This is a genomic window from Novosphingobium sp. BL-S-32, assembly GCF_056857055.1.
The window spans coordinates 2,154,736-2,207,796 of sequence record NZ_CM166476.1; the positions used below are offsets into that span (position 1 = coordinate 2,154,736).

60 protein-coding genes (2 of these 60 cut by a window edge) are annotated in these 53,061 nt (G+C 65.1%); 32 read left to right on the plus strand and 28 right to left on the minus strand.

The annotated features are described in order from the left end of the window. The 4 genes from sucC to AC1VVK_RS10020 all read left to right on the plus strand — a co-directional run. A protein-coding gene (sucC, locus tag AC1VVK_RS10005) for an ADP-forming succinate--CoA ligase subunit beta (protein WP_132387712.1) crosses the window boundary here: on the plus strand, positions 1 to 543 show its 3' end. The gene continues 657 nt to the left of window position 1, outside the view; the window shows 543 of its 1,200 coding nt (coding positions 658–1,200); its start codon lies beyond the left edge, outside the window; the stop codon is at positions 541 to 543. Positions 544 to 855: 312 nt separating this feature from the next. Beyond that, positions 856 to 1,602 (plus strand): electron transfer flavoprotein subunit beta/FixA family protein, encoded by a 747-nt coding sequence (locus AC1VVK_RS10010; protein WP_482902854.1) that lies wholly within the window; start codon positions 856 to 858, stop codon positions 1,600 to 1,602. Continuing rightward, the gene (locus AC1VVK_RS10015; RefSeq protein ID WP_482902855.1) at positions 1,602 to 2,531 is read left to right on the plus strand and encodes an electron transfer flavoprotein subunit alpha/FixB family protein; all 930 of its coding nucleotides are present in this window, start codon (positions 1,602 to 1,604) and stop codon (positions 2,529 to 2,531) included. Before AC1VVK_RS10010 ends, AC1VVK_RS10015 begins: the two co-directional genes overlap by 1 nt. 150 nt (positions 2,532 to 2,681) lie before the next feature. After that, entirely contained in the window at positions 2,682 to 3,545 is an 864-nt protein-coding gene (locus tag AC1VVK_RS10020; protein ID WP_482902856.1) for an energy transducer TonB, read from the plus strand. 23 nt (positions 3,546 to 3,568) lie between these two features. Here the strand turns inward: AC1VVK_RS10020 and AC1VVK_RS10025 are convergent, their stop codons facing one another. The 6 genes from AC1VVK_RS10025 to AC1VVK_RS10050 form a co-directional block, all read right to left on the minus strand. Next, positions 3,569 to 4,129 (minus strand): GNAT family N-acetyltransferase, encoded by a 561-nt coding sequence (locus AC1VVK_RS10025; protein ID WP_482902857.1) that lies wholly within the window; start codon positions 4,127 to 4,129, stop codon positions 3,569 to 3,571. Then, complete coding sequence (locus AC1VVK_RS10030; RefSeq protein WP_482902858.1) at positions 4,126 to 5,346, minus strand: DUF445 domain-containing protein; 1,221 nt, start codon at positions 5,344 to 5,346, stop codon at positions 4,126 to 4,128. The genes AC1VVK_RS10025 and AC1VVK_RS10030 overlap by 4 nt, the downstream gene beginning before the upstream one ends. Before the next feature lie 96 nt (positions 5,347 to 5,442). Next, positions 5,443 to 8,907, minus strand: a complete 3,465-nt coding sequence (locus AC1VVK_RS10035) for an efflux RND transporter permease subunit (RefSeq protein ID WP_482902859.1) — start codon at positions 8,905 to 8,907, stop codon at positions 5,443 to 5,445. Positions 8,908 to 8,920: 13 nt separating this feature from the next. After that, positions 8,921 to 10,123 (minus strand): efflux RND transporter periplasmic adaptor subunit, encoded by a 1,203-nt coding sequence (locus tag AC1VVK_RS10040; protein ID WP_482902860.1) that lies wholly within the window; start codon positions 10,121 to 10,123, stop codon positions 8,921 to 8,923. Between the two features lie 335 nt (positions 10,124 to 10,458). After that, entirely contained in the window at positions 10,459 to 10,758 is a 300-nt protein-coding gene (gene sciP, locus AC1VVK_RS10045) for a CtrA inhibitor SciP (RefSeq protein WP_132387726.1), read from the minus strand. A gap of 2 nt (positions 10,759 to 10,760) precedes the next feature. Beyond that, positions 10,761 to 11,093, minus strand: coding sequence for a hypothetical protein (locus AC1VVK_RS10050; RefSeq protein WP_482902861.1), 333 nt, complete (start codon positions 11,091 to 11,093; stop codon positions 10,761 to 10,763). A gap of 162 nt (positions 11,094 to 11,255) precedes the next feature. Here AC1VVK_RS10050 and mnmA point away from each other — a divergent pair, with 162 nt between their 5' ends. Further along, on the plus strand, positions 11,256 to 12,425 hold the full coding sequence (gene mnmA, locus AC1VVK_RS10055; RefSeq protein WP_482902862.1) for a tRNA 2-thiouridine(34) synthase MnmA: 1,170 nt from the start codon (positions 11,256 to 11,258) through the stop codon (positions 12,423 to 12,425). A gap of 27 nt (positions 12,426 to 12,452) precedes the next feature. Here mnmA and AC1VVK_RS10060 read toward each other — a convergent pair whose 3' ends face one another. Next, a complete protein-coding gene (locus tag AC1VVK_RS10060; protein WP_482902863.1) occupies positions 12,453 to 13,427 on the minus strand; it encodes a DnaJ C-terminal domain-containing protein in 975 nt (324 codons plus the stop codon). 221 nt (positions 13,428 to 13,648) lie between these two features. Between AC1VVK_RS10060 and pdxH the strand changes: the two genes are divergently transcribed. Then, entirely contained in the window at positions 13,649 to 14,266 is a 618-nt protein-coding gene (gene pdxH / locus AC1VVK_RS10065) for a pyridoxamine 5'-phosphate oxidase (RefSeq protein WP_482902864.1), read from the plus strand. A 10-nt stretch (positions 14,267 to 14,276) separates the two neighbouring features. After that, on the plus strand, positions 14,277 to 15,206 hold the full coding sequence (locus tag AC1VVK_RS10070) for a cation diffusion facilitator family transporter (protein ID WP_482902865.1): 930 nt from the start codon (positions 14,277 to 14,279) through the stop codon (positions 15,204 to 15,206). 80 nt (positions 15,207 to 15,286) lie between these two features. Here AC1VVK_RS10070 and AC1VVK_RS10075 read toward each other — a convergent pair whose 3' ends face one another. Further along, the gene (locus tag AC1VVK_RS10075) at positions 15,287 to 16,432 is read right to left on the minus strand and encodes a serine hydrolase domain-containing protein (RefSeq protein ID WP_482902866.1); all 1,146 of its coding nucleotides are present in this window, start codon (positions 16,430 to 16,432) and stop codon (positions 15,287 to 15,289) included. A 31-nt stretch (positions 16,433 to 16,463) separates the two neighbouring features. On the opposite strand from AC1VVK_RS10075, the gene AC1VVK_RS10080 reads away from it, so the two are divergent. Genes AC1VVK_RS10080 through AC1VVK_RS10095 form a run of 4 tightly spaced genes read left to right on the plus strand, consistent with a single transcriptional unit; the run spans position 16,464 to position 20,757 of the window. Beyond that, positions 16,464 to 16,850 carry a hypothetical protein gene (locus tag AC1VVK_RS10080; RefSeq protein ID WP_132387744.1) on the plus strand — a complete coding sequence of 129 codons (387 nt, stop codon included), beginning with the start codon at positions 16,464 to 16,466 and terminating at the stop codon, positions 16,848 to 16,850. A 52-nt stretch (positions 16,851 to 16,902) separates the two neighbouring features. Beyond that, entirely contained in the window at positions 16,903 to 19,803 is a 2,901-nt protein-coding gene (gene ileS / locus AC1VVK_RS10085) for an isoleucine--tRNA ligase (RefSeq protein ID WP_482902867.1), read from the plus strand. Continuing rightward, positions 19,800 to 20,336: a signal peptidase II gene (lspA, locus tag AC1VVK_RS10090; protein ID WP_482902868.1), complete on the plus strand. Its 537-nt coding sequence runs from the start codon at positions 19,800 to 19,802 to the stop codon at positions 20,334 to 20,336. Before ileS ends, lspA begins: the two co-directional genes overlap by 4 nt. A 4-nt stretch (positions 20,337 to 20,340) precedes the next feature. Continuing rightward, a complete protein-coding gene (locus tag AC1VVK_RS10095) occupies positions 20,341 to 20,757 on the plus strand; it encodes a DUF3035 domain-containing protein (RefSeq protein WP_132387750.1) in 417 nt (138 codons plus the stop codon). Positions 20,758 to 21,006: 249 nt separating this feature from the next. Here the strand turns inward: AC1VVK_RS10095 and AC1VVK_RS10100 are convergent, their stop codons facing one another. Beyond that, positions 21,007 to 22,341, minus strand: coding sequence for a hemolysin family protein (locus AC1VVK_RS10100; protein WP_132387752.1), 1,335 nt, complete (start codon positions 22,339 to 22,341; stop codon positions 21,007 to 21,009). A 232-nt stretch (positions 22,342 to 22,573) separates the two neighbouring features. Between AC1VVK_RS10100 and AC1VVK_RS10105 the strand changes: the two genes are divergently transcribed. The 3 genes from AC1VVK_RS10105 (at position 22,574) to nadC (ending at position 24,500) form a co-directional block, all read left to right on the plus strand. Continuing rightward, positions 22,574 to 23,248 carry a YiaD family glycine zipper/OmpA-like lipoprotein gene (locus tag AC1VVK_RS10105; RefSeq protein ID WP_482902869.1) on the plus strand — a complete coding sequence of 225 codons (675 nt, stop codon included), beginning with the start codon at positions 22,574 to 22,576 and terminating at the stop codon, positions 23,246 to 23,248. Between the two features lie 81 nt (positions 23,249 to 23,329). Continuing rightward, a complete protein-coding gene (locus AC1VVK_RS10110) occupies positions 23,330 to 23,587 on the plus strand; it encodes a putative hemolysin (protein ID WP_482902870.1) in 258 nt (85 codons plus the stop codon). 52 nt (positions 23,588 to 23,639) lie between these two features. Beyond that, positions 23,640 to 24,500, plus strand: coding sequence for a carboxylating nicotinate-nucleotide diphosphorylase (gene nadC, locus AC1VVK_RS10115; protein WP_482902871.1), 861 nt, complete (start codon positions 23,640 to 23,642; stop codon positions 24,498 to 24,500). A gap of 7 nt (positions 24,501 to 24,507) precedes the next feature. Here the strand turns inward: nadC and tadA are convergent, their stop codons facing one another. Next, positions 24,508 to 24,963 (minus strand): tRNA adenosine(34) deaminase TadA, encoded by a 456-nt coding sequence (gene tadA / locus AC1VVK_RS10120; RefSeq protein WP_132387760.1) that lies wholly within the window; start codon positions 24,961 to 24,963, stop codon positions 24,508 to 24,510. 115 nt (positions 24,964 to 25,078) lie between these two features. Between tadA and rpmB the strand changes: the two genes are divergently transcribed. Continuing rightward, the gene (gene rpmB / locus AC1VVK_RS10125) at positions 25,079 to 25,363 is read left to right on the plus strand and encodes a 50S ribosomal protein L28 (protein WP_132387762.1); all 285 of its coding nucleotides are present in this window, start codon (positions 25,079 to 25,081) and stop codon (positions 25,361 to 25,363) included. 115 nt (positions 25,364 to 25,478) lie between these two features. Here the strand turns inward: rpmB and AC1VVK_RS10130 are convergent, their stop codons facing one another. From AC1VVK_RS10130 to xseA, 4 genes are all read right to left on the minus strand, one after another. Further along, complete coding sequence (locus AC1VVK_RS10130) at positions 25,479 to 26,459, minus strand: esterase-like activity of phytase family protein (protein WP_482902872.1); 981 nt, start codon at positions 26,457 to 26,459, stop codon at positions 25,479 to 25,481. A gap of 65 nt (positions 26,460 to 26,524) precedes the next feature. After that, positions 26,525 to 27,385: a M23 family metallopeptidase gene (locus AC1VVK_RS10135; protein WP_482905148.1), complete on the minus strand. Its 861-nt coding sequence runs from the start codon at positions 27,383 to 27,385 to the stop codon at positions 26,525 to 26,527. A 23-nt stretch (positions 27,386 to 27,408) separates the two neighbouring features. After that, complete coding sequence (locus AC1VVK_RS10140; protein WP_132387764.1) at positions 27,409 to 27,612, minus strand: DUF2093 domain-containing protein; 204 nt, start codon at positions 27,610 to 27,612, stop codon at positions 27,409 to 27,411. 26 nt (positions 27,613 to 27,638) lie between these two features. Beyond that, positions 27,639 to 29,174: an exodeoxyribonuclease VII large subunit gene (xseA, locus tag AC1VVK_RS10145; RefSeq protein WP_482902873.1), complete on the minus strand. Its 1,536-nt coding sequence runs from the start codon at positions 29,172 to 29,174 to the stop codon at positions 27,639 to 27,641. Between the two features lie 5 nt (positions 29,175 to 29,179). On the opposite strand from xseA, the gene purD reads away from it, so the two are divergent. Then, positions 29,180 to 30,466 carry a phosphoribosylamine--glycine ligase gene (gene purD, locus AC1VVK_RS10150; protein WP_482902874.1) on the plus strand — a complete coding sequence of 429 codons (1,287 nt, stop codon included), beginning with the start codon at positions 29,180 to 29,182 and terminating at the stop codon, positions 30,464 to 30,466. A 4-nt stretch (positions 30,467 to 30,470) separates the two neighbouring features. After that, entirely contained in the window at positions 30,471 to 31,043 is a 573-nt protein-coding gene (locus AC1VVK_RS10155) for a hypothetical protein (protein ID WP_482902875.1), read from the plus strand. Between the two features lie 180 nt (positions 31,044 to 31,223). Here AC1VVK_RS10155 and AC1VVK_RS10160 read toward each other — a convergent pair whose 3' ends face one another. Next, entirely contained in the window at positions 31,224 to 31,736 is a 513-nt protein-coding gene (locus AC1VVK_RS10160; protein ID WP_482902876.1) for a 3'-5' exonuclease, read from the minus strand. Between the two features lie 83 nt (positions 31,737 to 31,819). After that, a complete protein-coding gene (locus tag AC1VVK_RS10165; protein ID WP_482902877.1) occupies positions 31,820 to 32,824 on the minus strand; it encodes an adenosine kinase in 1,005 nt (334 codons plus the stop codon). 230 nt (positions 32,825 to 33,054) lie between these two features. On the opposite strand from AC1VVK_RS10165, the gene AC1VVK_RS10170 reads away from it, so the two are divergent. From AC1VVK_RS10170 to AC1VVK_RS10180, 3 genes are all read left to right on the plus strand, one after another. Further along, positions 33,055 to 33,546 carry a hypothetical protein gene (locus AC1VVK_RS10170; RefSeq protein WP_482902878.1) on the plus strand — a complete coding sequence of 164 codons (492 nt, stop codon included), beginning with the start codon at positions 33,055 to 33,057 and terminating at the stop codon, positions 33,544 to 33,546. A gap of 118 nt (positions 33,547 to 33,664) precedes the next feature. Further along, positions 33,665 to 34,984 carry a sensor histidine kinase gene (locus AC1VVK_RS10175; protein WP_482902879.1) on the plus strand — a complete coding sequence of 440 codons (1,320 nt, stop codon included), beginning with the start codon at positions 33,665 to 33,667 and terminating at the stop codon, positions 34,982 to 34,984. A 73-nt stretch (positions 34,985 to 35,057) separates the two neighbouring features. After that, a complete protein-coding gene (locus tag AC1VVK_RS10180; RefSeq protein ID WP_243652598.1) occupies positions 35,058 to 35,726 on the plus strand; it encodes a LytR/AlgR family response regulator transcription factor in 669 nt (222 codons plus the stop codon). Positions 35,727 to 35,784: 58 nt separating this feature from the next. Here AC1VVK_RS10180 and AC1VVK_RS10185 read toward each other — a convergent pair whose 3' ends face one another. Next, a complete protein-coding gene (locus AC1VVK_RS10185; RefSeq protein WP_482902880.1) occupies positions 35,785 to 36,111 on the minus strand; it encodes a UrcA family protein in 327 nt (108 codons plus the stop codon). A 279-nt stretch (positions 36,112 to 36,390) separates the two neighbouring features. Here AC1VVK_RS10185 and AC1VVK_RS10190 point away from each other — a divergent pair, with 279 nt between their 5' ends. From AC1VVK_RS10190 to AC1VVK_RS10200, 3 genes are read left to right on the plus strand one after another with little or no spacing between them, the layout of a single operon-like run. Then, positions 36,391 to 36,663, plus strand: coding sequence for a hypothetical protein (locus tag AC1VVK_RS10190; RefSeq protein WP_482902881.1), 273 nt, complete (start codon positions 36,391 to 36,393; stop codon positions 36,661 to 36,663). A 52-nt stretch (positions 36,664 to 36,715) separates the two neighbouring features. Continuing rightward, positions 36,716 to 37,585, plus strand: a complete 870-nt coding sequence (locus AC1VVK_RS10195) for a diacylglycerol/lipid kinase family protein (RefSeq protein ID WP_482902882.1) — start codon at positions 36,716 to 36,718, stop codon at positions 37,583 to 37,585. Further along, positions 37,575 to 38,471, plus strand: a complete 897-nt coding sequence (locus AC1VVK_RS10200) for a metallophosphoesterase family protein (protein WP_482902883.1) — start codon at positions 37,575 to 37,577, stop codon at positions 38,469 to 38,471. Before AC1VVK_RS10195 ends, AC1VVK_RS10200 begins: the two co-directional genes overlap by 11 nt. A 155-nt stretch (positions 38,472 to 38,626) precedes the next feature. Here the strand turns inward: AC1VVK_RS10200 and AC1VVK_RS10205 are convergent, their stop codons facing one another. The 7 genes from AC1VVK_RS10205 to AC1VVK_RS10235 all read right to left on the minus strand — a co-directional run bounded on the left by AC1VVK_RS10205 (position 38,627) and on the right by AC1VVK_RS10235 (position 43,612). Next, positions 38,627 to 39,343: a GIN domain-containing protein gene (locus tag AC1VVK_RS10205; protein ID WP_482902884.1), complete on the minus strand. Its 717-nt coding sequence runs from the start codon at positions 39,341 to 39,343 to the stop codon at positions 38,627 to 38,629. A gap of 28 nt (positions 39,344 to 39,371) precedes the next feature. After that, positions 39,372 to 39,938: a DUF1700 domain-containing protein gene (locus tag AC1VVK_RS10210; RefSeq protein WP_482902885.1), complete on the minus strand. Its 567-nt coding sequence runs from the start codon at positions 39,936 to 39,938 to the stop codon at positions 39,372 to 39,374. Continuing rightward, positions 39,928 to 40,308: a PadR family transcriptional regulator gene (locus AC1VVK_RS10215; RefSeq protein WP_132387788.1), complete on the minus strand. Its 381-nt coding sequence runs from the start codon at positions 40,306 to 40,308 to the stop codon at positions 39,928 to 39,930. The genes AC1VVK_RS10210 and AC1VVK_RS10215 overlap by 11 nt, the downstream gene beginning before the upstream one ends. A gap of 464 nt (positions 40,309 to 40,772) precedes the next feature. Then, on the minus strand, positions 40,773 to 41,291 hold the full coding sequence (gene rpsI, locus AC1VVK_RS10220) for a 30S ribosomal protein S9 (protein ID WP_132387790.1): 519 nt from the start codon (positions 41,289 to 41,291) through the stop codon (positions 40,773 to 40,775). Beyond that, positions 41,291 to 41,770 (minus strand): 50S ribosomal protein L13, encoded by a 480-nt coding sequence (gene rplM, locus AC1VVK_RS10225; protein ID WP_054442085.1) that lies wholly within the window; start codon positions 41,768 to 41,770, stop codon positions 41,291 to 41,293. Before rplM ends, rpsI begins: the two co-directional genes overlap by 1 nt. Before the next feature lie 421 nt (positions 41,771 to 42,191). After that, positions 42,192 to 42,527 (minus strand): divalent-cation tolerance protein CutA, encoded by a 336-nt coding sequence (cutA, locus tag AC1VVK_RS10230; RefSeq protein ID WP_482902886.1) that lies wholly within the window; start codon positions 42,525 to 42,527, stop codon positions 42,192 to 42,194. After that, complete coding sequence (locus tag AC1VVK_RS10235) at positions 42,524 to 43,612, minus strand: COX15/CtaA family protein (RefSeq protein WP_482902887.1); 1,089 nt, start codon at positions 43,610 to 43,612, stop codon at positions 42,524 to 42,526. The genes cutA and AC1VVK_RS10235 overlap by 4 nt, the downstream gene beginning before the upstream one ends. A 148-nt stretch (positions 43,613 to 43,760) precedes the next feature. Between AC1VVK_RS10235 and AC1VVK_RS10240 the strand changes: the two genes are divergently transcribed. The 5 genes from AC1VVK_RS10240 to AC1VVK_RS10260 all read left to right on the plus strand — a co-directional run bounded on the left by AC1VVK_RS10240 (position 43,761) and on the right by AC1VVK_RS10260 (position 47,236). Continuing rightward, a complete protein-coding gene (locus AC1VVK_RS10240; RefSeq protein WP_132387796.1) occupies positions 43,761 to 44,147 on the plus strand; it encodes a MerC domain-containing protein in 387 nt (128 codons plus the stop codon). 62 nt (positions 44,148 to 44,209) lie between these two features. Further along, the gene (gene thiS, locus AC1VVK_RS10245) at positions 44,210 to 44,422 is read left to right on the plus strand and encodes a sulfur carrier protein ThiS (RefSeq protein WP_482902888.1); all 213 of its coding nucleotides are present in this window, start codon (positions 44,210 to 44,212) and stop codon (positions 44,420 to 44,422) included. Positions 44,423 to 44,470: 48 nt separating this feature from the next. Further along, a complete protein-coding gene (locus AC1VVK_RS10250; protein WP_482902889.1) occupies positions 44,471 to 45,268 on the plus strand; it encodes a bifunctional sulfur carrier protein/thiazole synthase protein in 798 nt (265 codons plus the stop codon). 140 nt (positions 45,269 to 45,408) lie between these two features. Beyond that, a complete protein-coding gene (locus AC1VVK_RS10255) occupies positions 45,409 to 45,936 on the plus strand; it encodes a hypothetical protein (RefSeq protein WP_482902890.1) in 528 nt (175 codons plus the stop codon). A gap of 190 nt (positions 45,937 to 46,126) precedes the next feature. Next, positions 46,127 to 47,236: a calcium:cation antiporter gene (locus AC1VVK_RS10260; RefSeq protein WP_482902891.1), complete on the plus strand. Its 1,110-nt coding sequence runs from the start codon at positions 46,127 to 46,129 to the stop codon at positions 47,234 to 47,236. A gap of 367 nt (positions 47,237 to 47,603) precedes the next feature. Here the strand turns inward: AC1VVK_RS10260 and AC1VVK_RS10265 are convergent, their stop codons facing one another. The 3 genes from AC1VVK_RS10265 to thrS are packed head-to-tail and all read right to left on the minus strand — an operon-like array spanning position 47,604 to position 50,729. After that, positions 47,604 to 48,278, minus strand: a complete 675-nt coding sequence (locus AC1VVK_RS10265) for a spermine/spermidine synthase domain-containing protein (protein ID WP_482902892.1) — start codon at positions 48,276 to 48,278, stop codon at positions 47,604 to 47,606. After that, on the minus strand, positions 48,275 to 48,718 hold the full coding sequence (locus tag AC1VVK_RS10270) for an acetyltransferase (RefSeq protein ID WP_482902893.1): 444 nt from the start codon (positions 48,716 to 48,718) through the stop codon (positions 48,275 to 48,277). The genes AC1VVK_RS10265 and AC1VVK_RS10270 overlap by 4 nt, the downstream gene beginning before the upstream one ends. A 13-nt stretch (positions 48,719 to 48,731) precedes the next feature. Next, a complete protein-coding gene (gene thrS, locus AC1VVK_RS10275; RefSeq protein ID WP_132387810.1) occupies positions 48,732 to 50,729 on the minus strand; it encodes a threonine--tRNA ligase in 1,998 nt (665 codons plus the stop codon). A gap of 380 nt (positions 50,730 to 51,109) precedes the next feature. Between thrS and AC1VVK_RS10280 the strand changes: the two genes are divergently transcribed. Genes AC1VVK_RS10280 through AC1VVK_RS10295 form a run of 4 tightly spaced genes read left to right on the plus strand, consistent with a single transcriptional unit; the run spans position 51,110 to position 52,377 of the window. Beyond that, entirely contained in the window at positions 51,110 to 51,547 is a 438-nt protein-coding gene (locus AC1VVK_RS10280) for a hypothetical protein (RefSeq protein WP_482902894.1), read from the plus strand. A 37-nt stretch (positions 51,548 to 51,584) separates the two neighbouring features. Continuing rightward, positions 51,585 to 52,007 carry a hypothetical protein gene (locus tag AC1VVK_RS10285; RefSeq protein WP_482902895.1) on the plus strand — a complete coding sequence of 141 codons (423 nt, stop codon included), beginning with the start codon at positions 51,585 to 51,587 and terminating at the stop codon, positions 52,005 to 52,007. Then, positions 52,004 to 52,195 carry a helix-turn-helix transcriptional regulator gene (locus AC1VVK_RS10290; RefSeq protein ID WP_482902896.1) on the plus strand — a complete coding sequence of 64 codons (192 nt, stop codon included), beginning with the start codon at positions 52,004 to 52,006 and terminating at the stop codon, positions 52,193 to 52,195. The genes AC1VVK_RS10285 and AC1VVK_RS10290 overlap by 4 nt, the downstream gene beginning before the upstream one ends. Further along, on the plus strand, positions 52,195 to 52,377 hold the full coding sequence (locus tag AC1VVK_RS10295) for a hypothetical protein (protein WP_482902897.1): 183 nt from the start codon (positions 52,195 to 52,197) through the stop codon (positions 52,375 to 52,377). Before AC1VVK_RS10290 ends, AC1VVK_RS10295 begins: the two co-directional genes overlap by 1 nt. A gap of 1 nt (position 52,378) precedes the next feature. Here the strand turns inward: AC1VVK_RS10295 and AC1VVK_RS10300 are convergent, their stop codons facing one another. Beyond that, a protein-coding gene (locus AC1VVK_RS10300; RefSeq protein ID WP_482902898.1) for a glycosyl transferase crosses the window boundary here: on the minus strand, positions 52,379 to 53,061 show its 3' portion. Its footprint extends 652 nt past the window's final position; 683 of the gene's 1,335 nt are visible here — the last part of the coding sequence; its start codon lies beyond the right edge, outside the window; the stop codon is at positions 52,379 to 52,381.

Below are 53,061 nucleotides of genomic sequence, written 5' to 3' on the forward strand. Positions count from 1 at the left end.
CTCGTCCTCGACACCAAGATGAGCTTCGACTCGAACGCGCTGTACCGTCACCCCGACGTGCAGGCCCTGCGCGACGAGACCGAAGAAGATCCGGCGGAAGTCGAAGCTTCGAAGTACGACCTGGCCTACATCAAGCTCGATGGCGACATCGGCTGCATGGTCAACGGTGCCGGTCTCGCCATGGCGACGATGGACATCATCAAGCTCAACGGCAAGTTCCCGGCCAACTTCCTCGACGTAGGCGGCGGCGCCAACAAGGAGAAGGTGACCGCGGCGTTCAAGATCATCCTCTCGGACCCGGCCGTTAAGGGCATCCTCGTCAACATCTTCGGCGGCATCATGAAGTGCGACGTCATCGCCGAGGGCATCGTTGCCGCGGCGAAGGAAGTGAACCTCTCAGTTCCGCTCGTCGTCCGCCTCGAAGGCACCAACGTCCAGCAGGGCAAGGACATCCTGGCCAATTCGGGCCTGCCGATCGTCCCCGCCAACGACCTGGGCGACGCCGCCAAGAAGATCGTGGCCGAAGTCGAGAACGCGGCCTGATCACGCTGAGGCGATAGCCCCGGATCGAACAAGGAATACGGCGAGGGTCACAAGCCCTCGCCGTTTCCGTTTCTGCCCCGGCGGTTTTCGTCTGGCCGTTTCACTGTTCTGTCCTCATTTCTGCCCGAAGTTTCTGCCGTGGCGATGCGCAATCCCGCAGAATTGCGTTATGGAGCGATCGATCCCGATCGCGCCCCCACTCGGCGCGGGAGCCGCTTGACGTATACGTTAAGTGGCGGCAATGGGGAACTTGAACGAATTTAATCGCGCGGCTAAACCGTCGCCGCAGTCTAAGAGAGAGGACCCGATCGCATGAAGATCCTCGTCCCCGTTAAGCGGGTGATCGATTACAACGTGAAGCCGCGCGTAAAGGCGGACGGCACGGGCGTTGACCTGGCCAACGTCAAGATGAGCATGAATCCGTTCGACGAGATCGCGGTCGAAGAAGCTATCCGCATCAAGGAAGCGGGCAAGGCTGAAGAGATCGTGGCCGTCTCGGTCGGCCCGGCCAAGGCGCAGGATACGCTGCGCACTGCACTCGCCATGGGTGCAGATCGTGCGATCCTCATCGAGACCGATGCAGAGGTTGAGCCGCTGGCCGTCGCCAAGATCCTCAAGGCGATCGTTGCCGAAGAGAATCCGGGCCTCGTGATCCTCGGCAAGCAGGCGATCGACGACGATTCGAACCAGACCGGCCAGATGCTCGCAGCCCTCACCGGCTGCCCGCAGGGCACGTTTGCCAGCAAGGTCGAGATCGACGGTGATCACGTTGCCGTGACCCGCGAAGTCGATGGCGGTCTGGAGACCGTGAAGCTTTCGCTGCCCGCGATCGTCACCACCGACCTGCGCCTCAACGAGCCGCGCTACGCTTCGCTGCCGAACATCATGAAGGCGAAGAAGAAGCAGCTCGATGTGAAGACCGCCGCCGATTACGGCGTCGACATCGCTCCGCGCCTCAAGACCCTCAAGGTCTCAGAGCCGCCCGTGCGTGTCGCAGGCGTCAAGGTTGCCGACGTCGATGCGCTGGTAGCCAAGCTCAAGGAACTGGGAGTCGCCTAATGAAGACGCTCGTTTGGGTCGAACACGACAACGCGTCGGTCAAGGACGCAACGCTCCACACCGTCACTGCTGCCGCCAAGCTGGGTGAAGTTCACCTGCTGGTCGCAGGCGCTGGCTGCCGTGCCGCTGCCGAGGCTGCCGCGAAGATCGCCGGCGTCGCCAAGGTCCACGTGGCCGACAACGGCGCCTACGAACATGCGCTGGCCGAAAACGTCGCGCCGCTGATCGTGGAACTGATGGGCCACCATGACGCATTCCTGGCACCCGCCACCACCACCGGCAAGAACGTCGCCCCGCGCGTTGCCGCGCTGCTCGACGTGATGCAGCTGTCGGACATCCTCTCGGTCGAGGGCGAGAAGACCTTCACCCGCCCGATCTACGCCGGCAACGCCATCGCCACCGTCGAATCGAGTGATGCCAAGCTGGTAATCACCGTACGCGGCACGGCCTTTGAAAAGGCTGCTGCCGAGGGCGGTTCGGCTGCCATCGAAGACGTCGCAGGTGCCGGTGACGCCGGCCTTTCGAGCTTCGTGGGTGCCGAACTCGCGAAGTCGGAACGTCCGGAACTGACCAGTGCCAAGGTGATCGTCTCGGGCGGCCGCGCGCTGAAGGACTCGGAGACGTTCGAACAGTACATCATGCCGCTCGCCGACAAGCTCGGCGCTGCCGTCGGCGCCTCGCGCGCTGCGGTGGACGCGGGCTATGTGCCGAACGACTATCAAGTCGGCCAGACCGGCAAGATCGTGGCTCCCGAAGTCTACATCGCCGTCGGCATCTCGGGCGCGATCCAGCACCTTGCGGGCATGAAGGACTCCAAGACCATCATCGCCATCAACAAGGACGAGGACGCCCCGATCTTCCAGGTCGCCGACGTCGGCCTCGTGGCGGATCTGTTCAGCGCCGTGCCGGAACTGACCGGCAAGCTCTGAACGGCGTTAAAGAATTGAAATGACGGAACCCCGGTCGGAAACGGCCGGGGTTTTCGTTTATGATCATATCGATGGGACTTGCTCCGGCACTTGTTTAATGCGCGGTTCCAGGTCACTCATCCAAGCGACTGGGGACCGGGGGGCCAAGGCATGGCAATGCGCAAAAAAATGCGGATAGTGGTGGAAATTGCGACTGCAATGGCAATGAATGCATCGCCAGCGAGTGCCGCTGAACCACAGATTTTCACACCTACAAGCGGGTGGGCGATTGATTACGCCGCGAAAAGCTGTGTCCTTGCGCGAACTTTCAGCAGGGGCACCGAGATCATCGGCTTCCGCTTCGAAGTGGTCTCTCCTGACACTTTGGGGACGCTGACGTTGATAGGAAATCCATTTGGCAGCATTTCCTACGGCAGCAACTTCCAATTTCGGGTTGGGAGCGACCAGCCGAGTCCCGCCCAAAACGGATGGCTGCTCATCCATGTCCCCTCTGGCGGCGGCAAAGCCATCCCGGGCGTGTTGATCCGCTACGCCAAGCTAGGCGACCAGGATCGCCTCTCCAATGGCGCGAACACGCAAACATCCACATCAGTGACGTTCCAATGGGACCAGCAAACGCTGGAAGCCGAAGTCGGCCGGATGGACACGGTTTTAGAAGCCCTGACCAAATGCACCGACGATCTGGTCCGGAAATGGGGCTATGATCCTGCGGTACAACACGCGCTGAGCCAGAAACCCAGAATTAACGGGAATCCAAGGGACTGGATCCGCTACCCGGAGACGGCAAGGAACGTCAGCAATCAGACAAAGCTGAAAGTGCGCGTGGATATCGACGAAACGGGTGAACCGATCAAGTGCGAGCCTCTCGATGCCGATGAAGTTCCCGATCTTGCGACTAGTACCTGCACGCAATTGTTGAAGTACGCGCATTTTCACCCCGCCCTTGATAAGGACGGCAGTCCGGTTCGCTCTTATTTCGTCGTATCAAGCGTGCTGCCGTGGCCGAGTCATTGACGATAAAACAAGAGGGGGTTCCCTTAGGTCGTCGTATTTGAGCTTATCCGCTCGAACAGATTGACGGCGGCGCCGCGCCCATCTTCAGGCTCGTGCCGGCCGTAGCGCATGAAGCCCAGTCTTGCCGCAACGCGTTCCGACGCGATGTTGCCTTCCTCGATCATGCAGGCAATGCGTTTCGGGCCATGGGTCTCATCGAACCACGCGATCACCGTGTGCATCACTTCCTGCGCCAGGCCCTCCCCCCAGCAGTCCTTGCGCACGATCCAGCCGGCCTCGGGCGTATCGTCCATGCCCTTGCCGAAGCCGCGCCAGCTATGGAACACGCCGCAGTTGGCCAGCAGATCTGCCTCGCCCGGGCGGCGCACGTAGAGACTGCCGTAACCATAGAGTGCCCAGCTTCCGGCATTCCGGCCGAGGCGGTTGAACTGCTCCATCGGATCGGGGCTGGCGGGGCCGAGGAATCGGCGCATGTCCTCGTCCGCGATCAGGCGGCAGAGGCCGTCCAGATCGCCGGCCGCAGGCTTCCACAGCTCGAAGCGTTTGGTCTTGAGGAACGGACGATTTTCTTCCCCGGCACTCACAGCAGTTGGTCCACCACGTGGATGCAGAGACCGAACAGGCCGCCGACCAGCGTACCGTTGATGCGAATGAACTGGAGATCGCGCCCCACCGCGCCTTCGATGCGATCGGTGACAGTTCGGGCATCCCAGCGTTTCACGGTTTCCGATACCAGCCGCACGATCTCACTCCCATAGCGGGACGCGACCCCGACCAGCGTACGGCGCGCGAACCGGTTGACCATGTATTGCAACTTGCGATCGTCGCCAAGTGCCTGACCAAGCTGGGAAAGACTCTCCCCCAGCGCGCCCGAGAGTGCCTTGTCGGGGTTGCGAATGGCCTTCAGCAGACCGGCGCGGGCGCGTTCCCACATGCCGTCGATCCACGCGGCCATGGCCGGATTCTCCAGCAAGTCGGTCTTGATCCGCTCGACCCGTGCCTGCATTTCGGGATTGTGCCGCAGGTCCTGCGCGAGCTTGGCCAGAGCCTCGTCGACTTTGGCGCGTAGTGGATGGTCGGGCTGGACGATCACTTCGGCGAGCAGGCGGTAGGCGCCGTCCAGCACGCCGTTGGCCAGCCGCTCATCAAGGCCGGTCCAGCGCATGATGGAGTTGGCGCGCTGGTGAATCATCTCGCGGATCATCGGCTCGTTGGCTTCGATGGCCTCGCCGATCTTGCGCAGCAGGCTTTCCATCACCGGCAGATGGCGCCCTTCGGCAATCGCGCTTTCCAGCATCTGGCCGAGCAGTGGAGCGGCGTCGATCTTCTCGATCTGGCGGCGGAGGCCGGCCTTGACCATGCCGCCCATCTCTTCGGGATCGAGCGATTCCAGCACATCGCCGATCAGTTGCGCGGCGCCGGCGCGGATGCGGGACTGCTCGTCGCGGCGGGGATCGCTGAGGAAGGAGCCGAGGCTGGCGGCAATGTTGAAGCCGTTGAGGCGGCGCGCGACGACTTGCGGCGTGAGGAAGTTGTCGCGCAGGAAATTCGCCATCGTATCGGCAATGCGGTCCTTGTTCACCGGAATGATCGCGGTGTGAGGGATTGGCAGGCCGAGCGGATGTCGGAACAGCGCGGTCACCGCGAACCAGTCGGCCAGGCCGCCGACCATTGCCGCTTCGGTGAAGGATATCGCGTAGCTGAGCGGGACGCCCCAATCGGGATGGAGCGCGGAGAGACGCTTCAACACGATGAAGGCTGCCGCCATGAACAGCAGCAGCCCCGTCGCGAACATCCGCATACGCCTTGCCCTGTCGGGCCTTAGCAGGTCTTCCCTTGCCACTTTGATGCTACGCATGGGCAGCGGCAAGGTTCCTCCTAAGAGATTGGCACGGCATCATTCTGCGGCGACCGGCTGGGGCAGCGGCTCGGGCCCGGCCTGATGCCCATGGCCAGGCGCATGGCCGCCGTGTTCATGGAGATGATGCGATTCAATCGTCAGCAACTTGCGCCGCAGCCACGGACCGAGGCGCTTTTCGAAGCCGTCGGCAAGGCTGAAGGCGGCCGGTACGATCACCAGCGTCAGCATCGTCGAAAGCAGCAGGCCGCCGATCACGGTGATACCCATGGGCGCGCGCCAGGCCGCGTCGCCCGAGAGCGAGAGTGCGGTCGGCACCATGCCTGCCGTCATCGCGACCGTGGTCATGACGATCGGCTGGGCGCGCTTGTGCCCGGCGTCCATGATCGCGGTGAGCTTGTCGACGCCCTTCTCCATCTCCTCGATCGCGAAGTCGATCAGCAGGATCGAGTTCTTGGCAACGATGCCGAGCAGCATCAGGATGCCGATGTAGACGGGCATCGAGACCGGCTGTCCCACCACCACCAGCGCCAACAGGCCGCCGAGCGGCGCGAGGAGCAGCGAGGCCATGTTGACCAGCGGTGAAACGAAGCGGCGATAGAGCAGCACCAGCACCGCGAAGACCAGGAAGATACCGCTGATCACTGCAACGACGAAGCTCTGCACCATCTCCGCTTGCCACTTGTCATCGCCTACCGGTGCGTTCGAAACGCCCGTCGGCAGGTTCTTCATGATCGGCAGCTTCTGGATCTGCTCCATGATCGGGCCCTTGACCTGACCCGCGCCAAGGTCGGCGCCGACGAAGATGCGGCGCGACTGGTTGTAGCGCTGGATCTGCGTGGGGCCGGCGCCGAAGCGGATTTCGGCCACGCGTTTCAGCGGAACCGAGCCGCCGCTGGCGGTAGTGACCGGCAGGTTCTCGATCGTCGAGAAGTCCCGGCGCGAAGTGCGGGCAAGGATCACGCGGATCGGCACCTGACGGTCGCTCAGCGAGAACTTGGCGGCGTTCTGGTCGATCTCGCCCAGCGTGGCGATGCGGATCGTCTGGCTGAGCGCGGCGGTGGTGACGCCGAGCTGCGCTGCCAGATCGACGCGTGGCACGATCACCAGTTCCGGACGCTGCATGTCCGCCGCAATGCGCGGTGCGACGACGCCGGGAATCTTGCGCATCTGGTCAGCCAGCGTTTGCGCGGTCTTCCTGAGCACTTCCGAATCGCTGCCCGAGAGCATGACCGAGATGTCGCGGCCGCTGCCGGTGCCGCCAGACTGGGTGGCGAACGTCACGCGGGCATCGGGTATGTCCTGAAGCTGCGGAGCGAGCCGCCGTTCGAACGCGATACTGGTGGTGTCGCGTTCCTTGGCGGGTTTGAGCGCCAGATAGAGCGAGGCCTTGCCCTCACGCGTGGCTTCCAGCACGCGTTCGACTTCGGGCTGCTTTTCGATCAACGCCGTCACCTGATCCGCCACGGCACCGGTCTGTTCGATGGTGGTGCCGGGCACCATTTCGATGTTGACCTGGCTTGTGTCGTTGTTGGTGTTCGGCTGGAACTGGGAGGGCAGGCCCGCCAGCAGAGCAAACGTCACGACCAGCGCGTACATCCCCGCGCAGAACGCGAAGAAACGGTGATCGTGCATGCGTGCGATGATGCGGTCGGTGAAGTAGCGATACCAGGTGCCGAAATTGCCGACGGTCCGCGCCAGGATGCGCAGGATCCAGCCGAGGACGAAGATGCCGACAGGAACGCCGAGCGGCGCCACGGCTGCGGCCAGCACGAGCGCGGCCTTATCGAGCCCGATCTTCTCGAACCCCATTTTGGCGCCCATGAAGATCAGTACAGCCAAGCCAATTCCCGCCGCTGCCAGCACCAGCAGCGCGACGGCGACCAAGGGATAGTACCACCAGCGGCTCTCGGCTTTGACAAGCAAGGCCTTCAGACGGTGCGCCTCCGTGCTGTCGAGCGTCCAGGCGAGCACCTTCATGTAAAGGTCCATCGCCTTGCCGCCGCCGTGTTCCGCGTGGCCGTGGGCCTTGAGGAAGTAGGCCGCGACCATCGGCGTGATGAGACGCGCCACGGCAAGGCTCATCAGCACTGCGGCGACGACGGTCAGGCCGAATGCCTTGAAGAACTGGCCCGAAATGCCCGGCATCATGCCGACGGGCAGGAACACCGCGACGATCGAGAATGTGGTGGCGACGACTGCGAGGCCGATTTCGTCCGCCGCGTCGATCGAGGCCTGATAGGCCGATTTGCCCATGCGCATATGGCGCACGATATTCTCGATCTCGACGATGGCGTCATCGACCAGCACGCCCGCCACAAGGCTCAGCGCCAGCAGCGAGAGGAAGTTCAGCGTGAAGCCGAGCATTTCCATGAACCAGAAGGTCGGGATCGCCGAAAGCGGGATCGCGATCGCGGAGATCAGCGTCGCGCGCCAGTCGCGCAGGAACAGATAGACGATGACGATGGCCAGCACGGCGCCTTCCACCAGCGCTTCCATCGAACTGGTGTACTGTCCCTTGGTGTAGTCAACGTCGGAGAACAGGCGGGTGATGTGGACGTTGGGGTTTTCCTTGCGGATCTTGTCCAGCACCGTCATCGCCGAATCGTAGACCGCGACGTCCGAAGCGCCGAGCGCGCGCTGGAAACCGAAAGTCACGACCTCGCGGCCATGGAGCTTGGCGATGCGGGTGCGTTCCGAATAGCCGTCATAGACATGGGCGATGTCGGACAGCTTGACCTGCCGTCCGCCGCCCAGATTGATGCGCGTCTGCGAGAGGTCGTAGGCCGTCTCGGCATTGCCGAGCACGCGCACAGACTGGCGCGAGCCGGCGATTTCGGCCTGACCGCCCGCCGCGTCGGTATTGACCTGGCGCAGCACGTTGTTGACCGCACTGGCGCTCACGCCCATCGCGATCATCCGTTCGGGATCGACGACCACGCGGATTTCGCGGTCGACACCGCCGTTGCGCTCGACCGAGGCCATGCCGTCGATTGCGAGGAGCTGCTTGGAAATGGTGTCGTCGACGAACCAGCTCAGCTGCTCGATCGTCATGTCATCGGCGCTGACCGCGAAGTAGCCGAGCGAATCGCCGCCCGCTTCAACCTTGATGACTTGTGGTTCGAGAATACCTTCGGGCAGATCGCTGCGGATCTGGTCGACCGCGTTCTTTACCTGATTAGTGGCAACATCCGGATTGGTGCCGATCGAGAACAGCACGAACGTGGAGGAATTGCCTTCCGATGCGGTCGACTGGATCTCCTCGACGCCGGGCACCGAACGTGCGGCCGCCTCGATCTTCTGGGTAATTTGCGTCTCGATTTCCGTTGGCGCCGCGCCCGGCTGCGAGACCGAGACGTGGACCCCCGGAAATTCGATGTCCGGCATGTTGTTGACGTCCATGCGCATGAACGCGACGACGCCGGCGACCATCACGCCGATGAAGAAGACGATCGGTATGATCGGATTGCGGATCGACCATGCCGAGATGTTGCGAAGGCTCATCGCGGGCGTCCGATCAATCGGGTTTGGCGACAGTGACAAGCCGCGGCTTGACGGTGTCGCCATCGTTGAGGAACCCGCCGGCGCGCAGCACGATCTTCTCGTTGCCTTGCAGGCCCGACTTCACGACGATGCCCTGCGCGGTGACGAGACCGGTCTGCACCGCGCGGCGGTGCACTTTGTTCTTGCTGTCGACGACGTAGACGAACGGGCCCTTGTCATCGTTCTGGATCGCGGATTCGGGCAGGACCGGTGCATCGACCGTACCGCTGCCGATCGTGGTGCTGGCAAAGCCGCCCGGACGCAGTACCGGATTGTAGGCGAGCAGGATGCGCGCGACGCCCTGACGATTGGTCGGGTCGATTACCGGCGAAACCTGCCAGACATGGCCGATGAACGTCTGGTTCGAGCCGACAGGAGTCACGCGGGCTTCGGAACCGACGCCGATGCGGGCAAGATCGTCCTCGCTGAGCTGGGCGAGCAGTTCCATCTCGCCATCCTTGGCCAGCCGGAACAGCACGGCGCTGCCGCCGCCGACGACCTGCCCCTGTTCGACATTGCGTTCGAGGACGAGGCCCGCCGCCGGGGCAAGAATGTTCAGTCGGGCAGCCTGTGCCTGAAGCTGGCCGAGCTGCGCGCGCGCCACTTTGACCTGCGCCATGGCGGCATCGCGCGTTGCGGTCAGCCGGTCGATATCGGCAGCGGAGATGAAGCCCCGGTCGACCAGCTTGAGCGCGCGGTCCAGATTGGCCTGCGCCAGCCGGGCGTCGGCCTGCGAAACCGAAATTTGCGCGGACTGGCTGGCCTGTTGCTGGTTCTGCACCGAACGGTCGACCACGGCGAGAACCTGGCCCTGCGACACCCATGCGCCCGGTTCGACCAGAACGGAGCGGACCTGCCCGCCCTCACCCACTGAACCGACGGGCATGTCGCGGCGCGCCGCCAGCGTGCCGGTGGCGGAAATCGTGCCCTGCACCGAAGTACGGCCCGGCACCACGACCGTTACCGCCGGGGTCTGGACATCGGAGTCCTTCGACTTGTCGCCCTGGCCGCTGCTGTGGACGAAAAACCAGATGCCCACCACGGCCACGGCGGCAGCGACGATCATCCAAATCCACTTGTGCGACCGGCGCTCCTGATCAACGTCACCCTCCAGCGGGCTGCCGGAAATGGCCACGTGCTCGTTCCCCTTGGCGTCAATTCTGCTGTCGTAGTTCATGATCACCGCAAATCCTGCGATAGGCCCCCTCACCACGATCCGGACCCACCCTGCGGTGTGGCCCGGACCATGCCGCCGAATGCAACGCGGACACACGGCCACACGCCACCGTTTCGGCGGAAAAAAACATACGAAACGCCATATACCTGCGGCAGATCGGTGGCAATCGACTGTCGGCCTGTAGCTAACCGTGATCGACCAGCGTCGAGGATGGCTTTTTCGCCAAGCCATTGCACCCGGAATTACTGAATTCCCCGAAGAAAAACGCAAAACGGCGGCGAACCGAGGTCCACCGCCGCTTGTCCGGCCCTTGCGGGCCTTTGTGATAGGTGCGATCAGTACTTTTGCTGACGCTCGTAAAGATCGCGATAATGTTGAATGCGGGTAACGCGCAGGCCCTGCATGCCCGAGCGGTCAACCGCCCGCTGCCACGATGCGAATTCCTCAAGCGTGAGCTTGTAGCGTTCACACACCTCGTCGATCGTCAGCAGCCCGCCATTGACGGCGGCCACGACCTCGGCCTTGCGGCGCACGACCCAGCGCGTGGTGCTCGGCGGCGGCAGACTGTCGAGCGTCAACGGTTCCCCGAGCGGCCCGATCACTTGCGCGGGACGAATCTTCTGGTTCTCGATCATCATCACCCTCGTGCGCCGGTGTTGCGTCCGCCGGCGACGGAAGCGAAATTGACTGTCGTTGACTTGCGAATGGCTAAATCATTTGGGTTAACGGTTCGTGCTCCCCCATCATACGCGTGAATCACATTGGCGACAGGGCCGGCAAAACTGCCGCGGCGGTGCTGCCGCACAGGTGTCGGTTCCTCTGCCAGTGCCATGCGAAAATCATGGGCAGCGAAGAGTCGGGAACGCAAGGCAAACCAGTCGATCGGTGCGATCTCCGGGATGAACTCCTCGCCGTCGCGACCTGACGCATGCCCCGCTTTGCCGGTTTCATGTTCAAAAGCGATGTTCATATGGCGTCTTTACGACAGGGTTGGTCAAAGGACGGTAAAGGCCGCGTTTACCCATCCTTCACCTTGATTAACCGTCCGCCGATACCGCCAGAGCCCCTCGCCCGTTCGCCGATGATGCAAGAAAGGTAGGATTCGCGCGCGTCTCGCTGTATGGGGCGGGCCATGACCGCCCTCTCCGATCTTTCCGGACTGGTGGCCGGCCTCGATCCTGCCGACCTGTTCCAGCTCCCTGCGCCGCTTTCGGCGCGCAAAATTGTCGTTGCCATGTCAGGCGGCGTCGACAGCTCCGTCGTTGCCGCGCTCGCCGCCGCCACCGGTGCCGAGACCATCGGCGTGACGCTCCAGCTCTATGACTATGGCGCCGCCACCGGCCGCAAGGGCGCCTGCTGCGCCGGCGACGACATCCGCGATGCCCGCGCTGTCGCTGATCGGTTGGGCATCGCCCACTACGTGTTCGATCACGAGAGCCAGTTCCGCGAGGAAGTCGTCGAGCGCTTCGCGGACGACTACATGGCCGGCCGCACCCCGATTCCCTGCATCCGTTGTAACATGGGGCCCAAGTTCACCGACTTGCTGACCATGGCGCGCGATCTTGGCGCGGACTGCCTTGCCACTGGCCACTACGTGCGCCGCGTGGTCGGAGCGGCCGGTCCCGAACTGCACCGCGCCGCCGATCCCGCGCGCGACCAGAGCTATTTCCTTTACGGCACCACTGAAGCTCAGCTCGACTTCCTGCGCTTTCCGCTAGGCGGACTGCCCAAGAGCGAGACGCGCCGCCTTGCCGAAGCCGCCGGCCTGCGCAATGCGGCCAAGCCAGACAGCCAGGACATCTGCTTCGTGCCCGATGGCGACTATGCGAAGATCGTCACCAAAGTGCGGCCTGAAGGCAATGCGACGGGCCCGATCGTCCATGCCCTCACCGGTGAGGAACTCGGTACCCATCGCGGCATCATCCATTATACCGTCGGCCAGCGCCGGGGGATCGAGATCGGCGGCCAGCCCGAACCGCTCTACGTGACCCGAATCGAGGCAGAAGGTCGCCGAGTGATGGTCGGCCCGCGCCGCTTGCTGGGCGTGGGGGCTGCGCGCATTACCGAGACGAACCGAATCGGCCCGCTTCCCGCTGGCCCGCTCACGGCGAAAGTGCGTTCGCTGGCCAAGCCGGTGCCGATCACGCTCGACGGTCCGTTCGGTGACGGCGCGGAAACCACGATTCGCTTCGCCGAGCCCGAATATGGCGTGGCGCCGGGGCAGGCGGCCGTGATCTACTCGGGAGACCGCGTGGTCGGTGGCGGATGGATCGACGGGACGACGCCCGCGATCGAGGACTGAAGATTCTCCCCCGCCGGGGGAGAATCTTTAAATTCCCAGCTTTGCGCGCACGTCGCGCGCGTCCTTCCAGCCTTCAAGGCGCTTGGTCAGGTCGGTGTCGTTTTCGGGCAGCGAGATTTCCAGGTTTATCAGCAGGTCGCCGCGCGTGCCGTCCTTGCGACTCATGCCGCGTCCCTTGAGGCGCATGACCTTGCCCGAGCTGGCGCCTGCGGGCACCGAGAGCATGACCGCGCCGGAAGGTGTCGGCGTCTTGACCTTTGCACCGCTCAGCGCCTCGTCCAGCGTGATCGGCAGGTCGAGCCGGAGATCGTCGCCGTCGGCCCGGAAGAAGGCATGCGGCTGGATCTGGATCGTGATGATCGCATCGCCCGCGCCGCCGGGGCCTGGCTCGCCCTTGCCATTGAGGCGCATCTGGGTGCCGTCCTCAACCCCCGCCGGGAGCTTGAGGTCGATCGTCTTGCCATCGGACAGCGTGATGCGCTGGGGCTTCAGCTCGGCGGCGTCGAGCAGCGGTACCGAGAGGCGGTAGGAGACGTTGGCCCCGCGCGCCGCCGCGCGGGCACGTCCGCCGGGGCCACCTGCCCCGCCGCCCATGCCGCCGAAACCGCCGCGCTGGTTGCCGGTGCCGCCGAAGATCCCGCCGAACAGGTCTTCGAGGTCAATCCCGTCATTGCCGCCGAACCCGCCCGAAAAACCGCGCTGGCCGGCACCGCCGAAGCCCGATCCGAAGCCGCCATGGCCCCCGCCGCCCCCGCCAAATCCGCCGAACCCCATCGGATTGCCATCGGCATCGATTTCGCCGCGATCGAATTTGGCGCGCTTGTCCTTGTCGGAAAGCAGGTCATAGGCCGAGGTTACTTCCGAGAACCGGTCGGCGGCCTTGGGATTGTCCTTGTTGGTATCGGGATGGAGTTCCTTCGCCAGCTTGCGATAGGCGGATTTGATCTCCTTCTCGCTGGCCGTGCGCGATACGCCAAGGGTGGAATAAGGGTCTGCTGCCATAGTCCCCTAGCTAGGATCGCGCGCGCCGCTCGGCAAGCGATGCTTTCCTAGTTCCCCCCGCATCGGTATGGCGCAGCCATGTCCTTCCCCCCGAACGGGATTTGCCGATTTGTCGCGGCGATCCGGATGCGGTGCAGTCGGGGAATGTGGCGAACCGGGCGATTTCTGTCCCGGTACCGTGTAAACTGTGCCCTTGGGCACCCAATTCGCAGGAACCCGACATGGAAGCTGAACAAGCGCGCGAGGTCATTCCCCACGGCGATCCCATCGCGCTGTTCCAGGCCTGGTACAACGAGGCCCGCGAAAGCGAACCCAACGATTCGAATGCCATGGCGCTTGCCACCGCGACGCCTGACGGCGTGCCTTCCGCGCGGATGGTGCTGCTGAAGGACCACGGTCCGGACGGCTTCGTGTTTTACACCAACGGACACAGCCGCAAGGGGTACGAAATCGCGGAAAATCCACATGTCGCGCTGTTGTTCCACTGGAAGAGCCTGCGCCGCCAGATCCGCATCGAGGGCGTGCTCTCGCCCGTCACCGACGCCGAGGCCGATGCCTATTTCCACTCCCGCGCCCGCGATTCGCAGATCGGTGCGGTTGCCTCGGACCAGTCCGCGCCGCTCGACAGCCGCGAGACTTTCCTGGACCGCTATGAAGACGTGAAGGCCCGTTTCGAAGGCGGCGAGATCGAACGTCCCGCGCATTGGACCGGTTACCGCGTGGTTCCGGCCGCCATGGAATTCTGGCAGGATCGGCCCTATCGCCTTCACGAACGCCGCCGCTTCGTGCGCGACGAATCGGCCGGGGGCAGCTGGACCAGCTCGCTGCTCTATCCCTGACGGCCCGACCATGAGCGAAAACGCCTTCCTCACCCGCAGTGCCGCTTTGGCGAGCATTGGCGCGGCCTTGATTCTGCTGGGCCTCAAGGGCTGGGCCGCCTGGACCACCGGATCGATGGCGATGCTTGGCAGTCTGGCCGACACCGCGCTCGACCTCGTGGCAAGTCTTGCAACACTGCTGGGCGTCTGGATTGCCGCGCAGCCGGCGGATGACAAACACCGCTTCGGCCATGGCAAAGCCGAAGCGATCGCGGCGCTGTTCCAGATCGTGCTGATCTCGATTTCCGCGATCGGTATCGCCAGCCGCGCGGCCGAACGGCTGTTCACCGGCGGCAAAGTGGAAGGCGCGGCAACCGGGATCGTGGTCTCGGCCGTCGCCGTTGTCATCACGCTCATTCTGGTGGGCTGGCAGCGCCATGTGATCCGCCGCACCGGCAGCATCGCCATCCATACCGACAGCGTCCACTACCAGTCCGACCTGATGCTCAACATCGCCGTGATCGCCGCGCTGGTGCTGGAATATAATTTCGGGTTCGCGGGCGCCGATGCACTGTTTGGGCTGGCCATCGCTGGCTGGCTGGGCTGGGGCGCATGGGGCGCCTCACAGGCGGTGCTGGACCAGCTCATGGACCACGAGTGGCCTGCCGAAAAGAAGCAGCGTTTCCTCGAAGTCCTCGCCCAGAATCCTGACATTACCGGGGTTCACGACCTGCGCACGCGCACGTCCGGCAACAAGGATTTCGTGCAGTTCCACGTCTGGGTCGATGCCCGGATGACCGTGCGGGAGGCGCACAAGGTCATGGATGCGATCGAGGATCGGCTCCATGCCGTGTTCCCCGATCTGGAGATCATCATCCACCCCGATCCCGAGGGGTTGGTCGATGAAGTGGGCGCTGCTGGAAAGGACGTCCTTCCGCCGATCCGAGTAACGATGGACTGAAATCGGGCGCGAGATCGTCCAACCCTGCTTTCACCCTCCCCAAACCGACGCCCTATCGCCCGCAATGACAAAGGCGGGAATCAGACCCCGCCGGGAAACAGCGCGAGCAGCTTGCCGATCCGATCGTGCAACTCGCCTTCCTGCGCGTGGCTGCTCTCGCCAAGTCGGACCACGGTGAGCAGCTGGTCGGGCGATCCGATCACATACTGGCCATATTCGCCGAGGCAGGCGAACGTATTCGTTGGCGCCATGCCGGGGAACAGGATTGCCTGATCGCTGGCCTTGGGGCGATTGAGCCAGACTCCCGCGCCATAAGCGGCATTGCGCGGCGAGGGCGCGAGCATGAACTGTACCCAGCGGCGCGGCAGCACCTGCGCGCCGCGCACGGCGCCGGTGTGGCGCAGGAACTCACCCAATTGCGCCCAGTCGCGCGCCGAGGCGTGGACCATGGCCGAGCCGATCATCGTTCCCCGCGCATCATAGCCGACCATCGTCGAGCCCATGCCAAGCGGCAGCAGCACGCGGTTCTTGAGGTACTCGCTCACGGCCACGCGGCGCCGGTCGGGAGTCGCGTCGGGCGAGAGCACGCGTGCGGCCAGATCGGCGAGAATCACCGGCGTCGCCGCGCTGTTTTCGAAAACCGCGCCCGCCGGAGCTTCCAGCGGCTGCGCTTCGGCATAGGCGGCCATGTCGTCGCGCCCGTCGAGGAAGAGCATGCGCATGCGGTCGGACTGGGCGGTAACACCGCCTGCGGGCATAGCACTGGATTCGGTGTGCCGCAGGCCGGAGCGCATCTGGAGAAGCTGGCGCAAGGTGATCTCGCCGCGCGGATCGCCGGGGCGTTGCCATTCGGGCACCGGGGCCGATTCGTCGAGCCGCAGGCGACCGTCGCTGACGAGCTGGCCGATCATCAGCGTCGTGACGCACTGGCCCATGGCCCAGCCCGGCAGGCGCGTTTCGGGTTTGATTCCAGCGCCGTAACGCTCGGCAACGACCGAACCGCGCTTCATGATGACCAGCGCTTCGGTGCGGCCTACCTCGGATTCTTCGAACAGCCCGTCGATAGCGCGGCCCAGTGCGCCGTGCGCGGCGCCGCCATTGTCCTTGATCGCGGCTTCGGCTTCGGCACTTGGCGGTGGAGGACCGTCCGGCGTGGACTTTCCGCAGGACCAGAGGGCTGGCACGGCGAGGAGGGCGAGGATATGGGGAAGGCGGCGCACCGGCATGACGCGGGTGTGATGTGCGAGGCGCGGGCGGATGGCAACAGCCAGAACTTACAGGACCGGGGACAGCAGGTGGCTGACAAGGCAACCATCTCGCTGGCTGCGGAACGTCCTGCTTCTGGCAGCACTTGCGCTGGTGGCGGCGCTGGCTTTCGCGTGGCCGGGACTGCGCCAGCAGGCACTCGTCAGCACCTCCTATGCGGCAAGAACCGGCTGCGTGTGCCGCTTTGTATCGGGGCGAGACCTTGGAGTCTGCAAGGCCGATCTCGCCGTTGCCGGGCTCGGAAGGACCGGCGGCCTGCTGATGCTTTCGGAGGACGCGCAGAGCCTCAGCGTCAAGGCCAGCGTGCCCCTGCTCGCCAGCCAGACCGCGACCTTCGCACCCGATCGCGGCTGCCAGCTCGAACCGTGGCCGCGCTGACACGCGCACGGACTTCCAAGAGCCGCGCATTTGCTCTAGTGCGCGTGCGCATATGACCGAACAGCGCGATTACAGAAGCACCGTCTTCCTGCCGAAGACCGATTTCCCCATGAAGGCCGGGCTCCCCCAGAAGGAGCCGGGAATTCTTGCGCGCTGGCAGGATGAGGACATTTACCGCAAGACCCGCGACGCGCGCGCGGGCCGCGAGAAGTTCGTGCTGCATGACGGCCCGCCCTACGCGAATGGCGACATGCACATCGGCCATGCGCTGAACCACATCCTCAAGGACATGGTCGTCCGCACCCAGACGCTGCTGGGCAAGGACGCGCCTTACGTTCCCGGCTGGGACTGCCACGGCCTGCCCATCGAGTGGAAGGTCGAGGAAGAGTACCGCAAGAAGAAGAAGAACAAGGACGAGGTTCCCGCCGAGGAATTCCGCGCCGAATGCCGCGCCTATGCCCAGAACTGGGTCAATGTGCAGCGCGAGCAGCTGAAGCGCCTCGGCGTCAATGGTGACTGGGACAAGCCCTACCTCACCATGGACTTCCAGGCTGAGGCCACCATCGTCGGCGAACTGCTGAAGTTTGCCGAGCACCAGATGCTCTATCGCGGTGCCAAGCCGGTGATGTGGAGCCCGGTCGAAAAGACCGCGCTGGCAGAGGCCGAAGTCGAGTACGAGGATATCGTCTCGACCCAGATCGACGTGGCTTTCGAGATCACCGAATCGCCGATTGCGGAACTGGTCGGCGCGCATGCGGTGATCTGGACGACCACGCCGTGGACGATCCCGACCAACCAGGCGCTCGCTTATGGGCCTGAGGTCGAATACCACCATTACCGCGCGCATGACGGCCGCCGCTTCCTGATTGCGGTGCCGCTGCTCGAAGCCTTCTTCGCGCGCAGCGGGCTTGGCCCGGTTGCCGAAAGCGTGACCGGTGAGGCCGATCTTTCCGAATATGCGCTCGGCACTTATCTCGGCGCCGACCTCGCGGGCACTGTCGCCCGCCACCCGATGCATGCGCTGAGCGGCTTCTTCGCCGAGCCGCGTCCGCTGCTCGCGGGCGATTTCGTCACCACCGAGAGCGGCACCGGCCTCGTCCACATGGCGCCCGACCATGGCGAGGACGACTTCCTGCTCTGCAAGGCGCATGGCATCGGCCCCAAGTTCGTGGTCGAGGCCGACGGCAAGTATCGTGAGGACTGGGGTTGGCTCGGCGGCCAGGGCTCGGTCATCAATCCCAAGTTCAACGCCCCCGATGGCCCGATCTGCTCGGACCTGCGTGAGGCTGGCGCGCTGCTGGCGGCTTCGGCCGACTACAAGCACTCCTACCCGCACTCGTGGCGTTCGAAGGCCAAGGTGATCTTCCGCTGCACGCCGCAGTGGTTCGTGCCGATGGACAAGGTTCTCGGCCACCTGCCCTCCAAGACCCGCGCCGAACGTCGCTGGGAAGGTGAAGGCGGCGCCATCGATCCGCAGGACGAGACTGCCGAAGCCTCGCCGACGCTGCGCGAAGCGGCGCTCGACGCCATCGCCGAAACGCGTTTCGTCCCCGAAAAGGGCCGCAACCGCATCGGCGCGATGGTCGAAGGCCGCCCGGACTGGGTGCTTTCGCGCCAGCGCGCCTGGGGCGTGCCGATCACGCTGTTCGTCGACCGCAAGTCTGGCGAATATCTCGTCGATGCCGAAGTGAACGCCCGCATCATCCACGCGATCCGCGAACAGGGCGTTGATGCCTGGTCGGACGCGCGCGCGCAGGAATACCTCGGCGCCAAGTACGATGCCGAGAACTACGAGCGCGTCGTCGACATTCTCGACGTCTGGTTCGATTCCGGCTCGACCCACGCCTTCGTGCTCGAATCCGGCCGCTGGCCCGAACTGGTGCCGGCCGAGGATCATGTCGGCCCCACCGCCGACCTCTACCTTGAAGGCAGCGACCAGCATCGCGGCTGGTTCCAGTCCTCGCTGCTCGAATCCTGCGCCACGCGCGGCCATGCGCCGTACAAGGCGGTGCTGACCCACGGCTTCACCATGGATGCCAAGGGCTTCAAGATGTCGAAGTCGCTGGGCAACACGATCAGCCCGCTCAAGGTCATGGAGACCAACGGCGCGGACATCATCCGCCTCTGGGCGCTTTCGGTCGACTACACCGAGGATCACCGCATCGGTGACGAGATCCTCAAGGGCGTGGCCGACCAGTACCGCAAGCTGCGCAACACCATGCGCTACCTGCTGGGCGCGCTCGATGGCTTCTCGAACGAAGAGAAGCTGCCGGTTGAAGAGATGCCCGAGCTGGAGCGCTACGTGCTCTCGCTGCTGGCGGGCGTCGACGCCACGCTGCGCAAGGCCGTCGCGGACTTCGACTTCAACACGTACGTCCGCACGCTGCTGGATTTCTGCAACGAAGACCTCTCGGCCTTCTTCTTCGATATCCGCAAAGACTGCCTCTACTGCGACGCGCCTTCGGATCCGAAGCGCCGCGCCTATCGCACCGTGCTGGACACGCTGTTCCACGCGCTGGTGCGCTATGCCGCGCCGGTCACCGTCTTCACGGCCGAGGAAGTCTGGCAGAGCCGCTTCCCGGGCAGCCAGAGCGTGCACCTGCTCGAATGGCCGGAAGTCCCCGCCGTAGAAGCCGATGCCGCTCGCTGGGCCGAGCTTCGCGCTCTGCGCGTGAAGGTGACGGAAGCCATCGAGCCGCTGCGCCGCGAGAAGATCGTCGGCTCCAGCCTCGCCGCCGAAGTGACCGTTCCCGCGAATGCTCCGGAAGGCGATCTGGCGGAACTGTTCATCACCGCGACAGTGACGCGTGGGCAGGGAGATGACGTGACTGTCACGCCCTCCACCGACCACAAGTGCGGCCGCTGCTGGCGCCACCTTCCCGAAGTCTCGGAAGACGGTGACTTGTGCGACCGCTGTGACGAGGTCGTCGGCGAAACGGAGACCCCTGCATGAGCGTCTGGCGCAACCGCCTGATCGGGCTGCTGATCGCGGCTGCGGTCTTCGCGATCGACCAGGCGGTCAAGATCTGGATGGTCTTCCATCTCAAGACCCTGCCGACGTTTGAGCGCGTGATTGAGATCCTGCCGATATTCAACTTGCGTTGGACCGAGAACTACGGCGTCTCGCTGGGCCTGTTCACGGCGGGCTCGCCCGAAGGACGCTGGGTGCTTGTCGCGATGACGGCGGCCATCGCGCTCTTCGTGCTGGTCTGGCTGCTGCGTGAGCGCAAGCTGCCCGATATCGCTGCGCTCGCGCTGGTCCTCGGCGGCGCGCTGGGCAATATCCGCGACCGTGCGGGCAACGGCTATGTCATTGATTATGCCGACCTGCACTTTGGCGAATTCCGCCCTTTCCTCGTTTTCAACATCGCCGATGCCGCCATCACCATCGGCGTCCTGATTATCCTTGCCCGTTCACTGCTTTCGCGCGACAAGCCGGACACGAATGGCGGACACGACACGGCTAACGCCGCCCCGGAGATTTGAGTTGATGCCCATGAAGAAGACCGGAGCCCTGATTCTCGTCGCCGCCGGCGCGGCGCTCGTGTCCGGCTGCGGAAGCACTGGCCTGTTCAATCACGCCCGTCCCGACGAATTCGCTGTTCAGCGTCAGACTCCGCTGGTGGTGCCGCCCGATTTCGCGCTCAGCCCGCCGAAGGAAGGCCAGCCGCGCCCCAGCGACGATTCGCTTCAGCAGCAGACGCTCGACGCGCTGTTCGGCGGTCCGCAGGCCCGAAGCGATATCGAGAAGTCGGCGCTGAGCCTTGCCGGCCCGGCCGAACCGTCGATCCGCTCGACCGTGGGTGATCCGGGCACCTACACCGTGGCCAAGGGCCAGGTGACCCGCGCCATCCTCGCCGCCCCCGAAGGCGACGGCCAGAGCGCGCAGACCGCCATCGGCGGCTGATCCTTTCGGTCAAATACGAAAAAGAGCCGGGGCGGTATCCGCTTCCGGCTCTTTTTCGTTGGGGAAGAGGTTTGGATCGACCACCACGCGACAAAACCAAATTCCGCCGTCCCCGCGAAGGCGGGGAGCCCGCTTTTTCTTGCGATGTCGGATGAAGAAGGAAGCGGGGCCCCCGCCTTCGCGGGGGCGACGACCTAGGGTTGATGCAAGCGTATCGGTTAAGGGCACTAATCTGCGGGATGAAGCCGCTCAGCCCTCGCCGGACACCCCATCGTCGCCGGTATCCTCATCGATTCGGGAGACCAGGATCTTGTCGATCTTGAGCCCGTCCATGTCCACGACCTCGAAACGCCATCCCTGGTCGGCGAAATGCTCGCCCTCGCGCGGGACTTTCTTGAGCACGGCCAACACGTAGCCGGCCACGGTTGCGAATTCGCGGTCATCGTCGAGCGTCAGGCCGAGGCGGTCTGCCAGCGCGTCGGCCGGCATGGCGCCGGAGACCAGCAGCGAGCCGTCTTCGCGCACCACGACCATCGGCTCGTCGCCTTCGTCCTGATGGCTCACGAACGTCCCCGCCAGCGCGGCGAGCATGTCGGAGGTGGTCACCACGCCTTCAAGGTGGCCATATTCGTCATGGACCATCGCCATCGGCACTTCGGCCTGCTGAAGCTTGCGCAGCGCGTCCATGGCGTCGAGCTGGTCGGGAACGACCTCCGCTTTCTTCATCATCGCCGCGATCTCTACCGGCCGCCCGGCCACGAGCGCGGCCAGCACTTCGCGCACCTTGAGCACGCCGAGCACCGTATCGGGAGAGGATTCGCGCGCCACGGGCAGCAGCGAGTGCGGCGATGCCTCGATCTTGGCGCGCAGCGTCGCCTCGTCGGCGTCGACGTCGATCCAGTCGATCTGGTTGCGCGGCGTCATCAGTTCGCGCACCGGCCGGTCGGCAAGGCGCATGACGCCCGCCATGATCGCACGGTCTTCCTCCTCGATCACGCCCGAGCGGGTGGCCTCGGCGAAGATCATCTGGAGTTCTTCGGCGGTGATCTGCTCCTCCCCACCGCGGCGCACGCCGATCAGGCGCAGGATCAGGCCCGAGGACCGATCGAGCAGCCAGACGATCGGGGCCATGGCTTTCGACATCCAGACCATCGGCTGCGCCATGACCAGCGCGACCGATTCGGCGGCGCGCAAGGCCAGTTGCTTGGGCACGAGTTCACCAACCACAAGGCTGGCATATGTCGTGGCGATGATGACCAGCGTGAACGCGGTGTGGTGGGAAAAGCGCGCGGCGACGCCCCAGGCTTCCAGTCGCTCCGCTACGGGCTGTTCCAGGCTGGCGCCCGAATAGGCGCCGGCGACGATGCCGATCAGCGTGATGCCGATCTGTACGGTGGAGAGGAACTTGCCGGGGTCGGCAGCCAGGTCGAGCGCGGTCTGCGCGCTCTTGCTGCCTTTGTCGGCCGAGATCTTCAGGCGCGCCGAGCGCGCCGAGACAATGGCCAGTTCGGACATGGAAAACAGGCCATTGATCAGGATCAGGCCGGCGATGATGAGGAGGTCGGTCCAGGGAAAGGGCGTCACAATAAATCTGCGCTAGCAGAATTCTTGGTCGCTGCGAAGCGCATGTTGCAAATGCAGCATTCCGAAACGCGCGAGAAACACGCGCAGACGTGAAAAGCTCCCCCGCGATGGCTCAAGCCACTGTTTGCAAGGGAACACTCGGGGCTGGCGCTCGTTCCTGCGCCCGTGTCCATAAGCTGTTCACGTTCACGACCACACACAATCTCCGGAAGTAATTCTCCAAGAAAGGATCATGATGAAGTCGCGTTTCCTGACATCGGCTGTGGCCGTATTTTCCCTCGTTGCCGTTTCGGCCTGTGTCACGGATCCCAATACTGGTGAACGGAAGGCCTCCCGCACGGCGCTTGGTACAGCCGGCGGTGCGGGGCTGGGCTATTTGCTGGGCGCCGTGATCGGCGGCCGCAGCGCGCGCATCGTTGGGGCCGGCATCGGCGGCGTCGCCGGCGCCGTGGTGGGCAGCCAGATGGACAAGCAGATCCGCGAGCTGAAGGAGCAGACCTCGGGCTCGGGCATCGACGTGACCAAGGAAGGCGACGGCATTCTCGTCAACCTTCCCGACGTGACTTTCGCGTTCAATTCCACCGAGATCAGCCCCGCGTTCCAGCAGGCGCTCGACAAAGTGGCCGATTCGATGAAGCAATATCCGAACAGCCTGATCGACGTGTACGGCCATACCGATTCGGTCGGCTCTGACGCGTTCAACCTCGACCTTTCGAAGCGGCGTGCAGATTCGGTCGCGCGGTACCTCATCATGCAGGGCGTTTCCTCCTCGCGCATCCAGACGCAAGGGATGGGCAAGAATTACCCGGTGTCCGACAACGGTACCGAGCAAGGCCGGGCCAAGAATCGCCGCGTGGAGATCAAGATAACCCCGGTCACGACCGATCAGGCCCAAGCGGCGCATTGATCGCGCGTTGCAGGCGTATGATGATGAAAGGGGCCGGCTTCGAAGTCCGGCCCCTTTTTCTTGCTCCGAGGGGAAACGAAGATGACTGTTCGAAGCGTTGTCGCTCCTGCCCTCCCGGCCCTCGCCCTCGTTCTGGCGGGCTGCGCCTCTGATAGGCAGCCGGCCGCCGCGCCTATCGGCTTGGCCAATCCGGCCTCGAAATACTGCGTGGAACAGGGTGGTCGCAGCGAAATCCGTCAGGAGGCGCAGGGCGAAACCGGCTACTGCTATTTGCCCGACGGCCGCGTGGTCGAGGAATGGCAACTCTTTCGCGAGGCCCATCCCGCCAACGATCATTGAACCCGGGCATGGAACTCGACATTCCTGTTCGAACGCGCGAAAGACGCGCTCCATGAGCACTTTCGCGATCCCGGGTTTCGACCTTGCCGCCTTTGTCGACGCAACGCTTGCCGAGGACCTCGGCGTGGGCCTTCCGGGTGGAGGCCGTGACGTTACGTCCGAAAGTGTGATCGACGCGGATGCGCGTTTCTCCGGAGTGATGGATTCGCGGGATGCGATCACGGTCGCCGGTCTGCCGATCGCGGCGGCCTTTTTCCGCAGCCTGGACCCGGCGATGGAGATCGAGATCCTTGTCGAGGAAGGCACCCGCGTCGAACCCGGCGCGGACCTCATGCGCCTGACCGGCAATGCCCGCGCAATGCTTACCGGCGAGCGCGCGGCGCTCAATACCGTGCAGCACCTGTCGGGCATCGCCACGATGACTCGTGATTATGTTGACGCCATGAACGGGCATGCGACGCTGCTGGACACGCGCAAGACCATTCCGGGGCTCCGTCACCTTGAAAAGTACGCGACCCGCATGGGCGGCGCCCGGAACCACCGTATGGGCCTGTGGGACGCGGCGATGATCAAGGACAACCATGTCCTCGTCGCAGGCGGCGTCGGCCCGGCTGTGGCCCGCGCCAAGGCGGCGGGCGTCGCGCAGATCATTTGTGAGGTCGATCACCTCGAACAGATCGAACCCGCCATTGCCGCCGGCGCGCATCACCTCCTGCTCGACAATATGAGCCCGGACATGCTGCGGCAGGCCGTGGCGCTGGTTGCCGGGCGCGTGCCGACTGAAGCGTCGGGCGGCGTGAACCTGGCCACCATCGGCGCCATCGCGGCTTCGGGTGTGACCTATGTTTCGGTGGGCCGCCTGACCCAGAGCGCCCCGGCAGCGGATATCGGGCTGGATTTCACGCCGCTTTGAGTTGGGCTTAGCGGCGCTGCCGGAAGAAGCTGCGCAGCATGTCCGCGGCCTCGGCCTCGCCGATTCCCGAATAGACTTCCGGCCGGTGGAGACACTGGTCGTGTTCGAACACGCGTGCACCGTGTTCGACGGCGCCGCCCTTGGGGTCTGCGGCGCCATAGTAGAGGCGGGCGATGCGCGCGTGGGAGATCGCGCCCGCGCACATCGCGCAGGGCTCCAGCGTGACCCACAGCTCGCATCCTTCGAGTCGCTCGTTGCCGAGAATCGCCGCTCCGGCGCGAATCGCCTCGATCTCGGCATGGCTTGTAGGGTCGTGGCGTTCGCGCGGACCGTTGCGTCCGGCGGCAATCACTTTTCCGTCCTTCACAAGCACCGCGCCGATCGGCACTTCGCCTGAATCGGCGGCTTCCCGGGCTTGCGCGAGGGCGAGTTGCATGTATTCGGGGAGCGGCCAACGGGTCATGATCCAGCGCTAGCGGCTCAAAAAGCTGTGTGCAACTTGACCATGCCCGGGTGAATCGCTAAGGGCGCGCCTTCCCGTATTTACGGCCACAGAATTTTTCGAGCGAGAGTTAGACATGTCCCGCATCTGCGAACTGACCGGCAAGGCCCGCCAGGTCGGCTGCAACGTCAGCCACGCCAACAACAAGACCAAGCGCGTCTTCCTTCCCAACCTGCAGAACGTAACGCTTCTGTCGGACGGCCTGGAGCGCAGCTTCAAGTTCCGCGTTTCGACCCACGGTCTCCGTTCGGTCGAGCACAACGGCGGCCTCGACAACTGGCTGCTCAAGTCTTCGGACGAGAAGCTCAGCACGCGCGCCCTCAAGGTGAAGCGTGAGCTGAAGAAGAAGATCGCCGCCTGATTTCTCGCGCTCCCTGTCGGGGAGCGTGATTTCAGCCGATTTGTGAAATGGCGTGCGGGCTTTGGCCTTGCGCGCCTTTTTGCATGTCTGCGTTGCGGTGAAAATCGGCGAGATTTCAGGGCAGCTGGGCAGGGTCGACGCTCATCTTCCAGAGCAGTGTGCACTGGAGCGGCGAGTAATTGTCGTCCGATATCAGCCAGATAGTCAGCCGCCCGTCCTCACGCGGGACGATGGCAAGGCCTTCGAAATTGTCGATCGGCAGATCCGATGACAGCCGTGCCACTTCCTTCACCCGCCAGATCTGCCCGGGGCGAATCGTCTTGGGATCGCCGATGGCGATGCGTCCGGCGAAGTGCTGGGGCATCGGCCAGATCAGGCGGCGCATCAGGATCAGCAGCCGTCCGTCGGGCATCTGCGCCATGTCGGTGGGGCTGAAGCCGTCCGGCCCGTCGAAGACGAATCGCTGGCCATCGGGATTTTCGGTGGGATCGCCGGCGAACATGACGGCCGGGTGGAGATGGCTGCTCCAGCCCGAGAACCCTTCGCGCAGGAGCACGAATCGCCCGTCCGCGAGCCGGGTCATAGCCTCGGGGCCGGTGTTGACGCCCCAGTCGCGCATCGAATCGGGTTGCACGCGCTTTTCCACGTGGAACTTCGGGGTCATGCGGTAGATCGCATTCTTGCCCTCAAGGCCGAGCCAGATCGTACCGTCGCTGTCTTCCGTGGCCGATTCGACGTCGCGATCTTCCTTGGCCTCTCCGTTCGAAAGCGGGAGTTCGCCGATCCGGCTATGGGCCTGTGATTCGCCCGGCGGCCGGAAGCGCAGGAAATTGCCCGAATCGCTGAGGCCCAGCATGGACCCGTCCTTGCGCATCAGCAGGGCGGAGTAACTGCCGAATCGATGCGTGCGGCTGCGGAGCTGCCAGGCCTGCTCAAGATGGAACGCACCGAGATGGGCGGCCATCCGATCGGGCGCGGGCAGGGCGAGCGGGACGATGTCCAGTTCGAGCTGCTTCAGCTTGGCGGGATGGGGCGAACGCCCCCAAGTCAGCGGCAAGAGCGCGAGCAGGGCGAGAAGGGCTATGGTGCGGCGCACAAGAAGCGGAATAGGGATTCTGCGGCGCGTCGCAAGACGGTTCGGCGCCGCTTGCCCCGGAAAGGTCAGTTCATCGGCCCGGTGAAGAGAATCGGATCGAGCCGCGCGTCGTTCCACTTGATCGACCAGTGCAGATGCGGCCCGGTCGCGCGACCGGTCATGCCGATGCGGCCGATCACCTGCCCCTGCTTCACATGATCGCCTTCCTTCACGAGGATCTGCGAACAGTGCAGGAATGCACTGTTGAGCCCCATGCCGTGGTCGATCATCAGGAGGTTGCCCTCCAGCGTGAAAGGCTTCTCCGCAGCAAGGATGACCACTCCGTCGGCCGGGGCCACGAACGGCGTGCCGCTGGTGCCGGTGGCGATGTCGAGGCCGGAATGATAGGCGGCCGGTTCACCGCGATAGACGCGCTGCGATCCGAAACGGCCCGAAATGCGCCCCTTGGCAGGCCAGACGAAGTGCTGGCGCCAGCCCTGCGCATCGGTCTGGAGCACGCGGGCGGCGTTGATCCGGTCCAGTTCGGGCTGGCGGATCTTCATGAAATCCTCGGTTGCCCCGCCCGGTTTGCGGGCGATGTCGACATTCTCGATCTGCCAGGCGCGCGGGGCCACGGCGATCGTCTGCGATACCTTGCGGCCATCGGCCAGCGTGGCGACCAATGTTGCGCTAGGCTTGGCGTCTCGATCGAATGCGGCGAACCACGCGCCGTCCGAAGCGATCTTCACCGGCGCGCCGTCGAGCGTGAGCAGGCGGGTGCCCTGCGGCACTTTGCCGCGAACCCAGCCGCCCTGAGTCACCTCACCGGCATAAGCGATGCCTGAAGGCCCCGCTACGGCCGTCGTCGCGGCGGGAGAGGCACCGCCCAGCACGACAAGCCCGGCAATGGCAAGAATGCCGCCAGCGACCAGCGATGCCTTGAGCATTGCCCCGGGGGCCTTGCGACGGGTCACGCTTTCCCGAGCAGGCGCCGGGTGGCGATTTCAGCGGAGGCGTAAGGTTCCTGCAACTCGACGCTCCAGTACCGGAGTTCCTCGAGCGGGATCTTCTCGCCGGAAACGGCGCAGAGCACGAAGTGGCCGCCACTCAGCACACGGAATCCATTGGGGCCGTATTGAAGCTTGGCGGGACGATCGGCGGAAGACATCAGCATGGGCAAATCCTAGCAGGTCGCGCTGGTCAAAACAAATCTCCCTGCCGGGGGTCTTCGCCTTTTGGACGCGCCGGGCGCCTGGAAGCCGAAGCAGGTGCCGGGGTTGCAGTCGGGGTTTCGACCGAAGCCGGCGCAGGCGGGGTAGGGGCACTAGACCCTTCCGTGCCTGAACCGGGGGTGACCGTAAGCGTGCCGTCGCGGAAGCGCAGCATCAGTGCGGGCTCCTGCGCGGCCTTGTCGCGGCCGGTCAGCGTGCGCCCGTCGAGCGCGGTAACGCGGGCGAAGCCTCGTTCCAGTGGCTTGTCGGGATCGAGCTGGGGCAAAACGCGGGCCATCGGGGCCAGCGCATCGCGCGCCATGGCCCAGCGGCGCTGAAGCAAACGCGGGTGGAGGCCGAGCCGTTCGACGCGTTCGGCCGAGGCCTGCACGCGGTGGCGCAGCAGCGGCAGCGAGAGCTTGCCGGCAACGCGATTCAACTGCTCGCGTTTCGCGCCCGCTTCGTCCCGCAGGCCGCGGCGCAGGCGTTCGGAGAGTTCGTCGAGCTTCTGCGCCTTGGCCGCGAGAATCGCCTCGGGCTTGGGCAGGCGCTGCACGCGCGCTTCCAGTCGTTCGCGCCCTAGCGTGACCGGGCGCAGCGCGCAGCGACGCTTGCGGTAGGCCAGTTCGTCGAGCGTGGCAGCGAGTTCCATGCGCACGGGCACGGCGATTTCCGCAGCGGCAGTGGGCGTCGGTGCGCGACGGTCGGCGGCATAGTCGCAAAGCGTGGTGTCGGTTTCGTGCCCCACGGCCGAGATCACCGGGATGGTCGATTCGGCCACGGCGCGGACGACCACTTCCTCATTGAACGACCACAAGTCCTCGATCGAACCGCCGCCGCGCGCCACGATCACCAGATCGGGGCGCGGTACCGGACCGCCGGCGCGAATCGCCGAGAATCCGCGCACGGCATCGGCGACTTGCTGCGCCGATCCCTCGCCCTGCACGAGGACTGGCCAGACCAGCACATGGCTGGGGAAGCGGTCTGCCAGACGGTGAAGGATGTCGCGGATCACCGCGCCGGTGGGTGACGTCACGACGCCGATCACCTGCGGCAGGAACGGCAGCTCGCGCTTGCGCTCGGGCGCGAAGAGCCCCTCGGCGGCGAGCCGGGCGCGCAGCTTTTCCAGGAGCGCCAGCAGCGCGCCTTCGCCCGCGATCTCCATCGTCTCGATAACGATCTGGTACTTCGAGCGGCCCGGAAACGTCGTCAGCTTGCCGGTGGCGATCACCTCGATGCCGTCTTCCGGCCGGAATGCCAGCCGCTGCGCGCCGCCGCGCCACATGACGCCGTCGATCACCGCCTTGTCGTCTTTCAGCGCGCAATAGAGGTGGCCAGAGGCCGCGCGCTTCACGCCCGAAAGCTCACCGCGCAGGCGCACGAAGCCGAAGCGATCCTCCACCGTGCGCTTCAGCAGGTTCGAAATCTCGCTGATCGAGAGCGGCGCGGCGTTGTCCCCGGCCGCTTGCTTCGCTACCAGCCCCCCGGAACGACCATCGTCAAATTCGTCGTCATCGAAAGGCACGGCTAATGAACATCCTTCTTCTGGGCTCTGGCGGCCGCGAACATGCGCTGGCCTGGAAGCTGGCGCAATCCCCGCTCTGCCAGACGCTCTGGGCTGCCCCCGGTAATCCCGGCATTGCCGAAGTGGCAAGCTGCATCGATCTCGATGTCACCGATCATGCGGCAGTGCTGGCCTTCTGCGAGGCAAACGTGATCGGCCTGATCGTGATCGGTCCCGAGGCGCCGCTGGTCGACGGCCTGGGCGATTCGCTGCGTGCGGAAGGCTTCCCGGTGTTCGGTCCGAACCGCGAGCCGGCCCAGCTCGAAGGCTCCAAGGGCTTCACCAAGGACCTGTGCGAGCGAGCGGGCATCCCCACGGCGGGCTACGAGCGCGTTTCCACTGAAGCCGACGCCATGGCCGCGCTTGCGAAGTTCGGCGCGCCGGTCGTCATCAAGGCCGATGGGCTTGCGGCGGGCAAGGGCGTGACAGTCGCCATGACCATGGCCGAGGCCGAGGAAGCCGTGCGCGAGATCTTCTCGGGCCGCTTCGGCGAGGCAGGCGCGGAAGCCGTGATCGAGGAATTCATGGAGGGCGAGGAGGCCAGCTTCTTCGCGCTGACCGATGGTTCCACCATCGTCCCCTTCGCCACCGCGCAGGACCACAAGCGCGTGGGCGACGGCGATACCGGCCCCAATACCGGCGGCATGGGCGCCTACAGCCCCGCCCCGGTGCTGACCCCGACGCTCGAAGCCGAAGTGATCGAACGCATCATCGCGCCGACCGTGCGCACGCTGGAGAACGAGGGCATGCCCTATTCGGGCGTGCTGTTCCTCGGCGTGATGCTCACCGCACAGGGCCCCAAGCTCATCGAATACAACTGCCGCTTCGGTGATCCCGAGTGCCAGGTGATGATGATGCGCCTCGAATCGGACCTCGTCGAACTGCTGCACGCCTGCGCGGAAAACCGCCTCGCCGCGATCCAGCCGCCGCGTTTCAGCAAGGAGACCGCGCTGACCGTGGTCATGGCCGCCGACGGCTATCCCGGCACCCCCGCAAAGGGCGGTGCGATCGGCGGGATCGACAAGGCCGAGGCGCTGGGCGCCAAGGTTTTCCACGCCGGTACCGCGCTCAAGGACGGGAATCTGGTGGCCAATGGCGGCCGCGTGCTCAGCGTGACGGGACGCGGCGGCTCGGTCGCCGAGGCGCAGGCGGCGGCCTATGCTGCGGTCGACGTCATCGACTATCCCACCGGCTTCTGCCGCCGCGATATCGGCTGGCGTGAAGTGGCGCGCGAAAAGGCGAAGGGCGCATAAGGCGATGGCGGGCAGGGTCGATACCGCGCTCAAGCTGGCGCTGGCGGCGGCGGCGCTGATCGCCGGTTCGGGCGTGGGCTATTACTACGGCGTGGTCCTGCCTGCGCAGGCCGCGCGTGAAGAGGCGCGCGAGAGCGCCGAACGTGATGCCGAGCAGGCCCGCCAGAGGGCCGCCGAAAAGGCGCAGGCCGAGCAGCAGCAGCGGCAGGAATCGGCCCAGCTCGAATATCAGGATTGCCTCAATTTCGCAGAGCTGTCCTACAAGGAGCGCTGGACCGCGAGCTGCCACGCGCAGCATGAGGCCGACGTTGCCGCGTTCCAGGATTGCAGCGACAATCTTTTCGCCACGGAGGCAGGATGCCGCGCCAAGCATCCGATCCGTCCTGAGCGCGATTGCGCGCTCCCCGGCCCGACCGCGCAGAGCTATTCCGACGCGCGCGAGCAGCGCAAGAACGAGTGCCTTGCGCGGCTTCAGGCGGCGCAAGGCGGAGGGCAGCCCCTGCCGCAGCAGAGCGTGCCGCAAATGGCGCCGCAGCCGATGCAGCAGGTTCCGATGGCGCAGGCTACGGGTTACTAATCGCTGCGAGATTGAAAGACGAAACGGAGGGTTTCCGGGCCCATTTCGTCGCCCCCGCGAAGGCGGGGGCCCCGCTACCTTTTAGCGCGACCTCTCAAGAAAAGCGGGGTCCCCGCCTTCGCGGGGACGACGGTGGTGGGGTGCTAGCGTGAACTTCGCGATGATCCGAGGATCTCCCCTTCACGCGGCCTCGCTCTCCATCAACAGGCGCACGACCATGGCGAGCCGTTTGGCATCCTCCCGCGCGAGGTGTTCCTTGGGCAGGCGCTGCTTGGCCTCTTCCAGCGCGGCGACGACTTGCGGGCGGGTGTAGCCGCGATCCATCATCCATTCGCCGAGATAGCGGATCGGAAAGGGCAGGGCTGTGCCGAGCGTCTGGCACAGCACTTCCAGCCAGTATTCGTCCAGCTCGGCGTCTGAATAGACCGAGCAGCCGTCCACGAATTCAATCACTTCGGCCAGCACCTGACGGGCGGGCAGGCCATCCAGTTCCAGCATGGCGCGGCTGATGCCGTGGAGCGCTTCGGCCTCTTCGGACCAGTCCCAGTGTTTCCAGGCGTCGAGCGGGCGGATCATCCAGGCGCGGCTTTCGCCGTCGATCCGGGCTATCGCCACCTCGATCGGATAGGACTGGCCATATTCGGGCAAGCAGCTTGCCTCGAAATCGATCAATGCCGGAATCGTCTGCGCCATGCGGCCTCGCGGGAGGGAGGGGACCGAACCCCCAACCTCTCCCGGAGTCTGTGCCGCGTCAATGGCGCGTCGTTAGGAGGGAATTACCCCAGAACGCTTGCCGCCAGCGTCTTGAGGTCGGCCTCAGGGCGGGCGCCGTAGTGCGAGATCACTTCGCAGGCGCAGATCGCGCCGAGCTTGAGGCACTGTTCGAGGGTCTTGCCGCGCACGTGGCCGTAGAGGAAGCCGGCGGCGAACAGGTCGCCCGCGCCGGTGGTGTCCACCACGCGCTCGATCGGCTCGGCGCCGATCTCGACGCGCTGGCCCTGCGAAACCGCAACCGCGCCTTCCGCGCCGCGCGTGACGACGAGCACCGGAATCTTCGGCGCGAGTTCGGCAATGCCCTTCTCGAAATCGTCATGGCCGAGCAGCGCGGCCATTTCGTGCTCGTTGCAGAACAGCACGTCGATCTTGCCGGTGTCGATCAGGTCGCGGAAATCGGCGCCGTGACGGTCGATCACGAAGCATTCCGAAGGGGTGAAGGCGATCTTGCGACCGGCCGCGCGGGCCGCGTCGATGGCCTTGCGCATTGCCGCTCGGGGTTCCTCGGGATCCCAGAGGTAACCTTCGAGGTAGAGTACGGCGGCGCTGGCGATGGCGCTTTCGTCCAGCGCTTCGGCGGGCAGGTGCTGCGAGGCGCCGAGGAAGGTGTTCATCGTGCGCTGGCCGTCCGGCGTCACGAAGATCAGGCAGCGCGCGGTCGGCGTGCCGGCGCGCGCGGGCACGTCGAATTCGATGCCGCCGGCGCGGATGTCATGGGTGAAGACTTCGCCCAGCTGGTCTTCGGCGACCTGGCCGATGAACGCGCACTTGGCACCGAGCGCGGCAAGGCCGGCCAGCGTATTGGCGGCCGAACCACCCGAGATTTCGCGGGCTGGGCCCATCGCTTCATAGAGGCTCTTGGCCTGATCGGCGTCGATCAGCATCATCCCGCCGCGCGAGAGGCCAAGCTCTTCGATCAGCGAATCGGGGCAGTTGGCAATGACGTCGATGATGGCATTGCCGATGGCGATCACATCGAGAGTCGGCGGCACGGTGGGTTGGGCCATGCTGGAAAATCCTTGGGTTCTGGAAATGTCGGGAAGTCAGGCCGCGACTGGAGGATTTTCAAGCCGGAGGAAATCCCCGGAAGGCTCGGAAAAACGCAGCAGACCAGACCCGGAGCGGGCCGGGCGCTGCCTCCATTCACAACCGGGCCCGCTCTAGCGCGCGCCCGGCCGCTCCGCAAGCGCGGCGGCGGTTGACAGCACCGGCGCTCCGGGCGATGCGAGGCGCAATCATGACCCAGACGAGCCCGATCCCGTCCGCTCTTCCCGATAACGCCTGCCCCGAAAACGTGCGCAGGCGCCTGAGGGGGCCGCTCACGGCGGCCGCGCTGGCGCTCCTGCTCGCGGCCTGCGGCGGCGGTGCGGTCACCAGCACGCCGGCACCCAGCAAGCCCGTACATCGCGGCGGATCGAGGCTGCCGGACGTGCGCCAGCCGAGCCACGTCGCGCGCGATCCCAAGTTCCAGGCGATCCCGGGCGTGGAAGGCGTGATCGGCGCCGACCGCACGCAACTGGTGCGCCTGTTCGGCGAACCCCGGCTGGACGTCATGGAAGGCGATGCCCGCAAGTTGCAGTTCACCGGAACCGCGTGCCTGCTCGACATCTATCTCTATCCGCCCACCGGCGCGAAGGAGCCGGTGGCGACGTATGTGGACGCACGGCGCGGATCCGACGGCAAGGACGTGGACCGCGCAGCCTGCATCGCCGCGCTTCGTAAGCCCTGACGAGGGCGGGGAAACCCCAAGGAAAACGCCCCAAAACGGGCATCTTTCGACGAAGGTCGATTCCCGTCCGATTTGCGAACTGGCGCAGACGGGAACTTTCGCGCTATCCGGGTAGGCCATGTCGGATGTCGCCAATCAGCCGCGCGTACCTGCGCGGGTCGTCCTCCTTTCTCTCGCAGCGCTCTGGGCCTGCTATTTTCTCGTCGCCACGCTGCGCGGCGCGGTCATGGGCTATGACTTCGTCTGGCCGATCTTCTCGCGCCGGCTGACGATCTGCATCCTGTCCATGCTGGTGATGGCGGCGGTCTGGCCGCTGCTCCAGCTGCTGGAGCGCAAATCGGGCGGTACGCGCCTGACGATCGTTCTACTGGGCGCGCTGCCGCTCGCGCTGCTGCTCAGCGTCATCAACGACGCGGTCTTCTCCGATATCGAGATGAGCCAGGCTTACGGCGATGAAGAGGACGCGGCGGCGGTCAAATCGGGCAAAGTCCGGATCAGCCGCGACGAGGCGGGGAATATCCTCGTCGACCTGCCCAATGCCGCCGTACCTCGCGCGCCCGGCGCTCCGGGCGTGCCGAGCGATGGGGCCAGCGATGTGCCGCCGCCTCCGCCCCCACCGCCGCCCGAGCCGACCACGACCAGCGATACCAAGGCCTCGGCGATCACCATCCACACCGGCAAGGCGCTGGGACAGGAATATGCCCGCTGGGCGACCGTGGCCGACACGGCATTTACGCGCTACTTCCTGGTGCTGGCCTGGGCGGCGCTCTATTTCGCGCTGGCCAAGGCCGAGGAAGCCCGCGCGGCCGAGCGGCGCGAGGGTGAATATCGCCGCGCCGCTTCCGCCGCCGAACTGCGTTCGCTGCGCTATCAGGTCAATCCGCACTTCCTGTTCAATACGCTCAATTCGCTTTCGGCGCTGATCATGACCGGCAAGCAGGACGATGCCGAAACGATGATTCAGACGCTCTCGACATTCTATCGCCGGACACTCTCGGGAGATCCCACAAGCGACCTCAAGCTTGTCGATGAGATCGAACTTCAGAAACTCTATTTCGAGATTGAGGCTGTTCGTTTCCCGAAACGCCTCGTTTCGACGATTGATATTGACGAGGCCGTCTCGGATGCGATGGTGCCGGGCATGATCCTGCAACCGCTCGTGGAGAACTCGGTCAAGTACGCTGTCGCCGCTACCCAGCGGCCGGTCACGGTGGCTATCAGCGCGCGGCGTGCGGACGACATGCTTGAGATTACCGTGAGCGACGACGGCCCGGGCGGAACCGTCAAGGGCGTGCAGGGCTTCGGCATCGGCCTGGGCAATGTGCGCGACCGCCTGCGGGCACGCTATGGCGACGCCGCGGAAATCACGTTCGGACGGCGCGAGACTGGCGGCTTCGCCACGGTCCTGCGCATGCCGCTGGAGTTTGCTCGTGCCTGAATCGTTACAGTCCGTGGAATCCGCGCCTCTGCGCGCGCTCATCGTCGACGACGAACCGCTCGCGGTGGAGCGCATGCAGGTGATCTGCTCCCGCATTTCCTCGATCTCGGTGATCGGCACCGCCAGCGACGGTGAGGCTGCGCTGCGCCTGATCGAGGCGCTGGAACCCGATCTCGTCCTGCTCGACCTGACGATGCCGGAGACGGACGGACTCACCGTCGCGCGCCGGCTGGGCGAACTGGCCGAGGCGCCCGCCGTGATCTTCGTCACCGCGCATGACGAATTCGCGGTGGAAGCCTTCGATCTCGACGCGGTGGACTATGTGCTCAAGCCGGTGGCGCCTGAGCGGCTGGAACGCGCGATCTCGCGCGTCGGCGCCCGGCGGGGCGAGCGCACTTTGCCGACCGGCAAGTGGCTTGAGGAATTCTGGGTTCCGCACCGTTCCGAACTCGTGCGCGTGCCGGCTGCCGATGTCGAACGGATCGATGCCGAGCGCGACTATGTGCGCCTGCATGTCCGGGGGGCGAGCTATCTCTTGCTTCAGACGATCACCAGCCTCGAACAGAGGCTCGATCCCGAGCACTTCATCCGCATCCATCGCAGCTGCATCCTGCGCCGCGATCATGTCTCGGGCCTGCGTCATGAAGGGCTGGGCGTCTGGTCGGTTGAGACCGCCGATGGCGAGGCCCTGCGGATCGGGCGGACCTATCTGCCCTCGGTCAAGAAAATGGCGGGCCGCTAGGGGACCCGCCAGTCTTTTTTCCGATTATTTTTTAGGGACTTCGTGAAAGCCACGGCGCTCAGTTCGTGGCTACGCGGGTGCCGTTGGCGTGCTCTACGACCGCAGCCATGTGCTCATGGGCCTGGACGAGTGCCTTGTTGTAGCAGGCCACGGCGTCGGGATTGCGAAGGCGTGTACCCGGATCGATCATGTCGTAGCCGCAGGCATCGCGGGCGGCGGCATTGAGACGACGTTCCAGGGTCTTCTGACCGGCGACGGTCGTCAGGTTGAGATCGGCGTAACGGACGGTAACGTCCTTGGCGAAGACCGGAGCGGCAATGGTCAGGCTCAGTCCGGTAAAGGCGAGGGCAGCGGCGGCGGCTGCGATAGAAGTGGTCTTGATCATCGTGTCTTCCTCCTGGGTGGGCCGCTGGGCGGGGGGTCCCGTATCGGCCCGGTGAGTGTCTTGTGCACCGCACAGAGGCGCGATTCACGCGGACCTCGACCGCAGCGCACGGCATGTCGACGAAGGGGCAGGGAGGCGGACGAACGACGTTCCAGGCCGACGAATGACTTGCCGCGTACAGGCGACAAAGCGCCGAAGATCAATCGCCTATCTCTCCGATTCGATAAGATGATTCGGCTGGACGCTGGCAAGATCGCATCGGCGCATGTACAGTTCGCTATGGCTATGGGACTTATTGTCGTCTTCTGCCTTGGCGTGTTCAACTTCGCCGCGCACAAGGCAGTGCTCGAATCGGGCCATCCGATGCTTGGCCACGTTCCCTGGCTGGTCGAACCGATGGGCGGCCGCCTCAGCCTCATCGTCGAATATGCCATGCTGGTCGGGGCGATGATCATGGTCGCCGCCGGATCGAGTGCCTGGGCCTGGCTCTATGCGTTCTATTCGGGGATCAACGGGCTGGCCGCATGGCTGATCTTCTCCGGGCGGGCGTGACGCTGCCTGCGTCCAGCGGGGAACCCCGGCGGATCTGGCCGGTTCTGGCCGCATGACCGGAGATCACGATACTTCCCCCCGCCGCTGCTGGCTGATCTGTAATGCTGCCAGCGGCAGCAACGACGAGGCGGCTGTCGCCGAAGTGGCTGCCGCGCTGGCGGCCGCCGGATATCCGCCCGAACGCACGTTTCGCTTTCCCGACGAACCTTCCCCCGCGCCCGAGGCGCTGGCCGCTGCCGGGGTTGATCTTCTCGTAGTCTTCGGTGGCGACGGGACCACGCATTCTGTGGTGGAAAGCGCGGTCGGCTGGGACGGCCCGCTGCTCGTCCTGCCCGGCGGCACCATGAACATGCTGGCCAAGCGGCTGCACGGCGACGTGGCTGCGACGGACGTGGTCGGGCGTCTCGCCTCCGGCCCTTTGCGCACCACCCGTCCGCCGGTGATTGCCACCCGCCACGGCATGGCGCTGACCGGCGTGCTGGCCGGACCCGGCACGGTCTGGAACGAAGTGCGCGAGGCGATGCGCGCGGCAAACGTGCTGGGCGTGGTCGCCACTACGCGTGAGGCGATCGCCTGGTCGGTTAAAGGTCCGAAAGTGGTCTGCGCCGAGGTCGACTGCGGGCGCGAGGACGGCTATGCCGCGATCACTGTGACCCCGAACCCGACCGGACTTGAAGCGAACGGCTATTATGCCGACACGCTGGGCGACTTCGCCGGGCAGGGCATCGCCTTGCTCAATCGCGATTTTCGCGACGGTCCGCATGATGAACTCGGCAAGCATACCCGCCTGCGGCTGGTCTGCCCAGATGGCGAGCCGATGGGCCTGCTGATCGACGGCGAACCGTTCGAGGGCGGCACGGAAGAGCAATTCCATCCCGCGACCCTGGAGGTCGACCTGGTGACAACGATCGATGAATCCTGAGGCTTCCGCCGCGCCTGCCGCTTCGCCCCGCGCCCTGCGGCTGTTTCACCTGAGCGATGTTCATTTCGGGCTGGAGGATCCGGAGGCGATCGCCTGGGCCGAAGCCTGCATCGCGCGTGAGCGGCCCGATGCCGTGGCTATCACGGGCGACCTGACGATGCGCGCGCGGCACCACGAATTCCGCGCCGCCTGCCAGTGGATCAAGGGGCTCGACGCGCCGGTCACGGTGGAGATCGGCAACCACGACATTCCCTATTTCAACCTCTACCAGCGGTTCTTCGATCCCTATCGCCGGTTTCGCTCGATCGAGCGGCAGGTGGAGGCGCAACTCGATCTGCCGGGGCTCGCCATCGTGCCGCTTCGGACCACCACTCGCGCGCAGTGGCAGCGGTTTCCCTGGTCGAACGGCTGGGTTACGGATCACGCGCTGCGCGAAACTCTCGCGGCCATCGATGCTCTGCCGGAGGGGACGCGGGTGCTCGTGGCGGCGCACCATCCGCTGATCGAGCGGCGGGCCAAGGACAACAAGCTGCTCACCATCAACGGCACGCGGACGATGGAAATCCTGGCCGGGCGCAAGGTGATGGCGGTGCTTTCCGGGCACATTCACGATGCGTTCGACCTTACGGCGGAAACGCCCGCCGGGCCGCTGCGCATGATCGGCGCCGGCACCCTGTCGAAGCGCATCCGCTCGACCCCGCCGAGCTTCAACGAGATCACCATCACCGGCGACGATATCCGCGTCGTCGCGCGCAATCTGGAGCATCTGCCGACCGTGGCGATGCAGATCGACGAAGTGCCTGAAAACGCGCTGCCGCCGCGCGAACCGGGTGAGCCGGTGGCCCCGGTCGGCGCGGTTCCGCCGGTCGATCCGCCTGTGCACTGAAGCGTGCACTGAACGGCACCCAAACGACACCTGACCATACATGAAAGGGCCGCAGCATCCGGGGGAGATGCTGCGGCCCTTTTCGTATCGACCGTCCCGAGCGGGGGGATTTCGGAAGCGGCCTTTCCCTGAACCTTTCGGCTCTTTTCGAGCGCTTACTGGTAGTCGTGGTCGACCTTGCCGAGGCCGTTGATGTCGGTGGTGAGGTGGGCGGGCTTGCGGACCAGCCTGACCGAACCGATGCCGTCGATGGCGACCGAGACATTCCCGGTGGCACCGATCGTCACGCTGCCGACGCCGTCGACGCTGACCGTGGCGTCCTGCGCTTCCAGCTTGCCGAGGTCGAGGTTGCTGGCGCCCTCGGTCTGGACATCGAGCTTGCGGACCTTGCCCGAGGCATCGAGGTTGATCGCGCCCTGTGCCTTCAGCGTCAGGCTGTCTTGATCGAGGCCGGTCAGCGTCACGTCGCCCGGTGCGTCGAAATCGAAGCTGGCGATCTCGGGCGCGGTGATGCGCACCTTGAGGCCCTTGTGCATGTGCAGGCTGCCGTCGACGCTGAGGCGGCCGTCGTTCCAGGTCAGGCGGTCCACCACCTTCTGCGGGCCGGTGACGATCATCTCGGACTTGTCGCCCTTGGTGAAGACCAACTGGACCGGGATATCCATGGCCAGGCGGGTGCCGGGCTGGAGCGCGAAGGTGCGGGTCTTTTCGGGACCGTGGTCCTTCTCGTCATCGCCGAATTCGAAGTTCCAGCCGCCGTTGTCGCGGAATTCCTGCCGGAACTTGTCGCCGCCGACGACCCAGGCTGCACCGAAGGCGACGATCGAGAGGATCACGCCACTGGCGAATACGATGAGCAGCTTCCTGAACATCACTTGGTTCCTTTCTCTCTCGTACCGATCAGTCTTCGGGGTGGATGGCGGGTTCGATCACGCGATAATGCAGGCGGCCGAACCACATGAGGGCATTGATGATCCAGATGCTCACCAGCGTCAGCAGGGCGCCGACGGCGACCGAGGCGCTCATGATGCCGAGGCCGCCGAGTATGGCAACCAGCACGCCGCCCGGAAAGCCGCTGAACGGTCCCGCGATCAGCACGAAGCCGCCGACGAAGAACATCACGATGGTGGCGACGAACAGGCCGAACATCACGCCCAGAACCGGCAGCACGATCGGCAGCAGGATCAGGATGTCGATGGTGGCGAGGCCCATGAAGGCCAGGATCGCGCCCCAGGCCGAAGACGGCGAACGGCCGCTTTCCCAGTTCTTGAAGCCGGCCTCGAAGCGCAGTTCGCGCGCCAGCCTTGCCGGGTTTCCGAGCGCGGCGGCAACTTCTTCCTCGCTGCGGCCTTCGGCGCTGCCGGCTTCGAAGTGCTCTTCGTAGTCGGCGGCGATCTCGGCGATCACGTCCTGCGGCATTCCGGCCAGGCCTGCCTTCAGGCGCCGGATGAATTCGTTACGCGTCATGGCTCGGCTCCCCTTCTTCCTGCGGCGCCGCTGCCGGCGCGTCTGCGACCATCCTGCCGTCGATCAGGCCATCGACGGCCGCGGTGAAGCCGCGCCATTCGGCAACCTGTTCGTCCAGCCGCGAGCGGCCGATTTCGGTGATGCGGTAATACTTGCGCGGCGGACCCGAGGGCGATTCCTCAAGGTAGGTCACGACGAGGCCGTCGGACTGCATGCGGCGCATCAGCGGGTAGATCGTGCCTTCGCCCATATCGACCGCGTCGGCCATGCGGCTGGCGATCTCGTAAGCGTAGCTGTCACCCCGCGAAAGCAGCGCCAGGACGCAAAGCCCCAGCACCCCTTTCTTCAACTGGATTTCGATTTCGGACATCGAATCATCTCCTGCGGATGAGGAGTGTATATAACCAGCTACTGTGTAACGCAAGGTACCTTGCGTTGAGAAATACAGGGTGTGGCAAGGTACCTCGTCATAGGCAGGTACCTTGCCATCTGCGATGGGCGTATTGTGCTGGGAAACCTTCGGTTTTCTGCGGCGCGCGGGATTGGTCCTGACGCCGCAAAGCGTCCCCCGCCGACGCTGGCTGATGCCGGCAACGTCATCCTGAACTTGTTTCAGGATCCATTTCGCCAATCACACGGCGGTTCGACCGGCGCGATGGACCCTGAAACAAGTTCAGGTTGACGATGGGGATTGGGAGTTGGGGGCGGGGACAATTTCAGCCGGTCGAGCCGGTGTGCCTCTCTAGGGCCCAGCCCTGCCGAAACCGCGCAACAAAAAAGGGCCGCGGTTTCCCGCGACCCCTTTTCGTAAAGCCGTAAGGCTCTCGAAGGCGATTAGCGCTTCGAGAACTGGAAGCTACGACGTGCCTTGGCACGGCCGTACTTCTTACGCTCGACGACGCGCGGGTCGCGGGTAAGGAAGCCGGCGGCCTTGACGGCAGCGCGCAGGGCCGGTTCGTACTTCGAGAGAGCCTGGGCGATGCCGTGCTTCACAGCGCCGGCCTGGCCCGAGAGACCACCACCCTTGACGGTGGCGATCACGTCGTACTGGCCTTCGCGACCAGCAACCTGGAAGGTCTGGTTGATCACGAGACGCAGGGTCGGGCGTGCGAAGTAAACTTCCTGGTCACGGCCGTTGACGATGATCTTGCCGCTGCCGGGCTTGACCCACACGCGGGCCACGGCGTCCTTGCGGCGGCCGGTGGCGTAAGCGCGGCCCTGGGCGTCGATCTGCTGCTCGCGCAGCGGAGCGTTCGACACGACGGGCTTGAAGGTCTCTTCCGTTTCAACAACGGCGACTTCGCCGAGGTCCTTGAGGTCGGACAGGCTCTGAACGGTTTCGGTATCAGACATTACGCGCCAACCTTGTTCTTGCGGTTCATGGAAGCGACGTCGAGCGCTTCGGGCTGGGTGCCACCGTGCGGGTGCTCGGTGCCGGCGTAGAGGTGCAGGGCACGCATCTGGTCGCGGCCGAGCGGGCCACGGGGGATCATGCGCTCAACAGCCTTTTCAAGCACGCGCTCGGGGAAACGACCGGCGAGAACCTTGTCCGCGGTCACTTCCTTGATGCCGCCGGCGTAGCCGGTGTGCTTGTAGTAGGTCTTGTCGCCAAGCTTCTTGCCGGTGAACTTCACCTTCTCGGCGTTGATCACGACGACATGGTCGCCGCAATCGACGTGCGGGGTGAAGCTCGGCTTGTGCTTGCCGCGCAGGAGGTCAGCGATGACGACCGCGAGACGGCCAACCACCAGACCTTCGGCATCGATCAGATGCCACTTCTTTTCCACCTCGGCCGGCTTGATCGACCGGGTGACCTTCGTAAGCGCCTTCATGGCTGGTCTATCCCTAATGTTCAGGTCGCGGGGCCGAATGCTTCGCTTTCACGAATCTCCGGCACTGCGGGAAGGCGGCCAAATCGTCGAAAAGCACGCGCAAGTCAAGCAGACTGCGGGATTCCATAGAGGTAAAATAATACCGTTTGGGTTTGTGAGGGGTGGCTGGAGGTTGTGCGAGTGCGGCTTTGACCGCCGATTATCCACTTCGTCGCCCCCGCGCAGGCGGGGGCCCCGCTTCTGCCTTCGCGCGACCTGAGGGATTGGGCGCTTGTCTGCCATGGCGCCGTCATGCGCGAGGCAGCGGGATCCCCGCCTTCGCGGGGATGACGGGAAAAGTAAGGGGATGACCGGGAAAAGTAAGGGGAGAGGGGACGGTATGTGGGTGATGAGACGAGGGAACGGACGCCTCTGGCAAATCTTAGCCGCCGATCCCCGCCAGCCACGCAATCGTCCCCGGCGCGCCGGCATCGCAGCGCCAGCCGAGGACGGCAGGCTCCTCGTAAGGATGCAGTTCGGCAAGCCGCGCGGTGGCAGCATCGAGCAGGGCGGCGTTGGTCTTGACCAGCAGGCCGAACTCGCGCGCGGTGCCTTTCTCGTCGTTCCAGACGAAGACCGAGGTCACGCCGGGCAGGAGGTTGCCGCAGGCCGCCAGCCGTTCGTCCAGCAGGGTCTCGATGGCGTAGAGCGCGCTCTCCTCGTCGGGGAAGGGGCTCCAGATCAGGGCCGGGATCGAGGTGGGCGCGTCTTCGTTCATATGCCGAACCCTACCTGATCGCGGCGCCCGAGGCCATGCGAGCCCCAGACCGTCGCCGCCACCAGCAGCGCGGCGCAAAGCTGGTGCGCCACCGCCAGCCAGAGCGCAACGCCCGACCAGACCGTGCAGATGCCCAGAATCACCTGCATGCCGAACGCGCAGTGGATCGCCACCGAAGTCAGCCGCAGGCGCATCGCCTTGAGCCTGCGGGCCATGACGATCAGCACGGCGACGACGGCCCAGGCCCACCAGCGGTGCACGAAATGGGTGAGGTAGGGATCGTTGACCAATGCATGGAGCGCGCCGCCCGCCCACTCGACGCCTTCGGGGAAGAACGTTCCCTGCATCAGCGGCCAGGCGTCCATGCTGAACCAGCCGGAACCCGCGACATAGCCCGCGCGCAAGCCCGCCACCATCGCGCCCATGAACAGCTGGAAGAACAGCATCGCCAACGCCAGCGCGGCGAAGCGGGTCAGGCGGGCCGGAGCCTGTCCGCGCCGCAATTCCAGCAGGTCCAGCGCGGTCCAGACGAGCCCGCCCAGCGTCGTCAGTGCGACCAGCAGATGCGCGGCAAGGCGGAAGTGGCTGACCCGGTCGGCCGCTTCGGCGGTCAGGCCCGAGGAGACCATCCACCAGCCGACCACGCCCTGAAGCCCGCCCAGCGCCAGCAGCGCCAGCAGGCGCGGCTTGTAGCCCAGCGGGATCGTGCGCTTGAACCAGAACCACGCCAGCGGCAGCGCGAAGGCCAGGCCGATCAGGCGTGCCAACAGGCGGTGGACCCATTCCCAGAAGTAGATGAACTTGTACTGCCCCAGCGTCATGCCTGCCGGGCCGTTGACGTCGATATATTGCGGGATCCGCTTGTAGTGGTCGAATTCGATCTGCCACTGCGCCTCGGTCAGCGGGGGAATGGCGCCGGTCAGCGGTTTCCACTCGGTGATCGAAAGGCCGGATTCGGTCAGGCGGGTAATCCCGCCGACCGCCACGATCATCACCACCAGCGCGGCTACGAACAGGAGCCAGCGGACCATGGGGACGATGTCGTCGGTGGTTCCGAGGATGGGGCGACCGTCAGCGTTTCTCATGGCCCATGTCCCTGCGATCTTGCGACGAATTGCGCAAGGCCCCGTGACGTTCATCGTGAGGCGAGCGGTGCCGACCGGGCGAGAGTTTGTGCAGTTCGGCGATTCGGGGGTCTTGCATGATGTTACAACATCACATAGATGATGCGGCATGCGGAACACCCTGATCGCGATTCGAAACCGGATGGACCGGGCCGGCGTCATCCTGAGCGGGCTTTGCGCCGTTCATTGTGTTCTTGGCGTGGTGCTGGTGGGCTTTCTGGGTCTTGGCAGCGACTTTTTGGGCGGCGAAGTGCTGCTGTCGCCCGAGATTCACCGCGTGGGCTTGATGCTGGCGGTGATCGTCGGGGTGATCTCGCTCGGCTTCGGCGTTGCCCGCCACGGCCGGATCGCGCCGCTGGTGATCGGCGGGCTCGGCCTGGCGCTGATGGCCAGCGCTATCCTTGTCGGCCATGGCTTTGCCGAATCGGTGCTGACCATCATCGGCGTCTCGTTCGTGGCCTTCGCGCACATCCGGAACATGCGCCACGCGCATTGAGGGTTTCGGGAAAGTGCCGATTGGGCACTTTCCAAATCCGTTCTCCGCGCTATCTGCGGCCCATGGCTGAAGACATCCTGCTCACCGTCAATGGCGAACCGCGCCGCATCGCGCCCGGTTCCAGCATTGCTGACCTCGTCGCCGATATCGGCCTCGACCCCAAGAAGGTTGCCGTCGAGCACAATGGCGATATTGCCCCGCGTTCGACGCTGGGCGATGTCGTGCTGGCGGACGGGGATGTGCTGGAGATCGTCCACTTCGTCGGCGGCGGCTGACGCAGGCGCCGCCCACTCTTTTCCCTGACTCCACGCTCCCCCGAAAGGATGCGCACCTTGACCGATACTACCGCTGCTTCCGACACCTGGACCGTCGCCGGTCGCACGTTCACCTCGCGCCTGATCGTTGGCACCGGCAAGTACAAGGATTTCGCGCAGAACGCGGCAGCGGTAGAGGCTTCGGGCGCGGAAATCGTGACCGTCGCGGTGCGCCGCGTCAATGTGTCGGACCCCAAGGCGCCGATGCTGACCGACTTCATCGACCCGAAGAAGATCACTTACCTGCCCAATACTGCCGGCTGCTTCACGGCCGACGACGCGATCCGCACCCTGCGTCTGGCGCGTGAGGCGGGCGGCTGGGATCTGGTGAAGCTGGAAGTGCTGGGCGAGGCGCGCACGCTCTATCCCGACATGCGCGAGACGCTGAAGGCCACCGAGATCCTCGCCAAGGAAGGCTTCCTGCCGATGGTTTACTGCGTGGACGATCCGATCGCGGCGAAGCAGCTTGAGGAATGCGGCGCCGTGGCGGTGATGCCGCTGGGCGCGCCAATCGGCTCGGGCCTCGGCATCCAGAACAAGGTGACGGTGCGGCTGATCGTGGAGGGCGCCAAGGTGCCCGTGCTCGTCGACGCCGGAGTCGGCACCGCGTCGGAAGCGGCCGTGGCGATGGAACTGGGCTGCGACGGCGTGCTGATGAACACCGCCATCGCCGAGGCGAAGGATCCCATCCGCATGGCCCGCGCCATGAAGCTCGCCGTGCAGGCCGGACGCGACGCATATCTTGCCGGACGCATGGGCCAGCGCCGCTATGCGGACCCTTCAAGCCCGCTTGCCGGCCTGATCTGATGGTTAACGAAATCGTTTCGGAATGCTTCCGCGAGCGACCGTAAGCAAACCTTTGCATGCTTAAGCTCTTTGTAATCTGAGAGAGCGGAAAATGGCTCTCGTGAGGAAGAGACGATCTTCCGAATCACGGGAGCCAGAGCATGACCTACCTTGGCACGGCCACAGTCACGATCAGCGAACTGCGCGAATTCGCCAGCTTCTCCGCATGCGAGCAGCGCTATATCCGGCGCAGCCTCGACGTCGGGCTTGGCCGCCACGATGCCTTCGAGCTCTGGGGGCGCAACGCCACCGAAGTGATCTCGATCCGCAAGCAGTACGCGGCCTATGACGACATCAAGTCCCTGCGTACGGCGCGGCCGGACGATGTCAGCCTTGACGATGTCGAGGTTTTCATGGGCAAGCTGCTGCGCGTGGCCGCCTTCGACCTGTCGCAGGAGCGGATTTCGTCGTTCGCGTCCTTCCGCTTTCTTTACGAGCGCCTGCTGGGGGCCTGGGTTCGGCCCTGGCTGCCCGGGGCCTTCTGCGGCGCCGCTGCCTTGCCGCAGATCCCGCCGGAGCGCCGCAAGCTGTTGCTCCATTCGATCAGCGAAGCCGCCGCCACCGCGCCCGGCTGGTCCGATCGCGAACCCTGTTTCTATCCGGAGTGGATCGAGAAGGAAGCCGCCTGAGCTTTCCTCCGATCGCTTTTCTTCCGGAGCCTGCCGGGTCGCAACCGCAACGGGCCCAGTCATGTGTCGGGGGGCATAGGCTGGAGGACGCGCCGGATGGAAACATCCGGCGCGTTTCGTTTATGGCCGGCATTCATCACCCGACTCATCCAACTGGCCGCCCGGCCAATTTCGCCTATAGTGCAGGGCCATGAGCCATTCCGAACCCACCGCCGCCAAGGCCGCCGCCCGCTTCTCCGCGTACGGCCTGGCGCCGTGGTCGCTGGTTGTTCCGATCATCGCGCTCTGCGCGGTGGCGCTGGGCAAGCCTTCGAGCATTGTCATGGCGACCATCATCGCGGTGGCACTGGGCGGCGCGGTGATGGCGGCGGTCTACCACGCCGAAGTCATCGCCCACCGCGTGGGTGAGCCGTTCGGCACGCTGATCCTGGCCTTCGCCGTGACGGTGATCGAAACCTCGCTGATCGTCTCGATCATGCTGAGCGAAGGCTCCGGCGCGCAGGCACTGGCGCGCGACACGGTGATCGCCGCGATCATGATCACCATCAACGGCATCGTCGGCGTCTGCCTGCTGCTGGGCGGCGGCCGGCATCACGAGCAGGGCTATACCCAGTCCGGCGTCAACCACGGCTTGGCCATCCTTGCGACGCTGTCGGTGTTGACGCTGGTCATGCCCAACTTCACCACCAGCAGCGCCGGCCCGTTCTACAACGACAACCAGCTGATCTTCGTCTCGATCGATGCGCTGATGCTCTACGCGACGTTCGTGGTCGCCCAGACGATCCGCCACCGCGACCACTTCCTCTATCCCGAGGAAGACGACGGCAATCACGACAAGGTGCCGGCCGCCAAGGCCATCGGCGCCGCGGTGATGCTGCCGGTGGCGCTGATCGCCGTGGTCTTGCTGGCCAAGGCGCTGTCGCCCTCGATCGAAGCGGCCGTTGCCGCGATGGGCGCGCCGCCCGCGCTGGTCGGCATCATCATTGCCGCGCTGGTGCTGCTGCCCGAAAGCCTTGCCGCGCTCAGCGCCGCGCGGGCCAATCGGGTGCAGACCAGCCTCAACCTTGCCATCGGCTCCGCGCTGGCGACGATCGGCCTGACGATTCCGGCCGTGGCGCTCACCTCGATGGCGATGGGGTTGCATCTCGAACTCGGGCTGTCGTCCAAGTCGATCGTGCTGTTGGGGCTGACTCTGCTGGTGGCGTCGATGACGCTGAGCACCGGGCGTACCACGCTGGTTCAGGGCATGGTGCATCTGGTGATCTTCGCCGCTTATCTGTTCACGACGCTGGTGCCCTAGGATTGCTGGCTTAGCCGCGCGTTGGACCTGTGCCGGGGCTGCAATGCATCAGCCAATTCCAAGCCCGTCATCCCCGCGAAGGCGGGGATCCCGCTTCTCCTGTGCAGGGCTGAGAGGTCGACAAGAAGCGGGGCCCCCGCCTTCGCGAGGGCGACGGGTTGTGAGGATGGTGGCTCGCCCCGACGCGGCTGGGGTTTCTAGGTTGTCGGAGCCGCATTTGGGATGCGCCGAATAGGTCACCCACCCTTCGTCATTGCGAGCGGAGCGAAGCAATCCAGAGCCGTCTTGTGCCACTCTGGATTGCCGCGTCGGCTTTGCCTCCTCGCAATGACGAGAGGGGAAGCTGCCGACAGGTCGACGCCGCCGCTTACTCCGGCGTAGCGAACCAGATCACGTGCTTCGGTCCCTTGCCGTTGCTGCGCGAGGAGACCTTCACTTCGTCCACCTTGAACCCGGCGCGTTCCAGACGGCGCGTGAAGGCGGGGTCGGCTCCGGCGGACCAGATCGCCAGCACACCGTCAGGCGTCAGCGCATTGCGCGCCGCGCGCAGGCCGGTCTTCGAATAGATCTGATTGTTGTCCTCGCGCACGAGGCCGTCGGGGCCGTTGTCCACGTCCAGCAGGATCGCGTCGTAGTCCGCGCGTGACCCATCGATGATATGCGCGACATCGCCCATCACCAGATTGACCCGGGGATTGTCGAGGCAGCCCTGCGCCAGTTCGGCCATCGGTCCGCGCGCCCATTCGATGATCTCGGGCACCAGTTCGACGACCGTGAGCTTCGAATCCTCGGGCAGCGTGCGCAGCGCGGCGCGCAGGGTGAAGCCCATGCCGTAACCGCCGATCAGCATGTGCGGGCGCTTGGTCACGCCCTTGATGCGATCCCACGCCATGGTGGCGAGGGCTTCCTCGCTGCCCCACTTGCGCGTGGACATCAGCTCGTTGTGGCCCAGCACGATCATGTAGTCCCGATCGTGCTTGTAGAGTTCGAGCTTCTCCCCGTCCGGGATCCACGCGGTGTCGATGAGTTCGCGCTTGATCATGCTGATGTCTTTCCGGGATGGCGCAAGTGAATGAGGGGGTAGGGGCGGCCATCCGCGTCGCGTTCGGATCGGCCGATGCGCAGAAAACCGCGCGATTCGTAGAAGGGCAGGGCGTTGTCGGCCTGCTCGTTGGCATCGACGCGGGCCTGCGGCTCCAGCGCCAGCGCATGGGCGACCAAGGCGGAGCCGAAGCCCTGCCCGTGGACCGCCGGATCGACGAAGAGCGCCTCTATCGATCCCTCCGCGAAGACCATGAAGCCTTGCGCGGTGCCGTCCGCATCCTCGGCGATCCACAAGGGGACCGCCGGGAGCATCGCTTCGACGTGACCCGCGATCTCGGCCTTGTGCTCCGCCGACAGGAAGCCGTGGGTGGCATCCACCGCCGCGCGCCAGATGGCAAAGGCGCGCGGGGCGTCGTCAGGGGAGCCGGGCCGGATCATCGGGGCCCGGTCATCACAGCAGGTCGGGCGCGGTGGCCTCGGCCTTGAGCATGGCAATCGCCTCGTCTAGGGTCATGACCTTCTGGTGCTCGGCACCCAGCGTGCGGATGGCGACAGTGCCTTCCTCGGCCTCGCGCTTGCCGACCACCAGAAGGTGCGGAACCTTCTTCATCGAATGGTCGCGCACCTTGTAGTTGATCTTTTCGTTGCGCAGGTCGGTCTCGACGCGCACGCCGGCGGCCTTGAGCTTCTGCGAGACTTCCTGCGCATAGCCATCCGCATCGGAGACGATCGTCGTCACCACGGCCTGGACCGGGGCGAGCCAGACCGGCAGCTTGCCGGCGAAGTGCTCGATCAGGATGCCGATGAATCGCTCGTACGAACCGAAGATCGCGCGGTGCAGCATGACCGGGCGGTGACGGTCGCCGTCCTCGCCGATATAGCTGGCGTCGAGACGCTCGGGCAGCACACGGTCGGACTGGATCGTGCCCACCTGCCAGGTGCGGCCGATGGCGTCGGTCAGGTGCCATTCCAGCTTCGGCGCATAGAACGCGCCTTCGCCGGGGAGTTCTTCCCAGCCGTATTCCTCGGTGGCGAGGCCGGCGTTGACGACGGCGTTGCGCAGCTCGTCCTCAGCCTTGTCCCACATCTCCTCGGTGCCGAAGCGATTGTCGGGACGCAGGGCGAGCTTGATCGCGTACGTGAAGCCGAAATGCTTGTAGACGCGGTCGGCCAGTTCGCAGAACGCCTGCACTTCGCTGACGATCTGGTCCTCGCGGCAGAAGATATGCGCATCGTCCTGCGTGAACTGGCGCACGCGCATCAGGCCATGCAGCGCGCCATGCGGCTCGTTGCGGTGGCAGCAGCCGTTCTCATAGAGGCGCAGCGGCAGATCGCGGTAGGACTTGATGCCCTGGCGGAAGATCAGCACGTGCGCCGGGCAGTTCATCGGCTTCAGCGCCATCCACTCGGCCGCATCGGACACGATCGGGCCTTCGTCCTCGACGTTGGGCACCTCGTCGGGGATGACGAACATGTTCTCGCGGTACTTGCCCCAGTGGCCGGACTGCTCCCACTGGCGCGCGTCCATCACCTGCGGGGTCTTCACCTCGCGGTAGCCGGCGCCGTCGATGGCGCGGCGCATGTAGGCTTCCAGCTCGCGCCAGATCAGATAGCCCTTGGGGTGCCAGAACACCGAACCGTGCGCTTCCTGCTGGAGGTGGAACAGGTCCATCTCGTTGCCGAGCTTGCGGTGGTCGCGCTTGGCGGCTTCCTCAAGGCGCGTGAGGTGGGCGGCAAGCTGCTTCTTGTTCAGCCAGCCGGTGCCGTAGATGCGCGAAAGCATCGCGTTCTTCTGGTCGCCGCGCCAGTAGGCGCCGGAAACGCGCGTCAGCTTGAACGCGGCGGGGTCCAGCTTGCCGGTGGAGGGCAGGTGCGGCCCGCGGCACATATCCAGCCAGTCCTCGCCCGACCAGTACACGGTCAGCGGCTCATCGCCCGGCAGTTCGGCGGCCCATTCGGCCTTGAAGTTCTCGCCCTGCTGCTTCCAGCGGCTGATCAGCGTTTCGCGGTCCCAGACCTCGCGGCGCAGCGGCTTGTCGGCGGCGATGATCTTGCGCATTTCGGCCTCGATGGCCGGCAGGTCGTCATCGGTGAACGGCCCGCGCTCCGGATTCGGGGCGAAGTCGTAATAGAAACCGTCGTCCGTCGAAGGGCCGAAAGTGATCTGCGTGCCGGGGAACAGCGCCTGCACCGCTTCGGCCAGAACGTGCGCGAAATCGTGGCGGGCAAGGTCCAGCGCCTCGGCTTCGTCGCGGCTGGTCACCAGCGCGAGATTGGCATCGCCGGTGAAAGGCAGGCTCAGGTCTACCAGCTCGCCGTCGATCTTCGCGGCAAGCGCGGCCTTGGCAAGGCCGGGGCCGATGGCGGCGGCGACGTCGGCAGGCGTAGAGCCCTGCGGCATTTCGCGGACCGAACCGTCGGGCAGGCTGATCTTGAACATCTCGGACATCGAACTCGTCTTTCCGGTTTCCAGCGGCGCTTGGGATTACCTGGGCCCATGGCACAGGCGCGCGCGCGGGTGAAGCTCTGGCGCCGCTATTTTGGCCGAATTCGGGAGAGTGACGCCGCTCGCCCGAACCCCGGGCGACGGTGGCAGCGCGATCAGGCCGCGACCAACCGTCCCCGGGGGCCCCGGGTGGTAGTAGTGGTCGAGGTGGTGCGCAGTTGCGTCATCGCGGCGTGATGTAGCGATAGTCGGCGGAAAAGTCACCCCGCATCGGCCATGGAAAGGATACACGTCATTTTGTAAAGTAAGCTTGTCATTTGATCCGGTGCCGATGTAAAGTGGGCTTGTCATCCCGGCGATGACGATTCGAATGGAGTCGTTCCATGACAAGGCCCGCATCCTCGTATTCGGCCGCGTTCACTCCGGCCCAGCGGCGGCACAACCGCCGGTCGCTGGCGGCTCTTGCAGTCTATGCGCTGGTGCTACCGCCGATCGTCTGGCTGCGCATGCATGCCGATATCTATCCGCTGGAGCAGCCGTGGCTGGCCCTGCTCTCGCTGGTTCCGGCGCTGCCGCTGATCGCGATCTTCCTCAATTTCGCGCGCTATCTGTCCGAAGAGAGCGACGAATACATACGCCTGATGGTCATGCGCCAGATCCTCGTCGCGACGACGGTGGCGATGTGCTGCGCGGTGGTCTGGGGCTTCCTCAGCGAACTGGGCGGGATGCGGCCGATTGCCAATTACTGGATCGCGGTGGTCTGGGTGGTGACGCAAAGCACCTGGGGCCTCGTCCAGCGATTGCGGGCCGGAAGGCCGTGACAGTTCCCCTTACATCACGTCGAACGGAGCATGGGACATGACCTCGCATCGCAAAAATCCGGCCTATCGCCGTTACGTCCGGCGCATGCAGCCGCTGAGCCTGCTGTACGTGTGTGCCATAGCGCTGGCGACCCGACTGATCCCCAATGGCGCACCCGCCGATGCGCGAACGGTGGGCTTGGCGCTGTTGCCGGGGCTGGCGATAGTCGGTTGGATCTGGGCCATGGGCCGCCTGCTGGTCGAGCTTGATGACGAATATCTGCGGATGCTGGAAGTCCGCAAATTCCTTGTCGCCACGGGCCTCACATTGGGCGTTTGTAGTGTTTGGGGCATCCTTGAACTGTTTTCGCCCCAAGTACCTAAGCTGCCGGTATTTTTTGTGTTTCCTCTGTGGGCGGTTGGGCTGTTGTTGGGCATGTTGGTGAACCGCTTCCGTTTCGGCGGGGCACAGTCGACATGAAGAACCGCCTCAAGGTCCTGCGCGCGGAGCGCGGCTGGAGCCAGCAGGACCTTGCCGAGCGGCTGGAGGTCAGCCGTCAGAGCGTGAACGCCATCGAAACCGGCAAATACGATCCCTCGCTACCGCTGGCATTTCGGATCGCCGAACTATTTGATATGCGTATCGAAGAGGTTTTCCAGAAGGGGTGATGGCGATGCTCGGGCGGCCCGATCCGCGCAAAATCGGCACTTGGGCTGCGGTCGCGCTCGCGGTGGCGTTTGCCCTCGGGATGCTGCACGAAAGCGCTGCCGGTCGTCGCGAAACGGCCCAGAGCGGCCCTCCGGCGGCCACTACCGTCATTGTCCGCGTGATCGGCCCGACACTGCTCTGACTTAGTGCAGCGTCACCTTGCGGCGGCGCCAGGCTAGCCGCTCCAGCGACGCCACCACCAGCCACCCCGCCGCCATGCACACGAACGGCATGATCGGGTAGTGGAACCGCGACTGGCCCGAGAACACCAGACTGATCGCCGTCGGATAGAGCGCAAGGGCATAAGGCAGCAGCCACCAGCCCGCCCAGCGCGTCCGGTCGTGCAGCCGCCGCACTGTCATCACCACGAAGGCAAGCGCGAAGCCCAGCATCAGCAGCAGGTAATAGCCCTGATTCACCCAGCGCAGCGCGCGGTACACGGCGGGCAGCCGGGCATAGCTGGGCGCTCCGGCCTGATAGGCCCACTCGGCCTCGCCATCGGGCAGCCACAGCCTTGCCAGTTTCTGCGGGGCGAGGGCGAGGAATTCGTGCGGGTGATCGGCGATCCAGCCGAAGGCCAGCCGCCGCGCCTCGGCATCGCGCGCCGTTTCATCGAGGTCGGTGCGGGCCATCAGCGCTCTCACCACTGGCGCATTGGGCGAATAGTCGCCGTTCGCGCCGTCGTGATTGCCGGTGAGCAGGGTATAGCCGTCGTTGGTCGAGATCGCGATCCAGTGGCCCATCTGCACCCGGTTGCGCACGGCCCACGGCGCGACCACCAGCGCCGCTGCGGCGAGGACCACCATGGCGTCCACCACCAGCCCGG

What these genes read in the sequence shown, in the direction of transcription:
- AC1VVK_RS10010 (WP_482902854.1), top strand. Translation starts at nt 856, where the DNA reads ATGAAGATCCTCGTCCCCGTTAAGCGGGTGATCGATTACAACGTGAAG.
- AC1VVK_RS10015 (WP_482902855.1), top strand. Translation starts at nt 1,602, where the DNA reads ATGAAGACGCTCGTTTGGGTCGAACACGACAACGCGTCGGTCAAGGAC.
- AC1VVK_RS10020 (WP_482902856.1), top strand. Translation starts at nt 2,682, where the DNA reads ATGGCAATGCGCAAAAAAATGCGGATAGTGGTGGAAATTGCGACTGCA.
- AC1VVK_RS10030 (WP_482902858.1), bottom strand. Translation starts at nt 5,346, where the DNA reads ATGCGGATGTTCGCGACGGGGCTGCTGCTGTTCATGGCGGCAGCCTTC.
- AC1VVK_RS10035 (WP_482902859.1), bottom strand. Translation starts at nt 8,907, where the DNA reads ATGAGCCTTCGCAACATCTCGGCATGGTCGATCCGCAATCCGATCATA.
- AC1VVK_RS10040 (WP_482902860.1), bottom strand. Translation starts at nt 10,123, where the DNA reads ATGAACTACGACAGCAGAATTGACGCCAAGGGGAACGAGCACGTGGCC.
- sciP (WP_132387726.1), bottom strand. Translation starts at nt 10,758, where the DNA reads ATGATCGAGAACCAGAAGATTCGTCCCGCGCAAGTGATCGGGCCGCTC.
- AC1VVK_RS10050 (WP_482902861.1), bottom strand. Translation starts at nt 11,093, where the DNA reads ATGAACATCGCTTTTGAACATGAAACCGGCAAAGCGGGGCATGCGTCA.
- mnmA (WP_482902862.1), top strand. Translation starts at nt 11,256, where the DNA reads ATGACCGCCCTCTCCGATCTTTCCGGACTGGTGGCCGGCCTCGATCCT.
- AC1VVK_RS10060 (WP_482902863.1), bottom strand. Translation starts at nt 13,427, where the DNA reads ATGGCAGCAGACCCTTATTCCACCCTTGGCGTATCGCGCACGGCCAGC.
- pdxH (WP_482902864.1), top strand. Translation starts at nt 13,649, where the DNA reads ATGGAAGCTGAACAAGCGCGCGAGGTCATTCCCCACGGCGATCCCATC.
- AC1VVK_RS10070 (WP_482902865.1), top strand. Translation starts at nt 14,277, where the DNA reads ATGAGCGAAAACGCCTTCCTCACCCGCAGTGCCGCTTTGGCGAGCATT.
- AC1VVK_RS10075 (WP_482902866.1), bottom strand. Translation starts at nt 16,432, where the DNA reads ATGCCGGTGCGCCGCCTTCCCCATATCCTCGCCCTCCTCGCCGTGCCA.
- AC1VVK_RS10080 (WP_132387744.1), top strand. Translation starts at nt 16,464, where the DNA reads ATGGCAACAGCCAGAACTTACAGGACCGGGGACAGCAGGTGGCTGACA.
- ileS (WP_482902867.1), top strand. Translation starts at nt 16,903, where the DNA reads ATGACCGAACAGCGCGATTACAGAAGCACCGTCTTCCTGCCGAAGACC.
- lspA (WP_482902868.1), top strand. Translation starts at nt 19,800, where the DNA reads ATGAGCGTCTGGCGCAACCGCCTGATCGGGCTGCTGATCGCGGCTGCG.
- AC1VVK_RS10095 (WP_132387750.1), top strand. Translation starts at nt 20,341, where the DNA reads ATGCCCATGAAGAAGACCGGAGCCCTGATTCTCGTCGCCGCCGGCGCG.
- AC1VVK_RS10105 (WP_482902869.1), top strand. Translation starts at nt 22,574, where the DNA reads ATGATGAAGTCGCGTTTCCTGACATCGGCTGTGGCCGTATTTTCCCTC.
- AC1VVK_RS10110 (WP_482902870.1), top strand. Translation starts at nt 23,330, where the DNA reads ATGACTGTTCGAAGCGTTGTCGCTCCTGCCCTCCCGGCCCTCGCCCTC.
- nadC (WP_482902871.1), top strand. Translation starts at nt 23,640, where the DNA reads ATGAGCACTTTCGCGATCCCGGGTTTCGACCTTGCCGCCTTTGTCGAC.
- tadA (WP_132387760.1), bottom strand. Translation starts at nt 24,963, where the DNA reads ATGACCCGTTGGCCGCTCCCCGAATACATGCAACTCGCCCTCGCGCAA.
- rpmB (WP_132387762.1), top strand. Translation starts at nt 25,079, where the DNA reads ATGTCCCGCATCTGCGAACTGACCGGCAAGGCCCGCCAGGTCGGCTGC.
- AC1VVK_RS10135 (WP_482905148.1), bottom strand. Translation starts at nt 27,385, where the DNA reads ATGCTCAAGGCATCGCTGGTCGCTGGCGGCATTCTTGCCATTGCCGGG.
- AC1VVK_RS10140 (WP_132387764.1), bottom strand. Translation starts at nt 27,612, where the DNA reads ATGCTGATGTCTTCCGCCGATCGTCCCGCCAAGCTTCAATACGGCCCC.
- purD (WP_482902874.1), top strand. Translation starts at nt 29,180, where the DNA reads ATGAACATCCTTCTTCTGGGCTCTGGCGGCCGCGAACATGCGCTGGCC.
- AC1VVK_RS10155 (WP_482902875.1), top strand. Translation starts at nt 30,471, where the DNA reads ATGGCGGGCAGGGTCGATACCGCGCTCAAGCTGGCGCTGGCGGCGGCG.
- AC1VVK_RS10160 (WP_482902876.1), bottom strand. Translation starts at nt 31,736, where the DNA reads ATGGCGCAGACGATTCCGGCATTGATCGATTTCGAGGCAAGCTGCTTG.
- AC1VVK_RS10165 (WP_482902877.1), bottom strand. Translation starts at nt 32,824, where the DNA reads ATGGCCCAACCCACCGTGCCGCCGACTCTCGATGTGATCGCCATCGGC.
- AC1VVK_RS10170 (WP_482902878.1), top strand. Translation starts at nt 33,055, where the DNA reads ATGACCCAGACGAGCCCGATCCCGTCCGCTCTTCCCGATAACGCCTGC.
- AC1VVK_RS10175 (WP_482902879.1), top strand. Translation starts at nt 33,665, where the DNA reads ATGTCGGATGTCGCCAATCAGCCGCGCGTACCTGCGCGGGTCGTCCTC.
- AC1VVK_RS10180 (WP_243652598.1), top strand. Translation starts at nt 35,058, where the DNA reads ATGCAGGTGATCTGCTCCCGCATTTCCTCGATCTCGGTGATCGGCACC.
- AC1VVK_RS10185 (WP_482902880.1), bottom strand. Translation starts at nt 36,111, where the DNA reads ATGATCAAGACCACTTCTATCGCAGCCGCCGCCGCTGCCCTCGCCTTT.
- AC1VVK_RS10190 (WP_482902881.1), top strand. Translation starts at nt 36,391, where the DNA reads ATGGCTATGGGACTTATTGTCGTCTTCTGCCTTGGCGTGTTCAACTTC.
- AC1VVK_RS10195 (WP_482902882.1), top strand. Translation starts at nt 36,716, where the DNA reads ATGACCGGAGATCACGATACTTCCCCCCGCCGCTGCTGGCTGATCTGT.
- AC1VVK_RS10200 (WP_482902883.1), top strand. Translation starts at nt 37,575, where the DNA reads ATGAATCCTGAGGCTTCCGCCGCGCCTGCCGCTTCGCCCCGCGCCCTG.
- AC1VVK_RS10205 (WP_482902884.1), bottom strand. Translation starts at nt 39,343, where the DNA reads ATGTTCAGGAAGCTGCTCATCGTATTCGCCAGTGGCGTGATCCTCTCG.
- AC1VVK_RS10210 (WP_482902885.1), bottom strand. Translation starts at nt 39,938, where the DNA reads ATGACGCGTAACGAATTCATCCGGCGCCTGAAGGCAGGCCTGGCCGGA.
- AC1VVK_RS10215 (WP_132387788.1), bottom strand. Translation starts at nt 40,308, where the DNA reads ATGTCCGAAATCGAAATCCAGTTGAAGAAAGGGGTGCTGGGGCTTTGC.
- rpsI (WP_132387790.1), bottom strand. Translation starts at nt 41,291, where the DNA reads ATGTCTGATACCGAAACCGTTCAGAGCCTGTCCGACCTCAAGGACCTC.
- rplM (WP_054442085.1), bottom strand. Translation starts at nt 41,770, where the DNA reads ATGAAGGCGCTTACGAAGGTCACCCGGTCGATCAAGCCGGCCGAGGTG.
- cutA (WP_482902886.1), bottom strand. Translation starts at nt 42,527, where the DNA reads ATGAACGAAGACGCGCCCACCTCGATCCCGGCCCTGATCTGGAGCCCC.
- AC1VVK_RS10235 (WP_482902887.1), bottom strand. Translation starts at nt 43,612, where the DNA reads ATGAGAAACGCTGACGGTCGCCCCATCCTCGGAACCACCGACGACATC.
- AC1VVK_RS10240 (WP_132387796.1), top strand. Translation starts at nt 43,761, where the DNA reads ATGCGGAACACCCTGATCGCGATTCGAAACCGGATGGACCGGGCCGGC.
- thiS (WP_482902888.1), top strand. Translation starts at nt 44,210, where the DNA reads ATGGCTGAAGACATCCTGCTCACCGTCAATGGCGAACCGCGCCGCATC.
- AC1VVK_RS10250 (WP_482902889.1), top strand. Translation starts at nt 44,471, where the DNA reads ATGCGCACCTTGACCGATACTACCGCTGCTTCCGACACCTGGACCGTC.
- AC1VVK_RS10255 (WP_482902890.1), top strand. Translation starts at nt 45,409, where the DNA reads ATGACCTACCTTGGCACGGCCACAGTCACGATCAGCGAACTGCGCGAA.
- AC1VVK_RS10260 (WP_482902891.1), top strand. Translation starts at nt 46,127, where the DNA reads ATGAGCCATTCCGAACCCACCGCCGCCAAGGCCGCCGCCCGCTTCTCC.
- AC1VVK_RS10265 (WP_482902892.1), bottom strand. Translation starts at nt 48,278, where the DNA reads ATGATCAAGCGCGAACTCATCGACACCGCGTGGATCCCGGACGGGGAG.
- AC1VVK_RS10270 (WP_482902893.1), bottom strand. Translation starts at nt 48,718, where the DNA reads ATGATCCGGCCCGGCTCCCCTGACGACGCCCCGCGCGCCTTTGCCATC.
- thrS (WP_132387810.1), bottom strand. Translation starts at nt 50,729, where the DNA reads ATGTCCGAGATGTTCAAGATCAGCCTGCCCGACGGTTCGGTCCGCGAA.
- AC1VVK_RS10280 (WP_482902894.1), top strand. Translation starts at nt 51,110, where the DNA reads ATGACAAGGCCCGCATCCTCGTATTCGGCCGCGTTCACTCCGGCCCAG.
- AC1VVK_RS10285 (WP_482902895.1), top strand. Translation starts at nt 51,585, where the DNA reads ATGACCTCGCATCGCAAAAATCCGGCCTATCGCCGTTACGTCCGGCGC.
- AC1VVK_RS10290 (WP_482902896.1), top strand. Translation starts at nt 52,004, where the DNA reads ATGAAGAACCGCCTCAAGGTCCTGCGCGCGGAGCGCGGCTGGAGCCAG.
- AC1VVK_RS10295 (WP_482902897.1), top strand. Translation starts at nt 52,195, where the DNA reads ATGGCGATGCTCGGGCGGCCCGATCCGCGCAAAATCGGCACTTGGGCT.